The sequence below is a fragment of the Pseudomonas sp. LRF_L74 genome, assembly GCF_965644255.1.
GTDB lineage: Bacteria > Pseudomonadota > Gammaproteobacteria > Pseudomonadales > Pseudomonadaceae > Aquipseudomonas.
Genome location: NZ_CBFFRH010000002.1, coordinates 1 through 57671, shown reverse-complemented (window position 1 = coordinate 57671; position 57671 = coordinate 1). Strand labels below are relative to the sequence as shown.

General features: G+C 56.9%; 55 protein-coding genes, 1 tRNA gene and 1 pseudogene (1 of these 57 running past the window's edge). 20 read left to right on the top strand and 37 right to left on the bottom strand.

Going from position 1 to position 57671, the window contains the following annotated elements:
• The 4 genes from ACSZPK_RS05140 to ACSZPK_RS05125 form a co-directional block, all read left to right on the top strand.
• On the top strand, positions 1 to 190 hold the 3' portion of the coding sequence (locus ACSZPK_RS05140) for a branched-chain amino acid ABC transporter ATP-binding protein/permease (protein ID WP_437880343.1). It extends 1613 nt beyond the left edge of the window; the window shows 190 of its 1803 coding nt (coding positions 1614-1803); its start codon lies beyond the left edge, outside the window; its stop codon occupies positions 188 to 190.
• Positions 190 to 957 (top strand): ABC transporter ATP-binding protein, encoded by a 768-nt coding sequence (locus ACSZPK_RS05135; RefSeq protein WP_437880342.1) that lies wholly within the window; start codon positions 190 to 192, stop codon positions 955 to 957. Before ACSZPK_RS05140 ends, ACSZPK_RS05135 begins: the two co-directional genes overlap by 1 nt.
• Before the next feature lie 249 nt (positions 958 to 1206).
• Positions 1207 to 2199 carry a ketopantoate reductase family protein gene (locus tag ACSZPK_RS05130; protein ID WP_437880341.1) on the top strand — a complete coding sequence of 331 codons (993 nt, stop codon included), beginning with the start codon at positions 1207 to 1209 and terminating at the stop codon, positions 2197 to 2199.
• Between the two features lie 16 nt (positions 2200 to 2215).
• Complete coding sequence (locus ACSZPK_RS05125; RefSeq protein WP_437880991.1) at positions 2216 to 2983, top strand: class II aldolase/adducin family protein; 768 nt, start codon at positions 2216 to 2218, stop codon at positions 2981 to 2983.
• 66 nt (positions 2984 to 3049) lie between these two features.
• Here ACSZPK_RS05125 and ACSZPK_RS05120 read toward each other — a convergent pair whose 3' ends face one another.
• Positions 3050 to 3838, bottom strand: a complete 789-nt coding sequence (locus ACSZPK_RS05120) for a substrate-binding periplasmic protein (protein ID WP_437880340.1) — start codon at positions 3836 to 3838, stop codon at positions 3050 to 3052.
• Between the two features lie 249 nt (positions 3839 to 4087).
• Here ACSZPK_RS05120 and ACSZPK_RS05115 point away from each other — a divergent pair, with 249 nt between their 5' ends.
• The 14 genes from ACSZPK_RS05115 to ACSZPK_RS05050 all read left to right on the top strand — a co-directional run bounded on the left by ACSZPK_RS05115 (position 4088) and on the right by ACSZPK_RS05050 (position 19317).
• On the top strand, positions 4088 to 5788 hold the full coding sequence (locus ACSZPK_RS05115; protein WP_437880339.1) for a GMC family oxidoreductase: 1701 nt from the start codon (positions 4088 to 4090) through the stop codon (positions 5786 to 5788).
• 74 nt (positions 5789 to 5862) lie between these two features.
• Positions 5863 to 6756 carry a SphA family protein gene (locus ACSZPK_RS05110; protein ID WP_437880338.1) on the top strand — a complete coding sequence of 298 codons (894 nt, stop codon included), beginning with the start codon at positions 5863 to 5865 and terminating at the stop codon, positions 6754 to 6756.
• 31 nt (positions 6757 to 6787) lie between these two features.
• Entirely contained in the window at positions 6788 to 8275 is a 1488-nt protein-coding gene (locus tag ACSZPK_RS05105) for an aldehyde dehydrogenase family protein (protein WP_437880337.1), read from the top strand.
• A 312-nt stretch (positions 8276 to 8587) separates the two neighbouring features.
• Positions 8588 to 9499, top strand: a complete 912-nt coding sequence (gene feaR, locus ACSZPK_RS05100; RefSeq protein ID WP_437880336.1) for a transcriptional regulator FeaR — start codon at positions 8588 to 8590, stop codon at positions 9497 to 9499.
• Positions 9500 to 9612: 113 nt separating this feature from the next.
• Entirely contained in the window at positions 9613 to 11883 is a 2271-nt protein-coding gene (gene tynA / locus ACSZPK_RS05095) for a primary-amine oxidase (RefSeq protein ID WP_437880335.1), read from the top strand.
• Between the two features lie 268 nt (positions 11884 to 12151).
• Positions 12152 to 12628, top strand: a complete 477-nt coding sequence (locus tag ACSZPK_RS05090; RefSeq protein ID WP_437880334.1) for a MarR family winged helix-turn-helix transcriptional regulator — start codon at positions 12152 to 12154, stop codon at positions 12626 to 12628.
• Between the two features lie 174 nt (positions 12629 to 12802).
• Entirely contained in the window at positions 12803 to 13393 is a 591-nt protein-coding gene (locus ACSZPK_RS05085) for an amino acid synthesis family protein (RefSeq protein WP_437880333.1), read from the top strand.
• Between the two features lie 14 nt (positions 13394 to 13407).
• Entirely contained in the window at positions 13408 to 14241 is an 834-nt protein-coding gene (locus tag ACSZPK_RS05080; protein ID WP_437880332.1) for an alpha/beta fold hydrolase, read from the top strand.
• Complete coding sequence (locus ACSZPK_RS05075) at positions 14238 to 15719, top strand: aldehyde dehydrogenase (protein ID WP_437880331.1); 1482 nt, start codon at positions 14238 to 14240, stop codon at positions 15717 to 15719. Before ACSZPK_RS05080 ends, ACSZPK_RS05075 begins: the two co-directional genes overlap by 4 nt.
• Before the next feature lie 5 nt (positions 15720 to 15724).
• The gene (locus tag ACSZPK_RS05070) at positions 15725 to 16210 is read left to right on the top strand and encodes a flavin reductase family protein (RefSeq protein ID WP_437880330.1); all 486 of its coding nucleotides are present in this window, start codon (positions 15725 to 15727) and stop codon (positions 16208 to 16210) included.
• 245 nt (positions 16211 to 16455) lie between these two features.
• Positions 16456 to 16848, top strand: a complete 393-nt coding sequence (locus ACSZPK_RS05065) for a carboxymuconolactone decarboxylase family protein (RefSeq protein WP_437880329.1) — start codon at positions 16456 to 16458, stop codon at positions 16846 to 16848.
• Between the two features lie 75 nt (positions 16849 to 16923).
• Positions 16924 to 17673, top strand: coding sequence for a GntR family transcriptional regulator (locus ACSZPK_RS05060; protein WP_437880328.1), 750 nt, complete (start codon positions 16924 to 16926; stop codon positions 17671 to 17673).
• A gap of 2 nt (positions 17674 to 17675) precedes the next feature.
• Positions 17676 to 18236 (top strand): NUDIX hydrolase, encoded by a 561-nt coding sequence (locus tag ACSZPK_RS05055; protein WP_437880327.1) that lies wholly within the window; start codon positions 17676 to 17678, stop codon positions 18234 to 18236.
• Between the two features lie 49 nt (positions 18237 to 18285).
• Positions 18286 to 19317 (top strand): GlxA family transcriptional regulator, encoded by a 1032-nt coding sequence (locus ACSZPK_RS05050; RefSeq protein ID WP_437880326.1) that lies wholly within the window; start codon positions 18286 to 18288, stop codon positions 19315 to 19317.
• A gap of 91 nt (positions 19318 to 19408) precedes the next feature.
• Here the strand turns inward: ACSZPK_RS05050 and ACSZPK_RS05045 are convergent, their stop codons facing one another.
• From ACSZPK_RS05045 to moaB, 4 genes are all read right to left on the bottom strand, one after another.
• Positions 19409 to 20338: a chemotaxis protein CheV gene (locus ACSZPK_RS05045; protein ID WP_437880325.1), complete on the bottom strand. Its 930-nt coding sequence runs from the start codon at positions 20336 to 20338 to the stop codon at positions 19409 to 19411.
• A gap of 120 nt (positions 20339 to 20458) precedes the next feature.
• Positions 20459 to 21352, bottom strand: a complete 894-nt coding sequence (gene yegS, locus ACSZPK_RS05040) for a lipid kinase YegS (RefSeq protein ID WP_437880324.1) — start codon at positions 21350 to 21352, stop codon at positions 20459 to 20461.
• 19 nt (positions 21353 to 21371) lie between these two features.
• Positions 21372 to 22571: a molybdopterin molybdotransferase MoeA gene (locus ACSZPK_RS05035; protein WP_437880323.1), complete on the bottom strand. Its 1200-nt coding sequence runs from the start codon at positions 22569 to 22571 to the stop codon at positions 21372 to 21374.
• The gene (moaB, locus tag ACSZPK_RS05030) at positions 22571 to 23110 is read right to left on the bottom strand and encodes a molybdenum cofactor biosynthesis protein B (protein WP_437880322.1); all 540 of its coding nucleotides are present in this window, start codon (positions 23108 to 23110) and stop codon (positions 22571 to 22573) included. Before moaB ends, ACSZPK_RS05035 begins: the two co-directional genes overlap by 1 nt.
• A gap of 66 nt (positions 23111 to 23176) precedes the next feature.
• Between moaB and mobA the strand changes: the two genes are divergently transcribed.
• Positions 23177 to 23767: a molybdenum cofactor guanylyltransferase MobA gene (gene mobA, locus ACSZPK_RS05025; protein WP_437880321.1), complete on the top strand. Its 591-nt coding sequence runs from the start codon at positions 23177 to 23179 to the stop codon at positions 23765 to 23767.
• 117 nt (positions 23768 to 23884) lie between these two features.
• On the opposite strand, the gene ACSZPK_RS05020 is transcribed toward mobA, so the two are convergent.
• The 30 genes and pseudogenes from ACSZPK_RS05020 to ACSZPK_RS04875 all read right to left on the bottom strand — a co-directional run bounded on the left by ACSZPK_RS05020 (position 23885) and on the right by ACSZPK_RS04875 (position 55819).
• Positions 23885 to 25159 carry an O-antigen ligase family protein gene (locus ACSZPK_RS05020; protein ID WP_437880320.1) on the bottom strand — a complete coding sequence of 425 codons (1275 nt, stop codon included), beginning with the start codon at positions 25157 to 25159 and terminating at the stop codon, positions 23885 to 23887.
• A 220-nt stretch (positions 25160 to 25379) separates the two neighbouring features.
• Positions 25380 to 26765 (bottom strand): undecaprenyl-phosphate glucose phosphotransferase, encoded by a 1386-nt coding sequence (locus ACSZPK_RS05015; RefSeq protein WP_437880319.1) that lies wholly within the window; start codon positions 26763 to 26765, stop codon positions 25380 to 25382.
• A gap of 443 nt (positions 26766 to 27208) precedes the next feature.
• Positions 27209 to 28615 (bottom strand): mannose-1-phosphate guanylyltransferase/mannose-6-phosphate isomerase, encoded by a 1407-nt coding sequence (locus ACSZPK_RS05010; protein ID WP_437880990.1) that lies wholly within the window; start codon positions 28613 to 28615, stop codon positions 27209 to 27211.
• 22 nt (positions 28616 to 28637) lie between these two features.
• A complete protein-coding gene (locus ACSZPK_RS05005; protein WP_437880318.1) occupies positions 28638 to 29108 on the bottom strand; it encodes a GDP-mannose mannosyl hydrolase in 471 nt (156 codons plus the stop codon).
• Between the two features lie 3 nt (positions 29109 to 29111).
• The gene (locus ACSZPK_RS05000) at positions 29112 to 30320 is read right to left on the bottom strand and encodes a glycosyltransferase WbuB (RefSeq protein WP_437880317.1); all 1209 of its coding nucleotides are present in this window, start codon (positions 30318 to 30320) and stop codon (positions 29112 to 29114) included.
• Complete coding sequence (fcl, locus tag ACSZPK_RS04995; protein WP_437880316.1) at positions 30320 to 31297, bottom strand: GDP-L-fucose synthase; 978 nt, start codon at positions 31295 to 31297, stop codon at positions 30320 to 30322. The genes ACSZPK_RS05000 and fcl overlap by 1 nt, the downstream gene beginning before the upstream one ends.
• Before the next feature lie 2 nt (positions 31298 to 31299).
• Positions 31300 to 32427 carry a GDP-mannose 4,6-dehydratase gene (gene gmd / locus ACSZPK_RS04990; RefSeq protein WP_437880315.1) on the bottom strand — a complete coding sequence of 376 codons (1128 nt, stop codon included), beginning with the start codon at positions 32425 to 32427 and terminating at the stop codon, positions 31300 to 31302.
• A gap of 3 nt (positions 32428 to 32430) precedes the next feature.
• On the bottom strand, positions 32431 to 32982 hold the full coding sequence (locus ACSZPK_RS04985; RefSeq protein WP_437880314.1) for a WcaF family extracellular polysaccharide biosynthesis acetyltransferase: 552 nt from the start codon (positions 32980 to 32982) through the stop codon (positions 32431 to 32433).
• The gene (locus ACSZPK_RS04980) at positions 32979 to 34157 is read right to left on the bottom strand and encodes a hypothetical protein (RefSeq protein ID WP_437880313.1); all 1179 of its coding nucleotides are present in this window, start codon (positions 34155 to 34157) and stop codon (positions 32979 to 32981) included. The genes ACSZPK_RS04985 and ACSZPK_RS04980 overlap by 4 nt, the downstream gene beginning before the upstream one ends.
• Complete coding sequence (locus tag ACSZPK_RS04975; protein ID WP_437880312.1) at positions 34138 to 35349, bottom strand: hypothetical protein; 1212 nt, start codon at positions 35347 to 35349, stop codon at positions 34138 to 34140. The genes ACSZPK_RS04980 and ACSZPK_RS04975 overlap by 20 nt, the downstream gene beginning before the upstream one ends.
• A 624-nt stretch (positions 35350 to 35973) precedes the next feature.
• On the bottom strand, positions 35974 to 38223 hold the full coding sequence (locus tag ACSZPK_RS04970; RefSeq protein ID WP_437880311.1) for an N-acetylneuraminate synthase family protein: 2250 nt from the start codon (positions 38221 to 38223) through the stop codon (positions 35974 to 35976).
• A gap of 6 nt (positions 38224 to 38229) precedes the next feature.
• Positions 38230 to 38919: a cytidylyltransferase domain-containing protein gene (locus tag ACSZPK_RS04965; protein ID WP_437880310.1), complete on the bottom strand. Its 690-nt coding sequence runs from the start codon at positions 38917 to 38919 to the stop codon at positions 38230 to 38232.
• A gap of 51 nt (positions 38920 to 38970) precedes the next feature.
• A pseudogene (locus ACSZPK_RS04960) lies at positions 38971 to 39090 on the bottom strand (hypothetical protein); the annotation flags it as partial.
• Between the two features lie 300 nt (positions 39091 to 39390).
• Positions 39391 to 40674, bottom strand: coding sequence for a Wzz/FepE/Etk N-terminal domain-containing protein (locus ACSZPK_RS04955; RefSeq protein WP_437880309.1), 1284 nt, complete (start codon positions 40672 to 40674; stop codon positions 39391 to 39393).
• 13 nt (positions 40675 to 40687) lie between these two features.
• Positions 40688 to 41377: a hypothetical protein gene (locus ACSZPK_RS04950; protein WP_437880308.1), complete on the bottom strand. Its 690-nt coding sequence runs from the start codon at positions 41375 to 41377 to the stop codon at positions 40688 to 40690.
• Positions 41378 to 42125: 748 nt separating this feature from the next.
• Positions 42126 to 42202: transfer RNA gene (locus ACSZPK_RS04945), tRNA-Pro, on the bottom strand.
• A 113-nt stretch (positions 42203 to 42315) separates the two neighbouring features.
• The gene (locus ACSZPK_RS04940; protein ID WP_437880307.1) at positions 42316 to 42540 is read right to left on the bottom strand and encodes a YgdI/YgdR family lipoprotein; all 225 of its coding nucleotides are present in this window, start codon (positions 42538 to 42540) and stop codon (positions 42316 to 42318) included.
• Positions 42541 to 42729: 189 nt separating this feature from the next.
• Positions 42730 to 43053 (bottom strand): ComEA family DNA-binding protein, encoded by a 324-nt coding sequence (locus ACSZPK_RS04935; protein ID WP_437880306.1) that lies wholly within the window; start codon positions 43051 to 43053, stop codon positions 42730 to 42732.
• An 88-nt stretch (positions 43054 to 43141) separates the two neighbouring features.
• Entirely contained in the window at positions 43142 to 45133 is a 1992-nt protein-coding gene (locus tag ACSZPK_RS04930) for a polysaccharide biosynthesis protein (RefSeq protein ID WP_437880305.1), read from the bottom strand.
• A gap of 42 nt (positions 45134 to 45175) precedes the next feature.
• Entirely contained in the window at positions 45176 to 46195 is a 1020-nt protein-coding gene (locus ACSZPK_RS04925; RefSeq protein WP_437880304.1) for an MraY family glycosyltransferase, read from the bottom strand.
• Positions 46196 to 46212: 17 nt separating this feature from the next.
• On the bottom strand, positions 46213 to 47184 hold the full coding sequence (locus tag ACSZPK_RS04920) for a UDP-glucose 4-epimerase family protein (RefSeq protein WP_437880303.1): 972 nt from the start codon (positions 47182 to 47184) through the stop codon (positions 46213 to 46215).
• Entirely contained in the window at positions 47177 to 48313 is a 1137-nt protein-coding gene (locus tag ACSZPK_RS04915; RefSeq protein ID WP_437880302.1) for a glycosyltransferase family 4 protein, read from the bottom strand. The genes ACSZPK_RS04920 and ACSZPK_RS04915 overlap by 8 nt, the downstream gene beginning before the upstream one ends.
• Positions 48314 to 48333: 20 nt before the next feature.
• Entirely contained in the window at positions 48334 to 49155 is an 822-nt protein-coding gene (locus ACSZPK_RS04910) for a glycosyltransferase family 2 protein (RefSeq protein WP_437880301.1), read from the bottom strand.
• Positions 49156 to 49185: 30 nt separating this feature from the next.
• The gene (locus ACSZPK_RS04905; RefSeq protein WP_437880300.1) at positions 49186 to 50067 is read right to left on the bottom strand and encodes an alpha-1,2-fucosyltransferase; all 882 of its coding nucleotides are present in this window, start codon (positions 50065 to 50067) and stop codon (positions 49186 to 49188) included.
• Positions 50068 to 50217: 150 nt separating this feature from the next.
• Complete coding sequence (locus tag ACSZPK_RS04900) at positions 50218 to 50853, bottom strand: hypothetical protein (protein ID WP_437880299.1); 636 nt, start codon at positions 50851 to 50853, stop codon at positions 50218 to 50220.
• 73 nt (positions 50854 to 50926) lie between these two features.
• On the bottom strand, positions 50927 to 52174 hold the full coding sequence (locus ACSZPK_RS04895) for a flippase (protein ID WP_437880298.1): 1248 nt from the start codon (positions 52172 to 52174) through the stop codon (positions 50927 to 50929).
• 163 nt (positions 52175 to 52337) lie between these two features.
• On the bottom strand, positions 52338 to 52898 hold the full coding sequence (locus ACSZPK_RS04890; RefSeq protein WP_437880297.1) for a sugar phosphate nucleotidyltransferase: 561 nt from the start codon (positions 52896 to 52898) through the stop codon (positions 52338 to 52340).
• A gap of 810 nt (positions 52899 to 53708) precedes the next feature.
• Positions 53709 to 53999 carry an integration host factor subunit beta gene (gene ihfB, locus ACSZPK_RS04885; RefSeq protein ID WP_437880296.1) on the bottom strand — a complete coding sequence of 97 codons (291 nt, stop codon included), beginning with the start codon at positions 53997 to 53999 and terminating at the stop codon, positions 53709 to 53711.
• Positions 54000 to 54266: 267 nt separating this feature from the next.
• Positions 54267 to 54713, bottom strand: a complete 447-nt coding sequence (locus ACSZPK_RS04880) for an Hsp20 family protein (RefSeq protein WP_437880295.1) — start codon at positions 54711 to 54713, stop codon at positions 54267 to 54269.
• A gap of 161 nt (positions 54714 to 54874) precedes the next feature.
• Complete coding sequence (locus tag ACSZPK_RS04875) at positions 54875 to 55819, bottom strand: tRNA dihydrouridine synthase (RefSeq protein WP_437880294.1); 945 nt, start codon at positions 55817 to 55819, stop codon at positions 54875 to 54877.
• A 105-nt stretch (positions 55820 to 55924) separates the two neighbouring features.
• Between ACSZPK_RS04875 and ACSZPK_RS04870 the strand changes: the two genes are divergently transcribed.
• Positions 55925 to 56317 carry a hypothetical protein gene (locus ACSZPK_RS04870; RefSeq protein WP_437880293.1) on the top strand — a complete coding sequence of 131 codons (393 nt, stop codon included), beginning with the start codon at positions 55925 to 55927 and terminating at the stop codon, positions 56315 to 56317.
• A 15-nt stretch (positions 56318 to 56332) separates the two neighbouring features.
• On the opposite strand, the gene ACSZPK_RS04865 is transcribed toward ACSZPK_RS04870, so the two are convergent.
• Together ACSZPK_RS04865 and ACSZPK_RS04860 are read right to left on the bottom strand one after the other, a co-directional pair.
• On the bottom strand, positions 56333 to 56770 hold the full coding sequence (locus ACSZPK_RS04865; RefSeq protein ID WP_437880292.1) for an acyl-CoA thioesterase: 438 nt from the start codon (positions 56768 to 56770) through the stop codon (positions 56333 to 56335).
• Positions 56767 to 57417 (bottom strand): bifunctional 4-hydroxy-2-oxoglutarate aldolase/2-dehydro-3-deoxy-phosphogluconate aldolase, encoded by a 651-nt coding sequence (locus ACSZPK_RS04860; protein WP_437880291.1) that lies wholly within the window; start codon positions 57415 to 57417, stop codon positions 56767 to 56769. Before ACSZPK_RS04860 ends, ACSZPK_RS04865 begins: the two co-directional genes overlap by 4 nt.
• Positions 57418 to 57671: the final 254 nt, after the last annotated feature.

Below are 57671 nucleotides of genomic sequence, written 5' to 3'. Positions count from 1 at the left end.
CGAACTGCTGCGCAAGTTGCGTGGCGAAGGCATGGCGATCCTGCTGGTGGAACACGACATGGACTTCGTCATGGGCCTGGTCGACCGGGTCACGGTGATGGAGTTCGGCCAAAAGATCGCCGAAGGCCTGCCGGACGACGTGCAGAAAGACCCGGCGGTACTCGAAGCCTATCTCGGAGGAGTGGAATGATGACGGCCCCTACCCCTATCACCAAGCCCCTGCTGGAGGTCAAGGACCTGTGCGTGTCCTACGGCAAGGTCCAGGCGCTGAGCGATGCCAGCCTGAGCGTCGGCGAGGGCCAGATCGTCACCGTGATCGGCCCCAACGGCGCCGGCAAGACCACTCTGCTCTCGGCGATCATGGGCGTGCTCGGCTCGCGGGGCCAGGTGTCGTTCGACGGCACCCTGGAAGCCGTGCCGGAAGTCGAAGTGCTGGTCGGTCGCGGCCTTGGCCTGGTGCCGGAAAAACGCGAGCTGTTCGGCAGCATGAGCGTCGAGGACAACCTGCGCCTCGGTGGTTTCATGCGCTACCGCAAGGGCGACAAGTACCTGGAAGGCACCCTGCAGGAGGTCTACAGCCTGTTCCCGCGCCTGTTCGAACGCCGCAAGCAGCAGTCGGCGACCCTCTCCGGCGGCGAACGGCAGATGCTCGCCGTAGGACGCGCACTGATGGCCAAGCCCAAGCTGCTGATGCTCGACGAACCGAGCCTGGGCCTGGCGCCGCTGATCACCCGCGAGATCTTCCGCATCATCGCCGACCTGCGTCGCCAGGGCGTGTCGATCCTGCTGGTGGAACAGAACGCCCGTGCCGCCCTGCGCGTCGCCGATTACGCCTATGTCCTGGAAACCGGGCAGATCGCCATGCACGGCCCGGCGGCCGAGCTGGCCGACGACCCGCGGGTGATCGAGGCCTACCTGGGGCTGGCCAGCAAGCATCAGGAGATGCTGGCGGGGTAAGGGCGATAGCAGCGCCAGGCCGTAGGGTGGACAACGCGCAGCTTGTCCACCGTGGACACGCACAGGCTCGTGACAAACCACGAGCTTACAGACAAATACCCAGAGTCATTGCTTGGTAGCCACGACAAAAAACGGGCTCAAAACGTGCCCTCAATGGTGGACAAGCTGCGCGTTGTCCACCCTACGGACTGCACAGAGCAACCCAGTAATACCGCCACTGCTAATCACACCAGACACCAGGAGAACACCTTGCCTCGACCGTCTCCCAAACGCATCTGCATCGTCGGTGCCGGTGCCATCGGCTGTACCCTGGCGGCGCGTATCAGTGCCAGCGGCCAGCCGGTCAGCCTGCTCGCCCGTGGCCAGGCCCTGGCCGCCCTGCGCGAGAACGGCGTGCGCCTGAGCGATCTCGACGGCACCCATCACAGCCCGGTGAACGCCAGCGACGATTGCGCCGCGCTTGGCCAACAGGACCTGGTGTTCATCTGTACCAAGGCCCCCGCCCTCGCCGGCCTGCTGCCTAGCCTCGGCCCGCTGCTGTGCCCCGAGACCATCGTGATGCCGCTGGTCAATGGCGTGCCCTGGTGGTACTTCCATGGCGTCGAGGGGCGCTTCGCCGAGCATCGCGTCGAAGCCGTCGACCCGGGCGGCGTTCTCAGTGCCGCAATGGACCTGGAACGGATACTCGGCTGCGTGGTGTTCATCACCGCGGAAACCGAGTCACCCGGCGTGGTGCGCTCGAACAACCCGCACCTGATGATCCTCGGCGAGCCGAACGGGCACATGAGCGAACGCCTGGAATGGGTCCGCGCGCTGATCGAGAACGCCGGCATCGAGGCCCGCGCCAGCGAGCGCATCCGCGACCCGCTGTGGACCAAGATCATCGCCAACCTCAGTTCCAACCCACTGTCGGTGGTGACCGGCGCGACCCTGGAAGAGTTGTACGGCACCTCCTCGTTGAAAAACGTGGTCGCCAAGATCCTCCAGGAAACCCTGCTTACCGCAGCCGCCTACGGCGCACGGATCGACTTCGACCCGCAGACCTTCATGGAACTGGGCGCCGGCATGGGCCCGGTGCGCACCTCCATGCTGCAGGACTACGAACACGGCCGCCCGTTGGAACTGGCCGCCATCGGCGACGCGGTGATCGAACTCGCCGGCTACCAGGGCCTCGCCATGCCCACCACCCAAGACATCCTCACCCTGGCACGCTTTCGCGGCGCCCAGGCCCATGCACACTGAAGAAGAGACCGAGCCGATGAATGCCATCACCGATTTCAGCAAACCCGCCCATTGCAGCGACGAAGAATGGGCGCTGCGCGTCAAGCTCGCCCATTGCTATCACCTGGTCGACTGGTTCGGCTGGACCGAGACCATCTTCAACCACATTTCCGCGCGCCTGCCCGGACCGGCGCACCACTACCTGGTCAACCCGTTCGGCCTCAACTACACCGAGGTCACCCCGGCCAACCTGCTCAAGGTCGACCTGCACGGCAACAAGCTGGAGCCTTCGGACTACGACGGCAACCCGGCCGGCTTCGCCCTGCACAGCGCGGTGCATGGCGCCCGCGATGACATCCAGTGCGTGATCCACACCCACACCACGCCGATCTCCGCCGTGGTGCAGAAAAAACGCGGCTTCACCCACGATGACTTCTACGGCGCCCAGCTCTTCGGCCGCGTCGGCTACCACACCTTCGAGGGCATCACCCTGTTCGACGACGAGAAGGTACGGATGATCGAAAGCCTGGGCGACAAGCACATCCTGGTGCTGCGCAACCACGGCATCGCCGTGGGCGAAAGCAGCATCGAGAAAACCTTGTTCCTGCTCTGGACCGTGCAGCGCGCCGCCGAGAACCAGTGCGCCGCCGGTGCCCTGGGTGGCGAGGACCACCCGCTGGATGAAGGCATCGCCGCCAAATGCGCGGGCCTGACCGCCATGCTGATCCGTGAAAGCGGCTTCGCCAGCAAGTTCTTCGAGGCCATGGTGCGCAAGATGAAGAGCGAGCGGCGCATGGCCTGGTAATCGATAGCGTTCACTGCTCGCGCCAGCGAATCCGGCCAGGCCCTGCATCAACGGGCGGCGCCCAGATCATGGATCAAGCGCCGCCTCGTAGCGGCGGCGGATACGCTCCAGCTCGCCGGACTTGCGCAATTGCTCCAGCGCCCGGGCCCAGGCCGCGACCCGTTCGTCATCACTGTCCCAACTGAAGGCGATATACAGGGAAGACCGGTACAGTTCGACAGGAACCCGTCGCAACGAGCCCGGAACGATATTCAGCTGGTTACTGTAGTAAGCCACTCCGGCATCGGTATCGCCGACGATGATGTCCGTGCGTCCGGCCAATAGCATGCGATAGAGCTGCTGGCTCTGGCCCGCGCTGCTGTCGAGATTGTTGAACCCCAGGGCCTGCAATCTACTGGGCACCAGGCCGGCGTGTCGCGTGGTGATCCGTGGCGCCGCCTTCAATTGCGCCAGGGAATTCACCGGTTGTCGTGAATCGGCCAGTTGGTAGGCATGGATGGACTCCTCCACGATGGGCCCGACCCATTTGAACAGCCCCTCGCGCTCAGGCGTACGAAACAGCGAATACATGATGGTCCTGGGCTGAGTGCGCAATTCGAGGGTGGAACGCATGCTGGGCAGCACCACGATTTCGAAGTCGTCACCATTCAGGGCCATGATCGCCTGCACGATGTCGGTCGCCATGCCGGTAAGCCGGCCGTTCTCACGGTAGTTGTAGGGCGCCCATTCCTCGGTCACGACCTGATAGCGCTCGGCCTTGCCAGGCGTGGCAAGCAGCAGACAAAGCAGCGCGGTACAGAGGGTCGGGAGCTTCACGTGTTCGGCCAGGTGCGGATCGATGATTTCCAATGCCATACAAGCATAGAACCCCATACGCATACAAAGCGGGTGTTGCGTTTACCGCCGTCCGGCGGGTAGTACGGAAAACCGACTGGAAGCCACGGCCGGACGCGTCAGGCACGGCACTTTCCTTGCACGGCCTGTCCTCGCCAGATCCCAGGCTGCAACCTGGCAACCACGTACAACAACCTGTCCAGCACGATCAATTTCCTGCCCTCGCCAGAGGTTTGAATAGAGCCTCACAACGATCCAGAGGCCATCCCCATGTCCACCCAGGAATACGACTACATCGTGGTAGGCGCCGGCTCGGCAGGCTGCGTGGTCGCCGCCCGGCTGATCCAGGAGAATGCCGGCAGCGTGCTGCTGCTCGAAGCCGGCGGCAAGGACAGCAGCCCCTTTCACAGCATGCCGGCCACGGTGGTGCAGGTCTTCCAGCAGAAGTCCTGGCCGTACATGACCGTGCCGCAGAAACACTGCAACCAGCGCGAGATGATCATTGCCCAGGGCAAGGTGCTCGGCGGCGGCAGTTCGGTCAACGGCATGATCTACATCCGTGGCCAGCACCAGGACTACGACGACTGGGTCAAGGACTGGAACTGCCCGGGCTGGGGCTACCGCGACGTGCTGCCCTACTTCAAGAAGGCCGAGGCCAACGAGAGCCTGGGCAGCGAATACCACGGCCAGGACGGTCCGCTGCCGGTCAGCGAGAACCGCTACCGCCACCCGATGACCATGGCCTTCGTCAAGGCCGGCCAGGAAATGGGCCTGCCCTACGTCAACGACTTCAATGGCGCGTCCCAGGAAGGCGTCGGCTTCTACCAGACCACCACCCGCAATGGCGCTCGCGCCAGCACCGCGCGCACCTACCTCAAGTCAGTGCGTGACAGCAGCCGGCTGACGGTCGTTACCGAGGCCCTGGCGCACAAGGTGATCATCGAAAGCGGCCGTGCCAGCGGGGTGAAATTCAGTGAGAAGGACGGCACGCCGATCATCGCCCGTGCGCGCAAGGAAGTGATCCTCAGCGCCGGCGCCTTCGGCAGCCCGAAGGTACTCATGCTCTCGGGCATCGGGCCGAAGGAACACCTGTCCAGCCTCGGCATCGAGACCCTGGTCGACCTGCCGGTGGGCAAGAACTTCCATGACCACCTGCACCTGTCGCTCAACGCCACCACTCACGCGCAGAACAGCATCCTCGGCGAAGACAAGGGCCTGCGCGGGATCAAGCACATGGCCCAGTGGCTGGCCTTCCGCAGTGGCCTGCTGACCAGCAACATCCTCGAAGGCGGCGGCTTCGTCGACAGCCTCGGCGTCGGCCGCCCGGACATCCAGTTCATGTTCCTGCCGGTGATGGACAACTTCGACAACACCCCCGGCGAAGCCCCGCCCGCCGCCGAGCACGGCCTCACGGTGAAAGTCGGCCACCTGCGGCCCAAGGCCCGTGGCGACGTGCGCCTGCGCAGCACCGATCCGGCCGACATGCTGCTGATCGATCCCAATTACCTGGGTGACGAGGAGGACCTGCAAGGGCAAATCCGCGCCGTCCAGGTCGGCCTCAAGCTGATGCAGCAACCGGCCCTCAAGGGTCTGATCAAGGCCATCACCGCCCCGGAAAACATCGACTGGCAAGACACCGCCGGTATCGAAAAGTTCGTGCGCAAGGCGATCAAGACCGTCTACCACCCCGGCGGCACCTGCTGCCTGGGCCTCGACCCGGCCAGCTCGGTGGTCGATCTGCAACTGCGCGTGCATGGCGTGCCCAACCTGCGCGTGGTCGACCTCTCAGTCTGCCCGCAGATCGCCAGCGGCAACACCAACGCACCGGCGATCATGCTCGGCGAGCGTGGCGCCGACTTCATCCTCGGCAAGGCGCCGCTGGCTCTCGATGCGCCCCATGAAAACACCTTGCAGCTCAACGAACTGATCGGCACGCGGCACGTATCGCTGGCCGAGACCAACCGCTCCTGAATTTTTCGCCTCTGGCGCCTGCCGTAACCGTGCCCATACCCGGGCACGCCATATTCCGGTTCGAGGGGTTCCCCATGCGCTTCACCCTGCAACGTCATCTGAGCAGTGCCGTCCTCCTTTCCCTGCTCGCCATCGGCCAGAGCGCCCATGCAACGGAAGGCGGCGGCGGTGCCTACGCCAACGGCAGCGAAGGCTTCATGACCGGCGCCCTGCCGCCGCCCGGCACCTACCTGGTCAGCTACAACACCTATTACAGCGCCGACACGTTCGCCAATTCGAACCCGGCCTTCGACGACTTCAAGGTCAACACCGCCGCCACCATCCTGCGGGCGATCCATGTCACCGACAAACAGATACTCGGTGGCAACTGGGCCATGCATGCCTTCCTGGTCGCCGCCGACGTGGATGTCGACATGGGCGCTGGCGGTCGCCAGGACCGCGCCGGCCTGGGCGACTTCATCTTCGATCCGCTGGCCATCGGCTGGCACAGCGGCAACTGGCACTGGATCGTCGGCCTGGACATCTACCTGCCCACCGGCCGCTACGACAAGGACGAGCTATCCAATATCGGCCGCAACTACGTCACCCTCGAACCGCTGTTCGCCTTCACCTATCGCAACGCAGCCGGCTACGAGTTCTCGATGAAGACCATGTTCGACCACAACTACGAGAACAGCGATACCGACTACCGCTCCGGCAACGAACTGCATGCCGACTTCGTCGCCGCCAAGCACTTCGGCAACTGGGGCGTGGGCATTGGTGGCTACACCTACAAGCAGGTCAGCGGCGACAGCGGCGAAGGCGCGATGCTCGGCGATTTCAAGGGTCGCGCCACGGCCCTCGGCCCGCAACTGACGTACACCTCGGCCAGCGGCCTGAACATCCAGGGCCGCTACCAGCATGAGTTCGACGTGCAGAACCGTCCGGAAGGCGACAAGTTCTGGTTGAACGTCGCCATCCCTCTCTGATTCGTTTTCCAACTGCCCAGGAGTCACCCCAATGAGCGATATTCAACTGCGGCCCCAGGTGCAGGCCTTCCTGCAACGCGAGCACGCCCACTTCATCGACGGCGCCTACCGCGCCAGCCGCTCGGCCAAGCGCATCGCCATCGTCAACCCGGCCGCTGGCGAAACCATTGCCCATATAAGCGCGGCCGACGCCAGCGATGTCGAGGCCGCAGTCGCCTCCGCGCGCACGGCCTTCAAGGGCAGTTGGGCAGCGACCTCGCCTTACCAGCGTGGCGTGGTGCTCAACCGCCTGGCCGATCTGATCGAGGCCAACGGCGAAGAGCTGGCCCAACTGGAAACCCTCTGCTCCGGCAAGTCGATCCACCTGTCGCGGATGTTCGAGGTCGGCCAGAGCGCGGTGTTCCTGCGCTACTACGCCGGCTGGGCGACCAAGATCAATGGCGAGACCATGAGCCCGTCCTTTCCCTCGATGGCCGGCGAGCAGTACACCGCCTTCACCCGTCGCGAGCCGGTCGGCGTAGTCGCGGGCATCGTACCGTGGAATTTCTCGGTGATGATCGGCGTGTGGAAGATCGCCGCGGCCCTGGTCACCGGTTGCACGCTGGTGCTCAAGCCCAGCGAATTCACCCCGCTGACCCTGCTGCGCCTGGCCGAGCTGGCCGTCGAGGCAGGCGTGCCGGCCGGCGTGCTCAACGTGGTCAACGGCACCGGCGAGGTCGGCGCGCAATTGATCGAGCATCCGCAGGTGGCCAAGGTGTCGTTCACCGGCTCGGTGCCGACCGGCGTCAGGGTCGGCCAGGCCGCGATGGCTTCTAACCTGACCCGCGTGACCCTGGAACTGGGCGGCAAGAACGCCGCGGCGCTGCTGCCGGACGTCGACCTCGACGCGGCCATCGCCGGCCTGGTCCAGACCGGCTACGTGCACCAGGGCCAGGTCTGTGCCGCCCCGGAACGCCTCTACGTGCCGCGCTCGCGCCTCGACGAAACCCTGGCGAAATTCAGCGCCGCCCTGCAAGGCATGAACATCGGCTCGCCCCTCGACGAGAGCGTGCAATTCGGCCCGCTGGCGAACAAGCCGCAGTTCGACAAGGTCGTGCAGTTCTTCGAAGTGGCGCGCCAGGAAAGCCGTATCGTCTGCGGCGGCAATGCCCTGGCCCGTCCCGGCTTCTTCGTCGAGCCGACCCTGGTGCTCGCCGGCAGCGCCAAGGATCGCCTGCTCCACGAAGAGACCTTCGGCCCGCTGCTGTGCGTACTGCCCTACGACGAGGTGGACGAGCTACCCGGCCTGATCAACGACTCGCCCTTCGGCCTCAGCGCCAGCATCTGGACCAACGACCTGTCCAAGGCCCTGCGCCTGATCCCGCAGATCGAAGCCGGTACGGTGTACGTCAACATGCACACCTTCCTCGATCCGTCCGTGCCCTTCGGCGGCATCAAGGCCTCCGGCAGCGGCCGCGAATTCGGCAGCGCGTTCATCGACGACTACACCGAGCTCAAGTCGGTGATGATTCGGTATTGACCGGCAACTATGAGGCAGGAGCGGACGTACACGCGATTACCGCTCTTGCACGGTGTGTTTAGCCGTCATTCCCGCGAAGGCGGGAACCCAGAAGCGCTTTTTTATTTGGGCTCCCGCCTTCGCGGGAGTGACGGTAAATAATATCGATGTCCGCTTATGCCTCGTAGCGGCCATCTACGCCGCAACCACACCGGCGCGGCACGGTACCTCTTCCTGGCTCAAAAAATGCTTGAAAGTTACCGTAATTAGCCCGGTGTGCAGAATCTCCCCAATGGCGCACCAAAACCACTAGAAGACACCGCGAGGTGCCCCGTGACCGTGCACAGCTCCCAGGATTTCGACCACTGGAATCACACCGTCCATGCCGTGTGTGGACGTTTCGTCACCCAGCGGGCGGACGTCGACGATGCGTTCGTCGGCACCATCCAGCCCCATGACCTGGGTGGCCTGAACGTCGCCGACATTCACATCAACGCCAGCTCCATCAAGCGCGAACGCGGCAGCCTCAGCCGCGCCGATGACCGCTTCTATTTCCTGATCCTGCAACGCCAGGGCGTCATGGCCATCAACCAGACCCAGGAGCAGTTCGTCCTGCACCCCGGAGAACTGGCGCTGTTCGACTCATCCCAGGCGTTCGAGATGTTGCCCCAGGGGCTGGTCAACCAGCTCTCGGTACACTTGAACCGCGATGCCGTCGAGCGCGTGCTACCGCCTTCGGCACGCCGTTTCGCCAAGCTCGAACAACACAGCCTGAGCGCCAACCTGCTGCGCGGGCTGCTCCAGCAAATTGCCAAAGGGCACCTGCAGCCCGTAGCCGACACGCGCGACGGCAACGCCCTGCAGGATGCGCTGATCAACCTGCTGCAACCCACCTTGCCGAGCCTGTCGCCAGAATCCGGCCGTCCCCTGCGCCGCCTGGCCGAACGACTGATCAACGATGCCCTGCCCGAGGCGCCCAGCCCCACGCAGCTGGCCGCAAGCCTCAACGTCTCGGTGCGCCAGCTCTATCGTCAATTCGAGATGGACGGCGAAAGCATCTGCCGCTACATCCAGCGCCAACGCCTGGAGCGTAGCGCCCGCGAACTGGCTGACGACGCGGCACCGATCACCAGCATCGCCTATAAATGGGGCTTCACCGACTCGGCGCATTTCTCCCGGACGTTCAAACGCCACTTCGGCGCCTCGCCTCGGGAATACCGACTCAGCCAGTTGAAAGATCACTAGTCCATCCAGCCACCAACACTCCGGCAGGCAAATCAAACTATCTGGCAGGCAACTACAAGAGTGCATGAATTCCCTGTAGCAAATTAGGCGTAACAACCGTCAGGAGAATATAAATGCCAACAATAAAACGTCCTCGCCTGTTCGCCCTCGCCCCATTGGCCCTGGCCACCTGCCTGCTCGGCGTGAGCCTGCCGATGAATGCCCTGGCCCATGGCGGCGCAGCCGAGATGGTGCCGCTGAAATCGACCCTGGAAGCATTCGGCGCCACGGTGAAGTGGGACGACTACGCCAACGTCTTCACCATCGTCAAGGACGGGGCCTACGTGAAGGTCAAGCCGGGCGTGCCGGTCGCCGTGCTCAACGGCAAGCGCATCGAACTCAGCGTACCGATGGTGATGCGTGGCGACACCGCCTGGGTCGGCAAGGCGTTCATCAACGAGGTGTTCCAGTCCGGCCTCGACCGCACCTTCGCCATCGAGCAGCGCCCTCACCCGCTCAACCCGCTGAATGCCGAGGAAATCGCCGCAGCCGTCGAGATCCTCAAGCAGTCTGGCGAATACCGACCGGATTTCCGTTTTACCGAAATATCCCTGCACCGTCCGGACAAGGCCGAGGTGTGGAACTTCGTCACCGCTGCCAAGCCGTTCGGCGGCGACCGCCAGGCCAATGTCACCGTGCTCGACGGCAAGCACCTGTTCGAAGGCCTGGTCGACCTGAAGAGCCGCAAGCTGGTGTCCTGGAAACCTGTCGAAGGCTCCCACGGCATGATCCTGCTGGATGACTTCGGCGCCGTGCAGAAAGCCATCGAAAGCAGCGCCGAATACGCCCAGGCCCTGGCCAAGCGCAATATCAATGACGTGACCAAGGTGGTCACCACGCCGCTGACCGTCGGCTACTTCGACGGCAAGGATGGCCTGCAGCACGACAAGCGTCTGCTCAAGGTGGTCTCCTACCTCAACACCGGCGACGGCAACTACTGGGCACACCCCATCGAGAACCTGGTGGCGGTGGTCGATCTGGAACAACAGAAGGTGATCAAGATCGAGGACGCCGGTGTCATTCCGGTGCCCATGCAGCCGCGCGCCTATGATGGCCGCGATCGTCAGGCCGCCAGCCACAAGCCGCTGGAAATCACCGAGCCGCTGGGCAAGAACTACACCATCAGCGGCAACAGCATCCATTGGCAGAACTGGGACTTCCACCTGAGCATGGACTCGCGCGTGGGCCTGACCCTGTCCACGGTGACCTACGACGATCACGGCAAGAAACGCAAGGTCATGTACCAGGGCAACCTCGGCGGCATGATCGTGCCGTACGGCGACCCGGACGTAGGCTGGTACTTCAAGGCCTACCTGGATTCCGGCGAATACGGCATGGGCACCCTCACCTCGCCCATCGCCCGTGGCACCGACGCGCCGGACAATGCCGTCCTGCTGGACGCCACCATCGCCGACTTCACCGGCACGCCGACCACCATCCCGCGCGCCTTCGCCGTGTTCGAGCGCTACGCAGGGCCGGAGTACAAGCACCAGGAAATGGGCCAGGACAACGTCAGCACCCAGCGCCGCGAACTGGTGATCCGCTGGATCAGCACCGTCGGCAACTACGACTACATCTTCGACTGGGTCCTGCACGAGAACGGCACCCTCGGCATCAACGCCGGCGCCACCGGCATCGAGGCGGTGAAAGGCGTCGCCAGCCGCACCATGCACGACCACAGCGCCAAGGAAGACACCCGCTACGGCACCCTGCTCGACCACAACATCGTCGGCACCACCCACCAGCACATCTATAACTTCCGCCTGGACCTGGACGTCGACGGCGAGAACAACAGCCTCACCGAGGTCGATCCGGTGATCGCCAGGAACGAGCGTGGCGGACCGCGCACCAGCACCATGCAGACCGAGACCCATATCGTCACCCACGAGAAGCAAGCCGCGCAGAAGTTCGATCCGTCGACCATCCGCCTGCTGAGCAACTCGAGCAAGGAAAACCGCGTCGGCAACCCGGTTTCCTACCAGCTCATCCCCTATGCCGGCGGCACCCATCCGGTGGCCAAGGGCGCCAATTTCGCCAAGGACGAGTGGCTGTACAACCGCCTGAACTTCATGGACAAGCAGATCTGGGTGACCCGTTACGATGCCAAGGAACAGCACCCGGAAGGTCGCTACCCGAACCGCTCCGACAAGGACACCGGCCTGGGCCAGTTCGTCGCCGACGACCAGAACATCGAGAACACCGATGTGGTGGTCTGGCTGACCACCGGCACCACCCACGTCGCCCGCGCCGAAGAGTGGCCGATCATGCCGACCGAATGGGTCTACACCCTGCTCAAGCCATGGAACTTCTTCGACGAGACGCCGACCCTGCGCAAGCCTGAGTGAGCCTTTGGGACTGTTGACGCCTCAAGGTTTCAGGGCGATCGATATGAGGTAGAAACGGACGTTTCGATACACCGTCATTCCCGCGAAGGCGGGAATCCAGAAGACTCTAAGCATTTGGATTCCCGCCTTCGCGGGAATGACGGGCGTATTTCTGATCATTCTTCCCAGCCTACGACATGCCCCGCTTCCTTAATTCAGCGCCCCGGGATGCCGTATTTAATAGAAATGTCTATTATTACGCCTCGAAATCACGGGAAGCAGTCCACGCATGACATCCACCAAGAAGCGCCTCAGCCGCTACAACCCGGCCAGCGAAGACTTCCACAAGGAAGAATTCCCGTTCTACTGGCTCGCTCGTGTCTATGGTCGCTACACCATGGGCATGGAAAAACTGCTGAAGAAGATCGACCTCGACATCCCCCGCTGGCGCGTTCTCAACATCCTGTTCGAGAACAAGGAAGCGAGCATCTCGGAAATCTCCGAGCACGCCATCGCCAAGCTCTCGACCGTGACCAAGATCGTCTACCGCATGAAGGACGACGGCCTGGTGGAAACCCGCCCCTGCGAGCAGGACGGTCGCGTCACCCAGGTGTCGATCACGGAAAAGGGCCGCCAGGCCTTCTTCGCCATGCATGACATCACCGACGAGCTGTTCCACAAGAGTTTCCAGGGGCTGACCGAAGCCCAGGTGCGCAAGCTCAATCAGGTATTGGCAAAAGTCTTCGACAATCTGCCGGAAAGCTGAGCCACAAACGCCTCCCTGATGACGTGCGCCAAACGCGAACGTCCATCGCAGAGCCTTTCCCTACGCCGCCTCACGCCGACTCATGTCCTTCCTGCGACAGGTCGGCGTACGCCTCTTGCATAATGTGTATTCTGGTATACCATAATATCGAACATTCACTCAGAGGCAGGTGTCATGGGTTTCGAAATTCGCAAGATCGTCAGCTACCGCGAAACAACCTTCATCGAAGGCGGCAAAGCCACCGACAAACCGGTGACCATGGTCGGCCTGGCCGTGGTGATCAAGAACCCGTGGGTCGGCCAGGGCTTCGTCGAGAACCTCAAGCCGGAAATCAAGGCCAACTGCTCCGACCTCGGCGCGCTGATGGTCGAACGCCTGATCGCCGACATCGGCGGCGCAGAGAAGATCGAAGCCTACGGTAAAGCCGCCGTGGTCGGTGCCGACGGCGAGATCGAACACGCCTCGGCGGTGATCCACACCCTGCGCTTCGGCAACCACTACCGGGAAGCGGTCAAGGCCAAGAGCTACCTGAGCTTCACCAACAAGCGCGGTGGCCCGGGCACGTCGATCCAGATCCCGATGATGCACAAGGACGACGAAGGCCTGCGCTCGCACTACATCACCCTGGAAATGCAGATCGAAGACGCCCCGCGCGCCGACGAGATCGTCGTGGTCCTGGGCGCCGCCGACGGCGGCCGCCTGCACCCGCGTATCGGCAACCGCTACATCGATCTGGAAGAACTGGCCGCCGAGAAGGCCCAGTAAGCAGGAGCACGCCCATGATTCGACCTACTGTCGAACGCACTCCGGCAGGTACCAGCTACCTGTCGACCGGTCAGGGACAGCCCGTCGTGCTGATCCATGGCGTTGGCTTGAACAAGGAAATGTGGGGCGGCCAGATCGTCGGCCTGTCGCAGCGCTTCCGCGTCATCGCCTACGACATGCTCGGCCACGGCGCCAGCCCACGGCCTCATCCGGACACCGGCCTGGCCGGTTATGCCGAGCAACTGAACGAATTGCTCGATCACCTGCAGTTGCCAAGTGCGATCGTCATCGGCTTTTCCATGGGCGGGCTGGTAGCCCGGGCCTTCGCCCTGCACTACCCGCAGCGCATCTCCGCACTGGTGGTGCTCAACAGCGTGTTCAATCGCAGCCCCGAACAGCGTGCCGGCGTCATCGCCCGCACCGCCCAGGCTGCCGAGCATGGCCCCGATGCCAATGCCGAGGCGGCGCTGTCGCGCTGGTTCAGCCGTGAATACCAGGCAGCCAACCCGGCGCAGATCGATGCCATCCGCCAGACCCTGGCCGGCAACGACGCGCAGGGCTACCTGACCACCTACAGCCTGTTCGCCACCCAGGACATGTACCGGGCCGACGAACTGCCGAACATCCAGGTGCCGACCCTGATCGCCACCGGCGAGCTGGACCCCGGCTCGACCCCGGAAATGGCCAAGCAACTGGCCAACTGCATTCCTGGCGCCAAGGTCGCCGTGCTTGCCGAACAACGGCATATGATGCCGGTGGAATCGCCGCGCCTGGTCAACCAGGTGCTGCTCGACTTCCTCGACCACGCCGTCGCCCTACAGGACAAGACCAAGGGGATCGTCGCATGACCCTAGAACGCTATCGCATGTGCATCGACGGCCAATGGGTCGATGCCCGCTCCGGCAAGACTTTCGAGAGCCTGGACCCGTCCCGCGCCCTAGCCTGGGCCGAGCTGCCCGATGCCGATGCCACCGACGTGGACCTCGCCGTGCAGGCCGCGCAACGTGCCTTCGACAACCCGGCCTGGCGCAACCTCAGCGCCACCGCGCGCGGCAAGCTGCTGCGCCGCCTCGGCGACCTGATCGCCGAGAACAAGGAAGCCCTGGCCCAGTTGGAAAGCCGCGACAACGGCAAGCTGATCCGCGAGACCCGTGGCCAGGTCGGTTACCTGCCCGAGTTCTTCCACTATACCGCCGGCCTGGCCGACAAGCTCGAAGGCGGCACCCTGCCCCTCGACAAGCCGGAGATGTTCGCCTACACCACCCACGAGCCGATTGGCGTGGTCGCCGGCATCATCCCGTGGAACAGCCCGCTGTACCTGACCGCGATCAAACTGGCTCCGGCCCTGGCCGCCGGCAACACCATCGTGCTCAAGCCGTCCGAACACGCCTCGGCGACCATCCTCGAACTGGCGCGCCTGGCCCTGGAAGCCGGCTTCCCGGCTGGCGTGGTCAACGTGGTCACCGGCTACGGGCCAAGCACCGGCGCCGCGCTGACCAGCCATCCGCTGGTGCGCAAGATCGCCTTCACCGGCGGTGCCGCCACCGCGCGCCACGTGGTCCGTGCCAGTGCCGAGAACTTCGCCAAGCTGTCGCTGGAACTGGGCGGCAAGTCGCCGAACATCATCTTCGCCGACGCCGACCTGGACAGCGCCATCAACGGCGTGGTCGCGGGTATCTACGCGGCCTCCGGGCAGAGCTGCGTCGCCGGCTCGCGCCTGCTGGTCCAGGACTCGATCTACGACGAGTTCGTCGAGCGCCTGGTCGAACGCGCCAAGCGCATCCGCATCGGCAACCCGCAGGACGAGCAGAGCGAAATGGGCCCGATGGCCACCGCCCAGCAACTGGCCGTGGTCGAGCGCCTGGTCGCCACCGCCGTCGGCGAGGGCGCCAAGCTGCGCCTCGGCGGCAAGCGCCCGAACGTGGACAGCGAAGGCTGGTACTACGAGCCGACCCTGTTCGAGTGCGACAGCCACTCGATGACCATCATGCAGGAAGAAGTGTTCGGCCCGGTCGCCTCGGTGATCCGCTTCAAGGACGAGAGCGAAGCGCTGGCCATGGCCAACGACTCGCAATTCGGCCTCGCCGCCGGCATCTGGACCCGCGACCTCGGCCGCGCCCATCGCATGGCCAAGGGCGTGCGCTCCGGCATCATCTGGGTCAACACTTACCGTGCCGTGTCTGCCATGGCGCCCATCGGTGGCTTTGGCCAGAGCGGCTACGGCCGTGAGAGCGGCATCGACTCGGTGCTGGCCTATACCGAGCTGAAGACCGTCTGGATCAACCTGTCCCAGGCGCCGATGCCCGACCCGTTCGTGATGAGGTAGTCGAAATGATCGAACCCGGCCTGTACAAATCCGTGATGGGCGCCTTTCCGTCTGGCGTCACCATCATCACCACCCTGGACAAGGACGGCGGCATCGTCGGCATTACCGCCAGCGCCTTCAGCGCGCTGTCGATCGAGCCGGCGCTGGTGCTGTTCTGCCCGAACTACGCTTCCGACTCCTACCCGGTGCTGCGCGAAAGCAAGCGCTTCGCCATCCACCTGCTCTCCGCCGATCAGCAGAAGGAAGCCTATGCCTTCGCCGGCAAGGGCAAGGACAAGGCCGCCGGTATCGAGTGGACCCTCAGCGAGCTGGGCAACCCGCTGCTGGGCAAGGCCAGCGCGATCATCGAATGCGAGCTGTGGCGTGAATACGACGGTGGCGACCACGCCATCGTCGTCGGCGAGGTGAAGAACCTGATCCTCCCCGAGGTGCCGCCGGTGCCGATGATCTATCACCGTGGCAAGCTCGGCGCCCTGCCGGAACTGGCCTGAACGCCCTGCCCGCACAGCCGTCACCCTTTTCGGTCGCGTATCTCCTTGGTCGCGGCCTTTTTTTCAGCACTCGCCGACTCGACGCCGACGGCCTGATTACGGTATTCCATCCGACACGGGCTCGTACGACCATATCCGTCAAGCTCTACGCCAGGCCACCGATGGCTATCGCTTCGCGATACACCATCCTATAAAACAGCGGCTTCTGCCTCACAACAGCCACTCACCCGTCCGGGAGAACGAACATGAGCAACGACAAATACGCCAGAGGCCTGGAGATTCGTACCCAGGTGCTGGGCGAGGCCTATGTGAAGAAATCGATCGACAACGCCGACGACTTCAACAAGCCGCTGCAGGAACTGGTCACCGAGTATTGCTGGGGCCACGTCTGGGGACGGGAAGGCTTGTCGCTGCAAGAACGCAGCATGATAAACTTGGCCATGATTTCGGCCCTTAATCGCCCCCACGAACTGAAACTGCACATTCGCGGTGCACTGCGCAACGGCCTGAGCCGTGAGCAGATCCGGGAAATCCTCCTGCAGGTCGGCATCTATTGCGGTGTTCCCGCTGCCGTCGACAGTTTTCGGATCGCTCGTGAAGCCTTCGCCGAGGCAGACAGCGAGCGCGATCAAGGCTGAAACCCAGGCGTGTGCGATGGCCCCGGCCGTTGCTGTGCCGTCAGCCCATAACCATTAGATCCGAGCACACCGACCATGAAACGCCAGCCCCTCGACGACAGCTTCAAGGTTAATCGCAACCCCGTGACCTTGCGGGAGATCGTGCTCGACAAGTTGCGCAGCGCGATCATGAACTTCCAGCTGTTGCCGGGTGATCGCCTGGTCGAACGCGACCTGTGCGATCGCCTGGGCGTGAGCCGCACCTCGGTGCGCGAGGCCCTGCGTCACCTGGAATCCGAGGGACTGGTCGAGTTCGCCGACGCCAAAGGGCCACGGGTGGCGATCATCACCCTGGAAGACGCCGCCGACATCTACGAGCTGCGTTGCGTGCTCGAAGGCATGATCGTCCAGTTGTTCACCCTGCGCGCCAAGGCCAAGGACATCCGCGCCCTGGAGCGCGCCCTGGAAAACAACCGCAAGACCCTCGAAGAAGGCGAACTGGCCCAGGTGCTGGAGTCGGTGCAGGACTTCTACGACGTGTTGCTGGAAGGCTGCGGCAACCATATCGCCGCCACCCAGTTGCGCCAGTTGCAGGCGCGCATCAGCTACCTGCGCGCCACCTCGGTGTCGCAGACCAACCGTCGCGGCAAGAGCAACGCGGAAATGGAACGCATCGTCGACGCGATCAAGAGCGGCGATGCCCAGGCTGCGCACAAGGCCTCGGTGGATCACGTCCGCGCCGCCGCCGCGGTCGCCCTCGACTACCTCAAGGCCAAGCAGGACGACGGCAAGGTGCGCGATATCGTCGCCCCTATCGCGCTGCAAGAGCCGCGCATCGGCCACTGACCATGCCCAGGCCGCGCTTCTGTTGCCAATGCGCTGGCACGCTGAGTCTCCAGCGGCCACCGGGCGACACCCACGAGCGTCTGGTCTGCCAGAGCTGCGGTTATATCCGCTACGAAAACCCGAAGATCATCAGCGGCTGTATCATCGAACGCGACGGCCGCTACCTGCTCTGCCAGCGCGGTATCGCGCCGCGCATCGGCACCTGGACCCTGCCCGCCGGCTTCATGGAGAACGGCGAGACCACCGAGCAGGCGGCGCTGCGCGAAGTCTGGGAAGAAACCGGCGTGCGCGCCGAGATCGTCAGCCCCTACTCGATCTTCAGCGTGCCGGCGATCAGCGAGGTGTACATCGTCTTTCGCGCCATCGCCCTGGAAGACACCGGCCGATACGGCCCGGAAACCATGGACTGCCGTTTCTTCGCACCCGAGGAGATTCCCTGGGAACAAATCTACTACCCGGCAATCCGGCAGATCCTCGAGCGCTACATCGCCGAACGCCGGGCGGGCAGCTACGGCATCTACATCGGCAGTGATGACAGCGGCACGATTCATTTCATCCGCTGACACCGCCAATGCTATGGTGCCGTCAATCCTCAATGACCGATCGCTTGCCATGCCGGAACCGTCGAACCCGCCATTCACCTTGTTGATCCTGGTCTTTCCCCATTTCAACCTGGCTGCGACCACGGCCTTCATCGATCCTTTCCGCGCCGCCAACTACCTCAGCGGGCAAACACTCTTTCACTGGGAAATCGCCTCGACCGACGGCGGCAACATCGTCGCCAGCAATGCCATGGAGATCAGTACCCATGCGCTGGCAGAGATCGAAGACGTGCCCAACCTGGTAATGGTTTCCGCCAGTTGGGCGCCCGAATCCCACAACAGCCCGGCCCTGCACAGCGCATTGCGGGCCTGGGCCAGGGCAGGCAGCACCCTGGGCGCCCTCGACACCGGGACCTTCATCCTGGCCGAGGCCGGGCTGCTCAAGGGCAAGCGGGCCACCGGGCACTACGAACATATCGATGCATTACGCGAACTGTATCCGGACGTGGATATCCGTGAGGACCTGTTCATCTTCGACGACAAGCGCATTACCTGCTGTGGCGGCGGCGCATCGACCGACGTGGGCCTGCACATGATCCGCGACCTGCATGGCGATACCCTCGCCAGCGAGACCGCACGCTACCTGTTCCACCAGTACCTGCGCCCCGCTGGCGCCCAGCAGAATCCGGAAACCCCGCAACCGCTGGGCAATACGGTCCCCGACCTGGTCAAACAGGCGATCAGGCTGATGGAGGGACACCTTGAAGACGCCATCAGCATTCCGGATATCTGTACGCGAATCGGGATTTCCCAGCGCCAGCTGGATCGACTGTTCCAGCAGATCGTGCAGAAGAGCCCGACCGCCTACTACCGCGATATCCGCCTGGACCGGGCGCGAGGACTGGTCACCCAGACCGACCTGTCGCTGACGGAAATCGCCATCGCCTGCGGTTTCGCCAACCAGTCGCATTTCAGCCGCATCTACCGTGAGCGCTTCGACCTGACGCCACGTCGTGATCGCCAGGAAGGACGGATTCCCTTCGAATTCCGTGCCTGGCCGATGCACCAGATCGTGCCGCGCAAGAATGAGCGCGCAACCTGACGGTCCAACCGCCTAGCGAGTCGCCTTAGGCGAAGCGATATCCATCGGAAGACGCCTAGTGGCTCGCGGAGCCCCTATGGCGTGCCGCAGGTCAGGACTCCAACAGCTCGAGCCGCTCGCGGATCACATCGACCAGTTTGTCTGGCTGGAACTTGGAGAGGAAGTTGTCACAACCGACCTTCTTCACCATCGCCTCGTTGAAGCTGCCCGACAGCGAGGTATGCAGCACCACGTACAAATCACGCAAGCGCGGATCGTTACGGATTTCAGTGGTCAGCCGGTAGCCATCCATTTCCGGCATTTCGGCATCGGTAAAGATCATCAGCAGCTTGTCGGTCATCACCTCGCCACTGTCCGCCCACTTCTTCAGTAGATTCAGGGCCCTCAGGCCATCGCTGGCCATATGCAGCTTGATCCCGAGCTGAGTCAGGGTTTCGCGCAACTGCGACAAGGCCACGCTCGAATCGTCCACCAACAGCACTTCCCTGCCGCTGGCCTTGGTCAGCAGAGGGTCGGCCAGCTTCTCGTCGGAAACCTTGGTGCTCATTGGCGTGATCTCGGCGAGCACCTTTTCCACGTCGATCACCTCGACGATCTGGTCATCCACGCGAGTGATGGCCGTCAGATAGTGCTGGCGACCGGCACCGCCTGGAGGTGGCTGGATCGACTCCCAGTTGAGGTTGATGATGCGATCCACATTACCGACCAGGAACGCCTGCACCGAGCGGTTGTACTCGGTGACGATGATGGTGCTGTTCTCGTTCGGCGTCAGCGGGCGCATGCCGATGGCCTGGGACAGGTCGATCACCGGCAGGGTCTGCCCACGCAGGTTGACCACCCCGCAGACGAACGGATGCCGGTGTGGCATCAGGGTCAGCCGTGGCAATTGCAGCACTTCCTGCACCTTGAACACGTTGATCGCGAACAACTGGCGTCCGACCAGACGGAACATGAGGATTTCCAGGCGGTTCTCACCCACCAGTTGGGTACGCTGGTTCACTGAATCGAGAATACCGGCCATGAATGCGCGCTCCTGAAAGTCTGTGACGAGTCTAGCTGCTATATCGGCCACCGATCGGCCCACTTGATGGCATGGCCACGCGCCATCATGCCTGAGGCATCCCGCCCTCGCCAGAGCGATTCAAGCGATCAGCGCAGACCCCTTCGGCAAGTGGACACGCAGCGCCGCCGGCCGAGCCTCGAAACGCAGGCAACGGTTTTTGAGCGGCTCGCCATCGAGGTTGATGTCCAGCCGCTCATCCGCCTCGACCTCCAGCCAAGGCAGGCGCGCGCTCACCGACACCGCCTCGACGCCGCGCATGCCGCCAGAAAGCAGCGTGCCCAGGGTGCCAACCATATCCTGCGGTGCCGGAACGATGCAGACATCCAGCAAGCCATCGTTGATCAACGCCTTTGGACACAGCGCGTGACCGCCGCCGGCCTGGCGTCCGTTACCGATCCCCAGCGCGAGGAACTCACCTTCCCAACTGAAGCCGGGCCCCTTGAACCGCCCGAATGCCGAGTGCACCTCGGCGAAGCGACTCAACCCGGTCAGCAGGTAAGCCACACTACCGAGCAGTTTCTTCAACTCCTCCGGGGTATTGGCGGTGATCTTCGAACCGAAGCCACCGGTGGCCATGTTCAGGAACAACTGCCCATCCACGGCTCCCAGATCGACCGGCACCGGCTCGATGTCCAGCAGTGCCAGGGACTCCAGCGGCGTCACGGGGATACCTGCCGCAGTCGCGAAGTCATTGGCGGTGCCGAGCGGCATCAGCACCAGGCTGGCATCGCTATTCGCCAGGGCCAAAGCCTCTGCCACCTCGCGCAATGTGCCGTCGCCACCGCCGGCGACCAGCGTGCGGTAACCCGCCGCAAGCGCCTCTCCCACCAGCCGGGCGGCATCGCCGCCTTCCCAGGTGACGCGTACCGCGAGGTCCCATCCCGCATCGCGGTGCGCCTCTACGGCGGCCCGTACCTCATCGTTCGCAGCCTGCTTGCCATGCAGGATCAACAGTGCCTTGCGCCCTTCCATTCCGACCTCCGCGCCTCTGTCACCCCAGTACTTCGCTCAGGGGAATGAAGCTCAGACTATCGCCTTCGGACAAGGTGCGATTCTCGGGAATGACCGCCAGCCCTTCGGCCCAGGAGGCGCTACGCAGAACACCGGAGCTCTGGTTCGGGTACAGCACAACCCGACCTTCCTGCAAACGCGCGCGCAGATATTCACGACGCTTGCCTGCCTTGCTCCAGGCGAATCCTGCCGGGACTTGTACGCTCAGCGGAGCGACCTTCTCAACTCCCAGCCGGCGCAGCAGATAGGCTCGCGCCAACAGGCCGAAGGTCACCAGCGTCGAGGCCGGATTACCCGGCAGGCCGATCACCGGCACACCCGCATAGCAGCCAAAGGTCAGTGGCTTGCCTGGCTTGATCGCCAGCTTCCATAAAGTCAGCTCACCCTCGTCCCGCAGAACCTGGCCAAGAAAATCCGCCTCGCCGACGGACACCCCGCCAGTCGACAGGATCAGGTCGACATCGCCGAGGCCCGCCAATGCATCCCGGGTGCCCTGCAGGTCATCGGCAAGAATGCCGGCATCGCGAACCTCGCAGCCCAAGCGCTGCAACCAGGCACAGAGCAGGCTGCGATTACTGTTGTAGATCTGGCCGGGGCCAAGGGCCGCGCCGGGCTCGACCAGTTCATCCCCCGTGGAGAGCACCGCCACCAGGGGTTTACGCCGTAGTGTCAGTTGCGCCTGGCCAAGCGAGGCGGCGACCCCCAGCTCAACCGGCCCCAGGCGTGTGCCCGCGCTCAGCACAACCTCGCCTCGCTGGGTCTCCTGACCTTGCGGGCGGATATTCTGCCGCGCCGACAGCGGCTGGAGAAAGCGCACGCGTCCATCGTCCAATAGCTCTACGTTCTCTTGCATTTCCACACAATCGGCACCCTCGGGGATCGGTGCCCCCGTGAAGATGCGTGCGCAAGTGCCGGGCTGCAGTGCCATTGGTGCCTGCCCGGCCAGGATACGCTGGCTGACCGGCAACGGCTGCGCGCCGTCGGCGACGCGCAAGGCGTAGCCATCCATGGCGCTGTTCGGCCAGGGAGGCAGGTCCAATGGCGCGGCCAAGTCGACGGCAAGCACTCGCCCATCGGCTTCGGCCAACGAGACACACTCGGTCTCCGCGATACGCGTGGCATCGGCATGGGCCAACAGCCGTTCGAGCGCCTCCTCGACCGGCAATAAACCGCCCGCCATCAGCCGCGGCTCCCACAGGGAGCGGCAGCTTTCAAGTGCGGAACGAAATTGCAGGGCCGATATCGATTGTCCAACTGCTCGGCAAGAATGCCGTCCCATCCGGTGCGGCAGGCATTGGTAGAACCCGGCAGGCAGCACACCAACGTGCCATTGCTCAGGCCGGCCAGGGCACGCGACTGCACGGTCGAGGTGCCGATATCGGCTAGCGAAATCTGCCGGAACAGCTCACCGAAACCATCGACCTGCTTGTCCAGCAGGCAGGCAACCGCCTCTGGCGTGCTGTCCCGCCCGGTGAAACCAGTGCCACCGGTGACCAGCACCACTTGCACGACCTCTTCGGCGATCCAGGTGGCGACCTGGGCGCGGATCTTGTAGAGATCATCCTTGAGCAACACGCGTGCCGCCAGGTTGTGACCGGCCGCGAGCAGGCGGTCGACCAGCAACTGGCCGGAGGTATCGGTGTCCTGGGTGCGGGTGTCACTGACAGTCAGCACGGCAATGTTGAGCGGCACGAAAACCGCCTCGGCCTTGGAACTCATGGGGCAGTCCAGTTGTGATGGAAACAGGTGGGGTGTTATATCACACGGCACATGACGAGTTTTTCCATGACCGCATCAGCCGCCCTGCTGCCCTGCTCCATCCTTATTCTCGCCGGCGGGCGCGGCCAGCGCATGGGTGGTCGAGACAAAGGGCTGGTCGAGTGGCGTGGCAAGCCGCTGATCGAACACATCCACGACGTGGCACGCCCGCTTACCGATGACCTGATCATCTCGTGCAACCGCAACGCCGAACGCTACACTCGTTATGCGGATCATCTGGTCAGCGACCCCCAGGATGATTTTCCCGGCCCTCTCGCCGGTATCATCGCCGGCCTGCGGCAGGCTCGCCATGCTCATGTGCTCATCCTGCCCTGCGACGCGCCGCTGATCGATCGCAGCCTGTTGATGGATATGCTGCGGCGCGCTGCCGAATGTGGCGAAAAGCCGCTGATGCTACGCCAGGGCGGTCAATGGGAGCCGCTGTTTTCCGTCGTCCCCAAGACCTCGCTGGGCCTGCTCGAAGAAGCCTGGGCCGTCGGCGAACGCAGCCCACGCCGCGCCTTGCTTGAGTGCGATATCCAGGCATTGGACTACCCAGGAAATGATCGGCGCCTGGCTAATCTGAACAGCCAGGAGTTGTTGAACGGTATTTCGTAGCGCCAACCCAAGTCGCTGGGCAGGTCGAACACAGCGACTTTGAATAGCCAATTCGACCGGTACGGCACGAGACTGGCTCCTGAGAAGATAACAGGAGCGGCAGCATCGGCAATCAGGTCATGGAATTGAAGGCATGGGTTGTCGGTGATTCTCAGGCCATTTCACTCCAAGCAGAATCCCCGCGGGCAACCACAACAACACCCAGTACGGACTAGGCCGATGGAAAATGGCATAGACATCCGACACCATCGCCACCATGGCGAAGACCAAAAGTCCGAGCGCCAGTAACGCCAAGGGAGTATGCCGGCAACGCCAGCCCTTCCACAGCAGGCTCCCCATGAATGCCAGGAACAATACAAGCCCAATCACGCCGTACTCATACCAGAGTTGCAAATAAAGACTGTGGGCATGATTGAAAGTACGCCCTGCCTGACGCGTCCCTTCAGGGAAGGTGAACATCAGCTCAGCCCCTGCGCCACTCCCCCATAACCAGAAACTTGGCAAATGCTGCAACCAGTTATGCCAGATAAACTCCCGGTCCGTTACACCAATCCTGCGTTCATTCTGTATCTCCGGCCAGAACCAATATGTAGCAACAGCCAGCAAAACCAAGCCAATAACCAGAAATACATAAGCCTTGCGATTGGAAAAGAGCAGCAAGAGAACAAAACTGCCAGCCGCCACAGAGAACCAGGCACCACGCGAGAACGTCAGCAGCACATACAGAAGCAGACCGACCAAAGCCAGCGCCAACATCGACGTGCGCGCTGCCGTCATGCGCCAAGCAAGAAAGAACCAGGTAATCATCACTACAAATATGCCGTAATACAGCCCGGCAATGATGGGATGATTCAGATCTGCCAGCCCCTTCCAACCCAACTCGCGCAAACGCACAGAACCACTACGTAGAATCCGATATTCAAACGGGCGATCCAGCACCACAAACTGGTAATAGAGCGTCAGACAGGCAAACAACACGGCAACCAGCGCTGCCGCAATCAGAATGACTTGGAAACGCCGAGGGCTAGCAACCAAGCGCGCGACGGCAAAGACATACAGGCCTAGTAGCAGAACGACCTTCAGCCAGTAACCCAACGACTTCCCACTACCGGGATGCAAGACAGCAATGAGCAGCACCCAGGCCATCAGCACTAGGAAACAATATGCCGGCAACTGACGCCACAAGCTCAAGGCAAGACGATCCCAAATCAGCAATATGAGCGCCGGCACGAACAGCAGCAGGTAAACCTGCGTGGCATAACGGCTGCCGTCGGAATTGAACAGCAGACCTGCCAACTGTACGAACAACCCTATCGACATCCATACCAGCAAGACCGGCTCCATACGGACTCGCTTCAACGCCTCCAGACCTACCTCCAGTTGCCGAAACAAGGATACCTCCTCTTGTAGAGCGAATTTATTGACTATGTATCCGTTATATATTGATGTTCGACTTGGTTTGCGTAGGAGCGGCCGGACTGCGTACCGCTTTAGCCGCAAATTTCACGGATGAATCCGTTCCTACAGGACGAGCAACAGCTAACGCGGACACAGCCCAAAAACAAAGCCCGGCAGACACGCCGGGCCTATGAGCAGCAACCAAAACACGTAATCAGTAGGCTGTCTTGCCTACGAAGCCTTTGAAGATCGTCCAGAAAATGATCTTGATATCCAACCACAACGACCAGTTGTCGATATAGTAAAGATCGCACTCCACACGCTTCTGCATCTTTTCCAAGGTATCCGTTTCGCCCCGGTAACCATTGACTTGGGCCCAGCCGGTGATGCCCGGCTTGACCTTATGCCGCTGCATGTAGGACTCGACCAGATCCTTGTAGTACTCATTGTGTGCCAACGCATGGGGGCGCGGCCCGACGATGGACATACGCCCCTGCAGCACGTTGAAAAACTGTGGCAACTCATCGAGGCTGGTACGACGCAAGAACTCACCGATGCGTGTTATCCGTGGATCATGCCGCGTGGCCTGGGTAACCTCGCCTCCATGCTCCTGGTGCACCACCATCGAACGAAACTTGTAAACCTTGAACTTTCGCCCATTGACTCCAGTACGGTATTGCTTGAACACCACCGGTCCCGGCGAAGACAGCTTGATGGCGATCGCGATCGCCAGGCATACCGGCAGAATCAACAACATAATGAGCCCGCCGATCACGATGTCCTCGATACGCTTGAGCAAACGGGCCAGGCCATCCATGGGGCTACAACTGAGGTCCAGCGAGTAAAGCCCAGCAATATTGCTGACCTTGTGGTTGAGCAACGGCAGGTCGCCCCACTCAGGAATGAAACGCACCGCTACCGTATGGTGACGCAACGCATACATCACCGACTTGATCACCGCCCCCTCGGCCAAGGTCAGGCACAGCCAGACTTCATGCACGCCTTGTTCGTCCACTGTATCGACCAGGCACTCCATCCAGCTCTCATGCCTACTGAACGACAAGGTTCTAGCGATCCGAAAACCATCCTCATCCAAAGAGCGCCCGTTGCTAAGGAGATGAGCAACGCTACCACCAGAATCGACCAACAAAACCGTTTTCAAATTCCGCCCAGATGACCGCACCTGACGCAGAAGGAGGAATACCAGCAAACGGAACAGGACACAGAACGCGCAACCAATAAGCACGAAATAGGCGAACCACTGCCGAGAGTATTCTTCCGAGATCTTGAGAAAGAAGGCGATGGACAGCAACACACTAATGGCAGCCAACCAGCCCAGGCAGACACCCCATACCTGGTTGACGAACGATTTGCCACGCCAGGAACCATAGAGACCGCTAGCCCATAGGCTGACCATCACGACCAAGGCACAGAACATAGCGGCGGACAGGTAACGGTTGGCCAGTTGCAGACTATCGAAGCGCCACCAATGGGCAATATAAACCGCTGCCGCCACCAGCACGAAGTCCAGCATCGCGGCCAACATGGCCACGGGATAGCGCTCGGCGAAGGTAGGCTGGTAGCGTGATTGAAAAGGCATGACGTGCTCCGTGTCATGTGGATTTTGGCCATGCCAGATATCAGGCGTGGGGCAGTTCGATGAAAAACGCCACCATTACGAGGAAATGGCAGCGCCTGGCCAATACCAGTTGAGGCTCGCGGTTGTGGGCGCGAATTTATTTGCGAATGGATTAGATTCATTCACGAATAAATCTGCTCCCACAAAGGCCGTGATAGGACTGAGAATCAACACTTAACACATACATAGCCAATAAATTCGCTCCTGCACGATTGAGGCGGCTGATGACCATGCGTTTAAACGCTTAATTGACTGGCATTAGACATCTGTTGGTGCGCCAGTTTAACACTGTGGGAAGCAAAAGTTGACCACCTCGACAAAGCCCTCAACACGGCCGATGATCGCCTGGTTGGAGGGCGCCTCTTCAGGCTTCGACTTCTCCAGCATAAAGGAGGCCATGACCATTAGGCTCTGCCGTATTTATCCTCGAAGCGCACGATATCGTCTTCACCCAAATACGAGCCTGACTGCACTTCAATCAGCTCCAACGGAATAACACCAGGATTCTCCAAGGAGTGAACTTGTCCAATAGGGATATAGGTCGATTGGTTTTCAGTCACCAAATACGTCTTGTCTCCGTTGATCACCTTTGCGGTGCCGCTGACCACGATCCAGTGTTCTGCACGGTGGTGATGCATTTGCACCGAGAGTTTTGCACCAGGGTTGACCGTGATGCGTTTGACCTGATAGCGATGGCCATTGTCCACTGAGTCGTACACCCCCCATGGCCGATACACTTCACGATGGTTCGCGTGCTCGTGCCGCTGTCCTTTTTTCAACTGCTCGACGATCTTCTTCACATCTTGCACTTGGCTCTTGTGCGCCACCAGCACTGCATCCTTGGTTTCTACGATTACCAGATCCTCCACCCCCACAGCAGCCACTAGGCGGTGATCTGCGTGTATATAGCTGTTGCAAGAACGCTCGCTTAACACATCGCCTTTGAACACATTGCCGTCGGTATCCTTTGCACTTACATCCCACAATGCCGACCAAGAACCGATATCACTCCATCCCGCATCCAGCGACACCACCACCGCCTCGGAGGTTCGTTCCATCACTGCATAGTCAATCGAATTCTCGGGGCAAGCTGCAAAGGCTTCGGCATCGACACGGGTAAAGTGCATATCCTGGCTACCGCCCGCTAGGGCCTCGCGACAGGCTGCAGCAATCGCCGGCTGGAAACGCTCAAGCTCTTCTAGATAACGACTGGCACGAAACATGAACATGCCGCTATTCCAGAAGTAGTCCCCGCTGATCAGGTATTCGGTCGCCGTTTTAAGGTCAGGCTTCTCGACGAAGCGGCTCACCGCAAATCCATCACCAACATCAGCCCCCTTCTCGATGTAGCCATAGCCAGTTTCGGGATGGGTCGGAACAATGCCGAACGTCACTAACTTGCCGGAGCGGGCCAATGGCAGAGCGGCCTGTATGCTGGAATGAAAGGTCGCGACATCCTGAATCAAGTGATCGGCCGCCAAAACAAGAAGTATTGGGTCTTCCACTCCGCTACTGGCCTGTAATGCCGCTAGAGCAATTGCCGGCGCTGTATTGCGTGCTACCGGCTCGAGTAGAATATTGGCCTTTTCCATGTCCAACTGCCGCAGTTGCTCGGCAGCTAGGAAACGATGTTCCTCGTTACATATCAGGAGAGGCGGGGCGATATCCAGCGCCTGCAATCGAAGGATAGTAGCCTGCAGCATGGAAAGCTCACTATCAGCTAAAGGCAAAAACTGTTTGGGACTGAGCTGGCGGGACAGCGGCCACAGACGTGAACCAGAGCCACCAGCCATAATTACTGGAAACAACATCTTGGTCATCCTTATTCATTATTCAACGTAACGCTTTCAGATAGACACGAGTGTTCTCATGAATCTCGGTGCTATCTTGCATTTCAGTGGTTTTCCACCAACGGTAACAACCATGCTGGTCAGGCGGAGGTGTCAACACATGGTCATCCGACACGAGCAATTGATACCCGAGCACCACATAATGGGTACCCGTATCTATCTCGTCACAACCAAACACAGTGTCCAGATAGAAGTGCTCATACACATCTAGCAAACGTGCCTGGCTGCGCTCGAACACCTGCCCAAGCTCTGTTCTGGTCAATCGGATAAACGCAGCATCCAGGGTCTCGTTCTTCAGGATTCGCCCACCGGGCACAAACCAATAGCCTTTAGCCGGCCGGTTCAAGCGCTGACCAAGCAGGATTTCCCCCTTGTTGTTGCACACCACTAAATCGATGGACACCAAAGGCGTCGACGCAAGTACGGTTCGGAAATCTTCATGAGTGAGCCACATAGGCTAAATCTCTGCCAAAAACCGCGCCAATATCTTATCTTTTTCGAGATATTCATCTGCATAGCCACTGGCAACCGAGTTTTTTCCCGGCACAGATAGCGATGCTTCAATGCCCTCGACCAAGGCATCAACCGACTCAGGTTCGACTCGTACGGCAATCCCCGGGAACTCAGCACAGAGCAGCCCCAGGCTTGTCTCGGGATCAGCAGTAATCACCGCATTCCCCCCAACAGCCAGAATGTTGGTAAGTTTGGAAGGTAACACCGCATCCGCTGCGCCCCGTTTCTGGATAACCAAATGACAGTCGGCAGAGGCGAGCAAGACTGGTAAATCCTCATAAGGCTGCAAGGGTGCAAAAACTACATTATTCAAACCTTTTTGCTGCGCTAAATTCAAAAGTCGAGCCTTGCCAGCCCCTTCACCAACAATCAGGAAAACCAAATCTGTCCGTGTGGATAGGCGCTCAGCCGCCTCCATCACTCCTTCGAGCCCCTGCTTCTCACCAATATTGCCCGAGTAGAGCAATATCCGTTTGCTGGGATCAACACCGAGACGAGCAAGCAAGGCATCACTTCGGGGCACATTCTGAAATCGAGAAGTTTCCGACCAGTTAGGGAAAAAGCGTAGTCGCGCCTCGGCAATACCTTTCTCCTCGGCTCGACGCAGCATACCGCTGGAGATGGTTGAGACACGATCGAAAGCCCGTAAAACGGTCCGTTCAATAGCGAATGCAAAACGCTTCAGGCTATTGCTTTGTGCAATACCAAGGCCGAATAACGCGTCTACCTCATAGTCCTGGATATGCAGCACAGATTTGGCACCAGTGAGTTTCGCTAACAGCAAGGCTTGCGGTGCGCAGAACAAGGTTGGAACGACCAGCACCAGCAAATCGGGCTTCCAGCGCAACTGCGCCAGTACCGCCCACGACGACGACAGGGAAAAGCTGGCCAGATGCAACAGCCGCTTCAACGCAGTGGGCTTGCTTGGCACATAAAGGGGGCAGCGAATGACCGTCACGCCCTCTTCTTGCCGCTTGCTGAAACGCCAGGAAGAATAGCCTTGTCGAATCTTCCAGTCCGGGTAGTAAGGAGGAGCCGTCACCATCCGCACATCATGCCCTTTCTCGGCCAACCAACGCGCCATTTCCCCACTGTACTTGCCGATACCTGTCAACTCAGGGCTGTAATTGATGCCATAGAGCAGGATCTTCATCAGCTGGTCCGCGCCTGCTCTACGTTACCTACATACCAGTTGTAAGCGTCGCGCAATCCGTCCTCCAGGCTAATGCTGGCTTGCCATCCGAGCGCCTTGAGGCGCGAGACATCCATCAACTTTCGGGGTGCCCCATCCGGCTTGGTCGCATCGAAACCCAAGCGTCCGGTAAAACCGGTGACCTTGGCGATGGTTTCGGCCAATTCGCGGATAGTGCAATCCGCCCCGCTACCCACATTGATATGGGAAAGCATCGGCTGGGTATTGGCCCGGTAGCTATCGTCATCCAGTTCCATGACATGAACGCTGGCTGCAGCCATATCGTCAACATGCAAAAACTCACGCAGTGGCTTGCCACTCCCCCAAATCACTACCTCCTCATCCCCCCGCTGAGTGGCCTCATGGAAACGCCGCAACAGTGCGGGAATCACATGGCTGTTTTCCGGGTGGTAGTTGTCATGCGGGCCGTAGAGATTGGTTGGCATCACACTGCGATAATCACGGCCATATTGGCGATTGTAACTTTCGCACAGTTTAATCCCGGCAATCTTGGCAATGGCGTAAGGCTCATTGGTCGGCTCAAGGATACCCGTGAGCAACGCCTCCTCCTTCATCGGTTGCTCCGCATGCTTGGGGTAGATGCAGGAGGAGCCGAGAAACAGTAGCCTCTGTACGCCGGCCAGATGTGCCGCCTGAACGATATTGGCCTCGATCATCAGGTTTTCGTAGATGAAATCCGCCGGATAGGTATTGTTGGCATGAATACCACCGACCTTCGCAGCCGCCAGGTACACCTGGTGGATGGAGTTGGCCTGGAAAAACGTCCGCACAGCGGCCTGGTCGAGCAAATTCAACTGGTCGCGACCAGCAGTCAGAATTTTCCCATAACCCAGCGCCCGGAGGCGGCGAACGATGGCCGAGCCGACCATCCCGCGATGGCCGGCAACGAAGATGGTCTGATCCAGATCACGCACCACGATTAATTCTCCACCGATACCGGTACATCATGACCATGCTGCTTCAGCAGGGCATGGCGTTGAGCCACCTTGAGGTCTTCACGGACCATCTCGGCACACATCTCCTGCACGGTAATTTCCGGCACCCAGCCCAACTTGGCCTTGGCCTTGGCAGGCTCGCCCAACAGCGTTTCGACCTCGGCCGGGCGGAAATAGCGCGGGTCGACTCGTACGATGACGTCGCCGGCCTTGAGTGCGGGCGCCTTGTCACCGTCGACACTCTCGACAATGGCCTGCTCATCGATGCCCTGGCCTTCGAAACGCAGACTGACACCCAATTCGGCGGCTGACCAACGAATGAACTCACGCACCGAATACTGCACACCGGTCGCGATCACGAAATCCTCAGGCACCTCTTGCTGCAGCATCATCCACTGCATGCGCACGTAGTCCTTGGCATGCCCCCAGTCGCGCAGCGCATCCATATTGCCCATATACAGGCATTGCTCAAGCCCCTGCGCGATATTGGCCAAGCCACGAGTAATCTTTCGAGTCACAAAGGTTTCGCCGCGACGCGGCGACTCGTGGTTGAACAAAATGCCATTGCAAGCATACATACCATAGGCTTCGCGGTAGTTTACCGTGATCCAGTAGGCATAGAGCTTGGCCACCGCATAGGGCGAACGCGGGTAGAACGGCGTGGTCTCCTTTTGCGGGATTTCCTGCACCAGGCCATAGAGTTCGGAGGTGGATGCCTGGTAGAAACGGGTCTTCTTCTCCAGACCAAGCAGTCGGATCGCTTCCAGGATACGCAATGTCCCCATGGCATCCACATCGGCGGTGTATTCCGGAGACTCGAAACTCACCGCCACATGGGATTGAGCCCCCAGATTGTACACTTCGTCCGGTTGAATCTCCTGGATGATGCGCGTCAGGTTGGAAGAGTCGGTCAGGTCGCCGTAATGCAGGACAAAATTGCGGTTATCGACATGCGGGTCCTGATAGATATGATCCACTCGCTGGGTATTGAAAGAAGAGGCGCGGCGCTTGATACCGTGTACCTCATATCCTTTTTCCAGCAGGAGTTCAGCCAGGTAGGAGCCGTCCTGCCCAGTTATGCCAGTTATTAGTGCTACTTTTTTAGAGTTCATCGCTCAATCCTTCTTCTTAGCCGGAGTACCAAAATAAACACCAGGCTCCGTAATACTTTTAAAAACAGAACTTCTCGCTCCCACAACAACGTGTGGCGCAATCTCAACACCCGGCGAGACAAATACATCCGTGGCCAACCAGCAGGAGTCCCCGATCCTAACTGGCGCTAAGCTCAGCGGAAAATCTGCGCGGGTATAATCGTGGCTTCCAGCTGCAATGTAACAACGCTGTGAAACAATCGAATGAGCACCGATAATTATATTATCCAGGCAATATAAAACAGCCTCATCACCCACCCAGCTATGATCACCCACTGTCAACTTCCATGGGTAAACGACTCGCACAGATGGTCGAATCAATACACCTTTGCCTATACGCGCACCAAAAGCACGTAATAGAAATCGCCTGAAGCCAAACAATGGCTGAGGCGACCAAGTGAAAAGAGTTGCCTGGATAAACCACCAAAAGAGCACGAATAAACTCGAACGCCCACGGTAGCCAGGTGGCGAGCGGAATGAACCAAGGTCAAAATTTACGGGTTGACGCTCACTCATAAAAACTCCTCAAGCTGCTCACACTGCCTGACCACATGAAAAGTCGGCTCCACACAATCAAAAATGCACACCTCATCCTGCCGAGCAATATATATCCCATTCACCCCGGTAGATGAGTAGTCAACAACCAGTGATGAGTACCTTGAAGCCACCACATCAATGTCCTTGTGCCGCTCTTTCAAAAAAATACGCACCCCTGGATACCGTGAAGAAATAAAACGAATCGTCTTAACGGCCGTCGCCGGGTGCAAATAGAGCACAACTTCTATCTGGTCGCTTCTCCCAAGAAAGAAATCAATATTATCGAAATCTTCTAGGTAGCAGTCATTTTGCAATGCATAGGCTACGATCTTTCGTACAGGCTCATTTGAAGCACGCAGTTCGTACTGAGGGCTAAACGCAGTGGAGCAGATATCAAGTTCAACATATGGGTTTTCGTTAAGAGCCGAAAGAAAATACGCCTTCGACTGGGCATATCGAAGAACATAAACATCCACAAAAAAACCTACACCTAGGTTGCCGACCTTGAACTTCTCAAAAAGGCCATGCTGATATCCCCGTACAAACTCCAGCTTGCCCTGTTTTCGCATCAGTGACACCAGGGAGGTATAAACATCAAAGTGCCCCGCGCAGTGGATTCGACCAATACGCGAAAACGCCAACTGACTCCAAACAACATCCAGGTAACGGATGAAGCCAAAACCAACCAACTTCCTGGACACAGCAGGATCATGCCCTGCCGCCCTGCACTGCTGATCAAAAACCTTTGCTACATATAAATAGTCCACAGCCGCCACCAGAAGCTGCCGTAACAAGAGCCTACGTGGGACGACCTGGTAAATTGAAGAAAACCTGAAACTCAAAGGATTGTAGGCACCACACCGAACGACCTGAAGTCCATCACGGTTGAAGGATAATAGCCTCAGGTCAAGCACTGAAAAAGCCTCGCCGCACATCAAGCGAGACCTGAATAACGAAACGACCATCACCCCCAGCAAACACCCTTTATAAGCAACACTATAAAGCCAATCATACAGACTGCTGCCGGAGGTATTATTCAAAATAGAGAGGCCGGGGTACCTAGGCGCCCAAGCAGCGTTCCTCAACTGACAGTTGATCTTTACCGCAAGCTCATTGAAAAAGAGCTTGAACAGATTATCTTTTATCAGTGCCAAAAAAACGCCCCTTGTTCATGAGCCCAACACTACCCCCGACGAAAGCAATCAGAAAAACAATCAAAACTGCCGCTCTGACCACATAGAAATTTTGCAGAAAGTCACTCAAAAGCCATGCCACAGCCATACCCGCCATGACCAGACAGATCAAGCCATACTGAACGAATAGAAGGCCCGGAGAGAAAAACCTTATCGTTACCGTTCGCAGAGACAAAAATACAACGTTGCTGAACACCAGCAGAAAAATCACCCATGACGAAAACAGCAACTCTCGACCATATAACAAACTTCCTATTGTATCAAACATTGACGCTGAAAAACCGGCCACCAACAACGCGACAAAAAACGTAGCAGCCAATAGTTTAGCCAGCATAGCAGGGCTCAGTGAGACTCGTTGATTGACAAGCAAACTCAACAATCCACCTCCACAGAGCAAAGCAATGGGATTACAGAAGAAATTGACGATCGACATCAGCATCGCAAAGTTTGCATAGTCTTCTTTATTATAGAAATAACCCACCACTGTAAAATCGCCTCTTTGTGCGAAGCTGATGCACGTATAGGCCATGGCAAACAAGAACAATGCCCCTAGAAGATTCCCAGAGCTGCCGGAGGTGCCCCCTTCCCCCTTTGACTCATACAATGCAAGCTTATTAGCCAGACGAAGTGAGTAAATATATTCGGAGAGAATCAAGCAACAACAGAACGCCACCGTCACCCAGTAGAGCGAATACCACTCCACAAGAAATAGAGAAAAATAAGGCAGTATACGGAACGTCACATAAAAATAATTTTCCTTGAAATCGAGGTTATTGAACAAGACCTTCAGATCAAGGGCATTCCTTCCAGAGAGAACAAAGAAGCCCCCGAGGAGGATAGAGTGAAACACATCGATCCCCCATAAGGGCATCAACAACGCCAAGAAAAAACCCAAAATACTCAGACGACGAAGCGCTAGCAAAAGTGGGCGATTTACCTGGCTACCTTCACAGTTCTTCACATAGTAATCAGGTAGCGCCCCAATCAACAGATACTGCAGAACTTCGAGGGAAAAAACCAAATAGGTAATGCTCGTAAACGCGTCAATGTGCTCGCGAGCCAGCCAAGGGAATACGACCAGCTGCCGAGCAACGGAAAAAAGCAGCACCGCCCCAGCAAATTGAAATATTTTTCTAGTGAAAAATAAAATCACTTAACGCCCCAACAAAATATAAATACAATAAGCTTAAGCAGAAAAATATCAAACTATGGCCTATAACTAACCACATCCAAAACTAAATAGGCATTTTTTGCTTAGCAAGTAACTAAAATCATTAAAACCCAAACCTTCTTGAGCAAAACAGCAGCTTTACACTGACCAAATTACAAATAACGATTCAAACTAAAAAAGGAGTTAGTATATACATAGCAGCCAAGACCGATTCTACTTTCCCACCACTCAAAACACAAACAATCAGCCCATATTAAATACCGCCCCCAAAAGCATTGAACCTAAAGAAATTCTATACCGCAACAAAAAATAAAAAGTCACAACAAATGAAAAAAGGAGTCTGAAACCAAAACAACCCGAACTCCTGACGAAACATAATAAAAACACTTTAAAAGCGCATCAAACTCAAAGACAAAAAATTCAAAAGTCAAATCATCAAACTTAAGACCGCGGCATTTTGATGCAAGGTTTTCAATTTAAATATATAACTTAGCTCCCATGCAATAAATAACTCAGCCATAAACATTACCAATTCACAAACCACAAAAAGACTTTGACAGCATAAACCCAGTAGATTCAACACGATCAAAGTCCAACTTATATATATTAAAACATATACTTTTCAAGAAAGCTCAAAGCAAGCCAAAAACCCTCCCCCCCATTCTTGTGTCCTTGCCAGACCTCTGGAATAAACTGCACACCGGGACTCTTATCGTTCAACAGTCGTGCAAGTGCTGCAAAATCGACATCCCCTTTACCGATTTCAACGCCCTCGCCATCGACACCCTTGGCATCAACAACATGCATATGCACATTGTAAAGCGCCACTTTTTCGACGAACTCGATCAAATCCCAGCCGTAATAGTTGCACGACATCATCGAGTGAGACACATCCAGGCAGATCTTGATTTCGGGGTTGGCCTGGCAAAAGTCCTTAATCTCGTCCGCGCAAACAAACAGATTGTGGTAGCTCTGCCCACCAAAATGCCACGGAAATGGAGGCATGGTCTGAATGGCTATTTGCACCCCTTCCAAATCGATACAGGCAAGCGCTTCAGAGATTTTCTGATACTTCCCTGCTTTCAGCGCCGGATCGATAAACCCTCTGCTATCCCAGCCACCGGCATTGACCACGATTACCGGGCGCTCGGTCTTGGGAAAGAACGCTTTCAACTGGCGAGTGATATTGACCACGCGCGCCAACTCCCGAATGGAGTGCTGGCGATAATCTTCGTCGTCGGAACAGAGATCTAGAATATGATCGCCTGCAAACAACTCCGGGCTGTGCACTGCAAAACCGATAGGCTCTTCACCTTGAAAGAAGTCGCCTAGATTTACTTCCAGATCCTTATAGGATAGGTGGAACTCCACGAAGTCCAGATTGGAATTCTCCAGAATTTTCCGATAATCGTGGTAACGAACCGGAACACCGAAAGGTCGGTTAAAGCGGTAGTCCGCTCTCTTTTCGATAATGCCCTTGATATCCGAATCGAAAAAGAAGCCGCCCTCGTCGATATCCCGATGTGCCACTTTACCAACCAGCTCATCAACGCGATTGGGTTGAATACCCTGCCCCGGACTCTTGATACTTATCATCGAACGGGTGATTGTCGTACCCTGCTTGATGTTTGTATTGGCAACCAGGCTCTTGGCCAGGCTCTCGCGATTGAGTAGCTCGCCTTGAGTAATTTCCCGAGGCGCTTCGTCTGAACCCAATCCTTCCTCAAGATTGCGAATCTGCCTGACCATTTCGGCAAACTCGCTGGGCAGCAGGCTGACTTTGTGGTCCGTGCCTTCAAGACCTTTGTCCACGGTCAAATGTTTTTCTATGACACACGCCCCTAATGCGACGGCGGCGATAGGTACACAGATTCCCCGCTCATGTCCGGAATAGCCCACCAGCTTTCCGGTTATTTTCTTCAAGCGAGTCAAGTACTTCAGATTGACATCCTTGAACGGCGTCGGATAAGTGGAATTGCAGTGCAGCAAGACATAATCCGCACCCAGCCCATCTAGAAACGCAACCGTACTCTTGATCTCGCCTTCGCTGGACATCCCTGTAGAACAGAGGAACGGCTTGCCAGTTTTCGCTATCGCCTCAAGCAGTTCATAGTTGGTGAAATCGGCGGAAGCTACCTTGTAGGCAGGCATGCCGTAGGCTTCAAGGGAAGCCAGGGAGTCCTGATCCCAAGGCGTACACAACGGTAGAACGCCTTTTACTTTGCAGTAGTCGAAAACTTCATACAACTCTGCGTTACTGAGCTGAAACTTGGAAAGCAGATCCATTGTGTATTGGGCGCCCAGGTCGGCCGAAGCGTCGTCACTGTTGCCTTCGTTTTTATAGAGCTGCTTCACGTTACGCATCTGGAACTTCGCACAATCGACACCAGCCGCCACCGCATGATCGACCAACTGTTTCGCCAATACGATGTCGCCTTGGTGGTTGTTGCCAATTTCCGCGATGATGAATGAAGGTGAGCTTTCCGAAATCTCTCGCTCGGCGATATAAAAACCTTCCGATTTTTGAAAAGCCAACTGAACCAAATGGCCTGCTTCATCGACCACGGGTAAGCAGTCAATACCACTATGAAAATGTGTGAGATAGCTATTCTTATCGGCCCCAAGCAACACACGTTTGCATGAGGCATTCATTACATTATGGACAGGGACATTAAGGTCGATAGTGCTGTTGCTGGTCAGCCAACGCCTGATATCTCCATCAGATATACTACCAAGCAGGACAGCATGTTCTGATACCACAAACGCAATGCGAGACTTATTATCGTTGATCTTCTTCAAAACATCGACGAGGGAATCTTCAGAAAAGACAATATACTTCTGAGTACTCTTATTCATGTACATTCAATATTCCCCCGCCAAGTCCAGCAAAATTCTTTCGCAAACTTTAAAGTCAATCAGTGAATCTATTTCGTAAGACTCTTCTTCCGGAGTCAAATACATACCCACACGCCCACACAATCTATTCCTAGTCTCACGCAAGGCTCCCATCCGCGTGAGATAGAAAGAGCCGGTCTCCATATACTTTCGTTCACTCTCTGGAATGTCCTGGCGACGCGGCCGTTTCATATAATTATATGATGCGCGGGGAGATTCCGGCTGCTGCCAAAAGAAACGGTGCGACGATGTTACAGCCACTAAGCTGTCATACGCTCCCTCTTCGAAGAAGCGTATGGCCTCATCGAATCGTCCCTTTGCACGTATGGGGGATGTCGCCTGAATCAGCAGAAAATTATCAAAATTCTGGTTGGTATCCTTGAGCCAATCGCAGAAATGCAGCATGGCGCTTTCCGTAGTCGCCGTATCGCCAGAAATCTCCGCAGGTCTCATAAATGGAACCTCAGCCCCGTAACTACGAGCGCATTCGGCAATTTCAAGACAATCGGTCGAGACCACTACTCGATTTATCTGAACTGACTGCAATGCTTGCTCAATACTCCAAGCGATAAGCGGCTTCCCAGCAATCAGCTTGATGTTTTTTCCAGGGACTCCTTTCGAGCCACCTCTAGCGGGTATAAATGCAACCGTTGACATACTGTCCATTACCAAAAATAAAGTTGATCCGTAGAGGTGAAACTCTGGGAGCTATTGGTTAATCAGACCTTCGATCGCAACAACTTGCTCGCTCACAAGAGTGGGATCTAATCTGGCCTCAATATTCAGCCGTAACAACGGCTCCGTATTCGACGCCCGCAAGCTCATCCGCCCCCCCAACGAATCCCATGATGCTGTTCACCTTGGGATTCAACACTGCGTAATATTCCTGCACCGCCAAGGATGTTCAGTTCATGCTGCCGATGAAAGCGTTTTGGCTTATGGACAATCGCACGAAGCATCTTCAACGCCATGGGAAAGGCTAGCTTTTGTAACAACGGACTCATCCACGATCTCATCGCAAAATTCGCAGCTGAAGCAGCGCCTACCAGAACGTGCAACAGCCCTCCTGTCACCTTAATATAATTAATCAGTTCCTGTATGAACTTATTCCCACTCGGAGCGTAAGGCTCAGGCAACTCGAGAGCTACGTACGACCAACATGGTACGAATCAACGCCACGAGTACGCCAAACATGCCGCCCAGAGCAATGCCCAATGCAAGGATAATCATTTTCTTCGGTTTGATTGGGCGGAGCGGCTTGATCGCAGGTTGATCGATACGCACAAGGTTCAACTGGTCGAGGTTGAGCTGGATGTTTTTCAGACGAGCGGCCTCTTCACGCATTTCAGCCAGCTTGGCCAGAAAGAGATCTTCATTCTCTCGGCTCTGCATCATTTCGATCTGACGGTTGTGCTCAAGCATCTGCAATTTGTTTTGGATCGTGGCAATCTTCGGTTCAGTGTGATCATCCGAACGACGCTTGAGCAAAATGGCGCGCTCGGCTTCCAAAGCCTCAGTGCCCATGAACTGCAGCGGGAACTGCTGACTGATGACCTCGGCGCGAAAGACATTTCCCGAGCCCGTCATCGAGCCGGCCTCACTCAGCGAGGTCGGATTGGTTGGCTTGATGATGCCCAACGACTCGGCAATGGCGATGGCCTCGTTAAGTTGGACGATACGGTTGAGGCGGCGTGTGCGCAGTTCCACACGCAAGGCCTTGAGTTCATCCTCCAAGATAGCGCGCTGGAGCTTGTCGTCCTCCGTGAGTTTGGCGATGCTGGATTCCTTGCTCGCTTCGTAGCTAGCACGCGCTGCCGCCATCTGCCGCTCGATCTTGTTGAGCTGGTTTTGGATCACCCCTTCGAGATCTAGCGCTACGCGAGCGCGCTCGTCAGAGATGGCCTGCTGAACGATGCCGTTGAGGATGCTCACACCATCGGCGCTGGCCGGGTACTCAAGACGCAGCCCCACATAAGGCGACAGGTTATTGGTTTTCTTCGGATCCGGCTGCAGCAGGGTGAAGTTTTCTTCGTTGAACTCTTCGAATGTCTGCTCCAGAGTCTTGCCATTTTCTTTCAGCGGCTCGAACAATATCTGGTTGTCGAGAAAGAATTGCGAACGCGAGCTATAGGAGTCCAATGCCGCTCCTACGCGCTGGAGGGCATCTTCCGGGGTCAAACTGTAGACACCAGTGCTGTTGATTTCATCCAACTCCTTGAGGGGGGCCGGGCGCAGCATGCTCTGCACCTGGTAGTAAGGAGTGGCCAACCAGGCATAGCCTGCGGCGCAGGCCGTTACGGCAAGGGTGCAGGCAATGATTAGGTATTTCTGTTGCCAGAGTTTCTGGAACAGTTCTACCAAGTCGACTTCATCCAAACTGGGGGCGTAGCGCTTTTCTGGCTGGGTACTCACGGGGGCTCCGAGGTTATTTTTGCTTTTGAAGTATTCGTAGGTTAGCTACAGGCCTATCTGGGAATCCGCACATCGATTTCGTACCCTGCCTGGATATAACGTGCCTGCTATGCACGGGCACGCTCCCGCTTGGCCTGTGGTTCGCCATGCGCAAGGCGTTGTCGCTGGGAGACTTGCGCATGCCGTTCGCGAATCTGACCAACCGGCCTGACCGGTGCACCTGCGCCTGGATGCCATAGCATTGATCATCGATTACCACACAACCATTCCGCAGGCCAAAGTGCTGAATATGTCGACTCCGCGTATCTTCGGCACGATAGCCGACGCACAGTAAGTCATGACGCTCGTCACCCAACATGGTCTTGAGGTAATTGACGATATGCCCACGGGAACACATCCAGTCACTGGCAATGACATGTGCCAGGCTGCTGACCATCGCCACATGGTCGATGAGCAGCAGATTGCAAAATTCCAGTGGGTTACGGCCCGTCCTGGGCTGCAATTGAGCTTTGACTTCTCCCAAACGATCTAATTCCCAATAGTCTCGAGTAAAATAACGGACTAGGGGCGAGTCGAGGATGATCGGCAGATTGACCCAATCGAGTTGACTGGATGAAGCCTTCAGCTTTCGGCAGTAGGTGATGTCTTCCAGCTCATAGAGCAGCGTCTGCGTATGATCGATAGTGAAGTCTGGTATCAGCATGCTGCTCTGCTCGCAGCCATACCATTGAGAGGGAAGTCGATTGCAAGCGCTCCTACACCCGCACGCCCTTTCGGGGAGATTTCAGCACAGCGGATAGAACCGTAATCAACAAGCAGTGAATGCCCCTTATCCATCTGCAACTGATGGCTAGGGCATGTCACACCGGTTACGGCGCCGCGATGAGTGATGGAGGGGAACCGCACAAGTCAATCCCTTAACACTAACGAAATCAAAAGGGACTCTGTCCCGATGGTGCGGACTACAACTGCGGCTACAGAAAATGGATGGACCAATCAAAAAGCCGAGGATATGAAACCTGAACATTCTATCAGATTTCCACCATCCGGCAAGAATGACAAGAATATGGCGCTGGAAGACCGGCAAGCTTACGCGCATTGCTGGCGGCAAGATCATAACGCCGCTATTCATCTTCCATTGACCCGATAACGTCTTTGCCCGGCTTGAATGCGGCACGAACTTGCCGCCCAAACGAACCAACTGATCAGTTTAGGGCTCCCCCACACGGAGCAAGAAGCTGCCAAAACCGCCCCCCCTTCAGCAGTTGTCCTCGCCTCTGACGAACACCTCCCCTTATCGGGCGTGCAGAAGACTCTTCCAAGTCAACAGTCAGGCGACCACGGCCATGCCAGTTGCTATCCCGCGTAACACGCCATATTTAGCGAACAACGAAAAAACCGGCTTATAGCCGGTTTTCTGGACACGATCTCTGCAGATCGCTATAGGGATATGGTCGGAGCGACTGGATTCGAACCAGCGACCTTCTCGTCCCGAACGAGACGCGCTACCAAGCTGCGCTACGCTCCGATGAATGGCGCGCATTCTACCAAAAAGGTTTTATTGCACAAGGGGTTAGCAGAAAAGTTTTTTGCAGTGATCGCCCTCACCTCCCTGTGAGGACATCGAATGAAGGTGAAGCTTCAAAGCTCCTTGACAGTACGGACTTGATCCTTGTTGACCTTGGCCGGCTTGCCGTCGAGTTGTTCGAATTCGTAGAAGCCCGAATCTTCATCGTATTTCGGGGTATCCACGGTTTGTATTTCACGGCCGTCGTTGAGAGTGATCACGCTAGGCGTCGAGCAGCCCGCCAAGACAGCACTCAGACCGAGTACGGCAGCAAGTGCAATGGTTTTCCGTTGATTCATCGGTGTCTCCTTAATCTTCAGGTTTTACCGGATGTCAGACGAAGCGGGAGGAGCCAAGTTCCCCAAGAAGCTGTCGCCGCGCTGTTCATCGACAATTAAAGCTTAGTCGCCATAAGCCTGCGCAATTCGCTTGCAGTCAAACAAAAAGCCGATCAAAAGACCGGCTTCTTACCTATGTCATCAACAGTGTCAGTTGACGCTCAGCCGATCTCGGTTCTTGTCGAGGGTCGACGCGCCGATACCCTTGACCTCCAGCAACTCATCCACCGAGGCGAACGGGCCATTGGCATCGCGGTACTGGACAATCGCTTCGGCCTTCACCTTGCCGATTCCCACGAGCCCGTCTTGCAGTGTTTCAACGTCCGCATTGTTGATATTCACTTTCGCTGCTTTAGCGACGTGCTCGGCAGCAACTGACTGGGCTTTGGATTTTACGGGCTCCGCAGCCGAGACGGCAACGGAGAGAGCAGCGAGGCAGGCAAACAGCAGGGAAGACAGCTTGAGTTTGAGCATTTTTGCAACTCCTTGGTTAAGGTCCTTGTGACATTCCATTTGCCACAAGACAGACAATAACCAGCTGCTTCCTGCTGTCAAAAAAGCTTCATCGATCTGTGCGTTGCTGCACATGAATCCAGTCGACGATTTCACCTTCCGGGCTATAACCGCTCACCGTCTGCCTGAGCATCTGCCGGACCTTAGCGTAATCATCAGCCTCTACAGCGCCGAACAACTCACCCAGCACATCCCTGAGCGCGTCCCAGGCCAGATGCTCTTCATCGGCTCGCATGATCATCGGATGGTCGGTCGGCGTCACGTTCTCGCCGATGAGAAGCTCTTCGTACAACTTCTCTCCCGGGCGCAGCCCGGTGAACTCGATAGCGATGTCGCCGTTGGGGTTGTCCTCATTACGCTGACTGAGACCGGAGAGGTGGATCATCTTTTCCGCAAGCTCGACGATCCGTACCGGTTGGCCCATGTCGAGCACGAACACATCGCCGCCCTGCCCCATCGAACCGGCCTGGATCACCAGTTGTGCCGCCTCGGGGATGGTCATGAAGTAACGGGTGATGTTCGGATGAGTCACCGTCACCGGCCCTCCCCGCTTGATCTGCTCGCGGAACAACGGGATGACCGAGCCCGACGAGCCCAGCACGTTGCCGAAGCGCACCATGGTGAAGCGGGTCTGGCTGACCTGCGGCACACCCGGCTCGCCTATCAATACAGGTGCAGGCTCACGGGCCAGCGCCTGCAACACCATTTCCGCCAGACGCTTGGTGCTGCCCATGACGTTGGTCGGCCTCACCGCCTTGTCCGTGGAAATCAGCACGAAGTTACGCACACCCGCCTTAAGCGCCGCCTGGGCGGTCTGCAACGTGCCCCGCACATTGTTGAGCACGCCCTCGGCGATATTGTGCTCGACGATCGGCACGTGCTTGTAGGCTGCTGCGTGATAGACCGTCTGCACCTTCCAGGTACGCATCACATCCAATAACCGGTCGCCGTTGCGGATATTGCCGAGAATGCCGATCAGACGCACCGAAAGTGAATCGCGGTGAATGCGTTGTTCCAGCTCACTCTGGATGCCATAGAGATTGAACTCACTATGCTCGAACAACACCAGCGTGGTTGCACCGCTGGCCAGAATCTGCCGGCACAGTTCCGAGCCAATGGATCCACCTGCTCCAGTCACCATGACCACTTGGTCACGGATACAGCGCTCGAACAGCTCCTGGCGAGGTGGAACGGCATCACGGCCGAGCAGATCGACGATATCGACCTCTTGCAAGTCATTGACCTTGACCCGGCCGCTGGCCAGATCCATGAAACCGGGAACCGTGCGTACATGCAGTGGGTACGGCCCCAGCGATGCGAGGATTTCACGGCGACGTGCCCGCGCCACCGATGGCAAGGCCAGCAGTACTTCTTCGGCACCCGTTTCACGAATCATCTGGTCGATATGCTTCGGCTTGTAGACCTTGAGCCCGGCAATAACCCGACTGGCAATGCCATTATCATCATCGATAAATGCCACCGGGCGCATGGTCTTGCCCATACGCAGTGCCGCCAGCAGTTGGTTACCAGCGGCTCCCGCACCGTAGATCGCGACCCTGGTCAACGGTGCCCCTTGGTCGAGAAAGGGCAGTTGCGCTTTCGCCGCATACCAGCCTCCCATGAAAAACTGGCGCAGCAGCATGCGCAGACTGCCAATCAGCATCAACGACATCCACCAATAGATAAAGGCCAGCGAGCGAGGCACCAGAATCTCGCGACCGTGTATCCAGTAGGCAAATAGCGCCCAACCAGCAGTCGACAAAGTAACGGCCTTGAGAATGGTGATCAGCGCATCGTTACCGAAATAGCGCATCACCGCCCGATACAACCCCATGCGGATAAATATTGGAATGGCGATCAGTGGTGCGGAAAAGAACAGCCAGAAATGACTGCCGAACGGGTTCACCACATCGCCTACACCCAGGCGAATGGCGAACGATAGCCACAAAGCCACCCAGATCAGTACAACATCGACGGAGACCTGCAACAGACGCTTGTAACGACGCGGCAGACCGAGCAGAAAACTACGCAACGAATTCATGAGGCTTCCGGCTTTAAAACTGTGAACAGATGCCAGGACAATTTATCGCTCCAGGGCCCCGGCATGGAACTTCACGGCCAATCCAAGCAGGGGAGCATACGCAAGAAGCATCCCCGCGACCCCGTCCAACCCACCGAGACCGACCCAAAGGGCAAGCGGCAGCAGCCAAAACAGATTGATCGCAGTGACAGCCAAGGTGACAGGCAGGTGGCGTCCAAAGCTCCGCGAGGCGAACTGATAGGCGTGGCTGCGATGGGCCTCGTACACCTTGTCACCGCGCATCAAGCGGCGGAGCAGCGTAAAGGTCGCATCGACAATGAATACGCCGAGCAGGATCAGCCACGCCCACAGCCATGAGGGCTCGACGGAGGCAGCCTGCAAGGACAAAACCCCCAGGACGATACCAAGGAATCCACTCCCCGCATCACCCATGAAGATGCGCGCCGGCGGGAAGTTCCACAGCAGGAATCCCATGACAGACGCAGCCAATGCAAGCACAGGTAACGCCCCACTAGGAACATGGCCTGAAGTCCCGTAGAGCAACGCCCCTCCCCCACAAACGCAGACGGCCTCGACACTGGCGATACCATCGATGCCATCCATGAAATTGTACAGATTGAGTAGCCACACCAAATAGACCGCAGCCAGCACATGACCCAACCAGCCCAGGTTCAGGGAAAAACCGAACAGATCAAGCGAAGGCAAACCGCCCAACCAGAACAATGCCCAGATCGCCGCAGCGAAATGCCCAAGCAGACGCCAGCGCGCGGCGATATGGCCGTGATCGTCAAGAAAGCCAATCAGCGCAACCAATCCACCGGCGCCCAGCAAGGCCATCGCCAAGGAAGCGCTTACCTGGCCAGACAACAGCAGCCAGATGATCGCGGCCAGGAAGGACAACACAATGGCCACGCCGCCTCCACGCGGAGTCGGCACGGAATGCGAGCTGCGAGCATTGGGTACATCCATCAGGCTCCGAGCCAACGCATAGCGGCGCAGCCCCCAGGTCAACACAAAAGAGGCGCCAAGCAGCACCAGCAACAACGAAAACAACACGTCCATTCTCTCCAGAACCCCGATCAATGAGCGGTATTGATTTCAGCCTTGAAAACCTCGGCCGTCTTGCGCATGGCAGCGTCGACGCTCACAGGTGGCGTCCAGTCAAGCAATGTACGGGTTTTACTGATATCCACTTGCAAGGAACCACAGAGGCGTTGCGCGACGGCGCGCTTGCCAAGCAGCGCCGCAGCCGACCGCAGCAACCAGGCGGGTACAGGCAACAAGCGAGCGGGCCGATCCAGCGCCCCGCCCATGCGCCGCAACATCTCCGACGTAGAAAGATCCTCGCCGTCACTGACCAGGAATGTCTGGTTGGCAGCGGCGGGATGATCGATACAGGTCACGATAAGGTCCACGAGATTATCCAGCGCCACCAGGCTGCGCTTGTTATCGATACCTCCCAGCGGTAGAGGAATGCCCTTGCTCAGCCAACTCATCATGCTGCGGAAGTTGGCCTTGACCCCAGGGCCATAGACCAACACAGGCCGAATGATCACCACCTCCATCCCGCTCTCGGCAGCCAGCGCCCGCAAGCCCTCCTCGGCCTCCATCTTGGAAATCCCGTAAGGATCCTGCGGGGCGGGGAGATCATCGGCGTGGTAAGGCCGGCCAATGCGGGTCCCTTCGCCATTGACCTTGATCGAACTGATGAAAATAAAGCGGCGCACGCCTGCAGCTGCGGCCTGGCGTGCAAGATTGAGGGTACCGCCAACGTTGACCTTGCGAAATTCGGCAAGTGGATCAGCGCTGTTGTCGTTCATGACGTGGACACGAGCGGCACAGTGAACAACGACATCGATATTCTGGAGCGCTCCCTCCCAATCAAGGGAGGCGTCGAGGTTCCCAATTAAAAAATGCTGGATACCACCAAGCAACATGGAGCCTTGTCGCACAGCGGCAACGACGGGAACGTTCTGCCTATTGACCCTGGCAAGCAAAGTCGCGCCTAGAAAACCAGTACCACCCGTTACAAGATAACCAGGCCTAGGCATCATGCATGCCTGTAATCAGTTGAATAAGATGTTTATTGACTCGGGAAACATCGTATTTTTCTTCTGCCAATTTTCGAGAATTAAGTCCCATCGCCAAGATAAGCCCCGGGTTCTCGATGAAATGAATCATCTTATTGGCGACCTCACTGGCTGACCAAGGCGGAACGATGAAACCATTATAGCCATCGACAACCGTATCCCGGCATCCAGGAACATCCGAAGTTATCACCGGCAACCCAATAGCCATAGCCTCTTGAGTACTTCTGGGAAGCCCCTCACGGTATGAAGGCAAAACAAAGACACTAGAGTCCCTGATCAACGGCGTTACATCGTTAACGTGGCCGACATAGCGAACAATCCCCTTGCGAACCAGCTCATCAAGTTGATTCTCTGAAAGAGCACCAGGGTTTTCCCTATCCAAACCGCCAACGATCAGGAACTCACTTTCTGGATATTTTCCCTTTACGAAAGCGGCAGCCTCAGTGAACTCATAAACACCTTTCTCTCGTAAAAGACGGCCTATAAAGATAAAACTGACGGGATCAATCACAGGGCTCGAATAGGCATGGACCTGCAGATCAACGCCTATACCACCTAATATAGAGACAGACTTGGCACTTAAGCTGAATCGATCCAAAAGATCCGCCTTATCGTCGCCATTCAATAAAATAAGATCCGATAGAAATGGAAAAGAAATTCGATATAGCTGGACTTGGGCGAATCGCAGGGCTTTTATCTTTAAGGAATCCCCTTCAGGCTTCCTGGTAAAGGCATACCCCAAGCCTTCGAGCATTGCGACCCGCCTCGGTACGCGGGCAAGAACTGCGGCCAGAGTGCCCCAGACAACAGGCTTAGAAAAGAAAGAAAACACCACATCAGGGCCAACAGCCTTTATCTTTCCATATAGGGAAAAGGCCGCAATAAGATCGGAAAGCGGATTGATCCCTGAGCGACTCAGCCTGTACGCCACAGGAACAGCCCCCAGCGCCTTAATGACCTCCTTCTGCTCGCCCTCATAATCCGTACAACAGACAAAAACTTCATGCCCACGCTTGAGCAGCGAGATAATAAGGTCACGCCGGAACCCAAGCATCGATGAAAAGGTCGTACCGATCAGAAATATTTTCATGGATACAGCTAAAACCTGAGTCAGCGCATGATTGAGAAAAATATTCTACGCAAAAACTTAAGCACCGAGAATCCGGAAAAGAATAGATAGCTACAAAAACCTATCAATTCTTGCGCATATAAAGAACGAAAAACCTCTAGCTCACCGCGCTGCATAAGCCACAGTTTCGAAGCTTGCCCAGAGTCCGCGTAGGGATGCTTGAATGAAACAGCAAGTGGCTTATCTATAAAAAAACACTGTTGTTTCGAAAGAATCAATTGCATCCATAGTAAATAGTCCTCGGAAAATCTTTTACCCTCTGCGAATCGCAGTTGCAAAGATGATCGAAGCATCACTGTGCGCGTCGCCAGCGGGTTCGACAACAAAGAACGGAATCGCGATATGGGCGATAAATAAACCTGCACATGCGTATTTTGAACAGGAATGGACTCTGTCTCGGTAGTCACAAAGTGAGCATGCCCACTCAGGATGCTGCCAGGTCGTGCAGCCATTACCTGATATTGCACCTCTATTTTTTGGGGCAACCAGGCGTCGTCAGCATCGAGAAATGCAATGTAAGGTTCAGTTGCGAAATCCCATCCATGATTACGCGCCATGCCAGGCCCAACATTATCAGTCAGATGTATTATTTTTATATCAATATTGTTCGAGTATTTTTCATATAGGAAATCAAGAGCACTGATAGTTCTGCCTTCATCAGGACTTGCATCGTCAACCAGGATAATCTGGCTCGGCAACTGAGTTTGATTCAGAACAGAAGCAACTGCGCGATTTATTGTCTGAGAGCAGCAATAACAGGGGATTATGACGGAAACGGGCGCACGAGGCAGGCTACTCAGCATTAGTCAAACCCAGCAAAAAAATAAAAAGCATCAAAACCGCAACCACGACTTAGGAACTAAATCCTTCGAACTCATGGAGGATTTTTTAAACCAGATCTTCGGGGCGATAACGATCTTATCCAGATTATCATTCAGCCAAGCCCCCCACCAGCTAAATGAGCTATTAGCGATGACATTATGCTTACAGCCGGCCATAAGCCTCATATCATTATAACTTTCGACACCTGTATTGTGCTCGATATAAAATGCCTGGGCTGGTATTTTCAAATTTTCCTTCACCCAAGCCAAATCATCGGAAAAAATAAAGAATACAGGGGCGGTAGGCTTTTCTAAAAAATGACTGACTGCGCCTCTATAATAATCAAGACCGCACGCCGCCATGATTGCACTGGCTTTAATATTTGAAATATAGTCTCCACGTCGAATGTGGATGCTAACCGATTCGCAACCTTGCATCTTTTCCCAAATATCCAGGTTTGCGCCCTTCAGCCCTTGCTTGAAGGAAAACTCTTTTCTTAACACATCATTAATAGATGAGAAATACTCAGGAACCTGCCAATAACCATACAGGTAAGCATGCTCAGGAGCTCTATCGAATCCCGACCAATAGTGCATATGCGGCTCAATAAGATAGTGCTTACCAGAGAAGCGCCGCAGCGCCGGCCGCCTAAGAGCTTTCTGAACCAGCGGACTTATACGCCACTCAAGCAATGACTTCACATCCTTCTCAGAAGCAATGGCGAATGGCCCAGCAAAAATTCTAGAGAGTTCGAAACCATTATGAAGACCATAGCCTTCAAACCCCCTAATGTCCAGCAAGAGGGGAACATTATGACGGATAGAAAGCGCACGCCCTGCGGCATATTGAAACATCTGATTACCGAGACCGCCAATTACGTTAGTGATAATCATTAAAGAACTTGCCTCTATCTATAAAAAACACAACGCAGCCATGTGAAACGCAATAATTTCGAGCAAAAATAAAGCATGCATACGCCAGCAAACAGCAAAAAATAAATTACATTTCCCGTGCTTATTAAATCATATAATCCAAATAAAAAATCAAACTCTACGTCCTGATAAAACCCCAAGAACAACCTTTGACTTTTTTATTAGATTCTTAATCTTAGATGGCTTGAAATGAATACCTACAGACCCTGAATGCCCATAGGTTTCCGGAATATTTTTCCCTAGAACACGCCTATACGGCATTCCTCGGATAGCATTGAAAAAAGCATGTTCCAAATGAAACCCATTCAGATCGTCTACTTTTTCATGTGCATGCAAAAGATGTTCAAAGTAAAACGCTTTATTCACGATATAAAATCTTGTATCAACCTTATCCGGAGAAAAGAACGGTGCAGTAAGAAATGCAGCCATGCCTGTAAAACCGTCAACACACGCCCGATAATTCGAAACCCAAAGTTTAGACGTGCACTTCGCAAAGTCGTCATACTTCTTCAGAATTTCACTATGGGCCAATGCATAGCAAACAATCTGCCCCTCACCATATCCTTTACCAAGGGTTCTGACACGCTCGCTATCATTATGAAAGCTTAAAAACTCCAGATTAGAAAACTTATTCTTAAGCAGCTTTTGCTCGTTAGAAAAGTCATACCCACTCCCATCGCAGATAACGATAGGAATATCGCGACAAAGCTCAGAAAACTTTAGCAGTGCCATCATGGTCGAACGCAAGCGCTCTCCCGAATCACTTAAAGCTGTAAGTGGGGCACTTGACTCGATACACGAAGTTATCAGCAGAGGTATATTATTTTTTCTCATGACTAACCAGCCTATTGAAAACCAGCAAGAAAACAAAGTCCAACGCCGCTCTAAATGTAGATGCGCAGGCAGCACCAATCAGCCCGTACATATCTAAAAGAAAAAACAAAATACAGAAATATGGAACAAGTTCCACAACATGAATAATAGCAGTAACCTTGAAGTAACCTTTTGCCTGTATTTCGGCAAATTCTACTTGAGCCATAGAGTTCACTAGCATTCCAATCAAAAGAACAATCAAGATGTTTGCAGACTCACAACCATATTCTTTGCCAACCCAAAAATTCAGAATAAGATCAGGAAATAGAAAAAATGGAAGTGATACGAGTATTGCACTGCCTGTCACCAGCAGATATCCATTCCTAACAGATTTATCTTTAAATCCTTGAGCTTGCGAATGGCTAAATAATGGAAAGAGAACCCTTGATATAGCATTAGGAAAAACTGAAATCCTATTAACGACCTCCGATGGTGCCGTATAAAATGCCACATTTTTAGCGCCAAACATATTAGCCAGAACGAATCTATCACAATATAATATTAACGGACTCACTAAATTACTTACAGAGACCCAGCCACCATTTGATAAAAGCTGTCGGCAAACAATCCTATCAAATGCAAGAAGCGTTATCCTGACGTGACGATCAACACAGTAATGATTTATAAATGTCGAGATAATACGAGCAAGAGCCAAACCGGCCACGCCTGCCGACAACGATGCATCGGATAAGATGAAGAAAAGTGGTAGCAGTGCTAGAATCGAACCCGTTATTGTTTTCTGCAAATTGATTGAACGGAAATTTTCCAGCCCCTCCAAGACGCCAGTATATATTTGAGAGACCAACATGAAAGGAAAGGAGATACTGATTATCTTCAGTGCCAAAACCACATCCTGAAAATGCTCAGCAGAAACACTAAAAGCACTAGCGATCGCGCTAGAACTCATATAGAAAATCATGCTTCCCACAACGCTTACGACCAACACTGTAATAAGAGAGGTCGAAAGTATTTCTACCAGCTTCGCGCTATCGCTTCTATAGATCGAAACCTCTCTAATCACTGCCCTGCTCAGACCGGCATCCAAAATACTGGCGAATCCGAAAATAGTAAAAAAAATAGTGAACAGGCCGAATAGTTCAACACCAAGAATCCTTGCAATCACGCCCATCGCCGGAATAGCGATCAGCGACGGGACAACGAATCCCCCTATATTCCAGAAGCTATTCTTTATCATTTTCAATTTAAAAGCCTGCAACCAAAAAATACTAATAGACTGAAACTTTATATCTGGTATCTTAATTAAATACTGGAATTACTTTCGAGGATATCCGCCAGCACTATCAGCATCAAAATTTTCCTGAAGGCTTTGTTGATCGCCCCCTTGCAGCCTTGATAGGTCATATAAAAATTGGGTAGCGACGGATAAAGCTCCCATCGCAACACTTGCCGACCCTTGTAGAGTCGACTGCCTGGACGATATCGGAGCGGAAAGTTTTCAACGCATTCAGCCATACCAAGGCTTTCAGTACGAACAGGCCGGCATTCCAGTAGTAGCCGCCTTCGTCGAGGTAGCTTTGTGCGGTTGACACGTCCGGCTGTACCTTGATGTAGCCATAGCTAGTTTCGGGTTTGTCGGGAGTGACACCAAGAATAGTGAGGGCTGGTGCAGTGTTGCGCCCAACAGGCTCGAGCAAAAAGGTTGCATCCTCCTGGCCCATCTCGCGCAGCTGCTCCTGGGCCAGAAAGCGGTGTTCTTCGTTGCAAACCACACAGGGCCTGCGTATGAAGATGCCATCTTTCCGCAGTCCGGCCAGGCGTGCAATGGACTGCTGGAACAGGCTCTCATTGCCTGACAGACAGAGAAACTGCTTGGGGAAGCCCGAGCGCGACAGAGGCCAAAGGCGAGTACCTGAACCGCCGCAAAGAACGACCGGCTGAATTTGAATCGATGACTGCATGAGGCGCCGCCCTGCTGGAGTGATTTCCAGGAAAGGAGACAACAACCTCGGTTGTGCACTGCTTTCCGCAGCGCAAATATACCATTGATGGTAATGGGATTTCCCTGCCTCGCCCGATCAATGGATGCCAGCACAATGACAACGGTCGATGAATGTAATGAACTCGAATGGACATAGAGCTCTGCGGCCGGGCAATGAAACTATCTCGATTGAGACCCACATTTATCCAGAATGTATCTCCCACGACTTAACTTGCCACGAATGGGATAAAAGTCACTCTCAGCAATAAACGGAGCCAGTGCAAATCCCCGATAGGGACGTGCCTTATATCCTTGTGCTTTTATATACATGAGTAGACATGTACCGATCTGTAACGCTTCAGCAACATGAGATCATTCCCACTTACAACAGTTGAATCGATGGAATGTATTCTCATGGCGCACTCCTCTTCCATCGTACGCCTTGGCTACGCCCGCGACTTTCTCACTGGTCATCGCCAGCCTGCATGACAATGGTGAGCTTCAGCTTTGCCTGAATAGCCAGTCCCACCCTTCGGGTGATCGTGCTCTATCAGAATGGCGATAGCGCCTGGCAGGGGTCGTCGCTGGTTTCTCTGATCGCCTGAATCTCCGCCATGAACGGGTGACTTAGCGTAGCGCCACGTGCACACAACCTTGGTGCGCAGCTTTCGCTGGGGAAATAGCAGCTCTTGCAAAGGGCTCAATGCAACGTGAACACGTCCTCCTGCGCCTTGGCCGAAAGAGAATCGGCCCTTCGAATCCAGCGGCTAGCAAAAGAAACGCATGACCTTCACTCATCCTCGTCTTCATTGACCCGGTCACGCAATTCCTTGCCAGGTTTGAAGTGCGGAACGAATTTGCCGTCCAGGCGCACCGATTCGCCAGTCTTGGGGTTACGCCCTACGCGAGGTGCTCGGTAATGCAGGGAGAAGCTGCCGAAACCGCGAATCTCGATGCGGTCGCCCGTGGCCAACGCCTGGGACATCTGCTCCAGCATGGTCTTGATCGCTAACTCGACATCCTTCGGAGAAAGTAACCCCTGGTGGGTGACGATGCGCTCGATCAACTCCGACTTGGTCATGGTTTTCCCTTCTTTTTCAAGCGGCTAGGTCACTTGGTAGGGAGTTTTTAGCACGCTGATCAGGTTTTGAACAGCCTATAAGCGAGCCACGAGCTAAAAGCGTGAGGAATAAGTCAAGTATTTTCCGTCAAGGCACTTAGAAATCCTGAATGGGGTGAGCAACTCCACTATCGATAGTGAAATCGAACGCGTGCTCCGCATAAACGAAAATGCCCGCATCACAGGATGCGGGCATCGTTCAAAGCGCCTTCTTCAGGCAGCGGAGGCTCAGCTCTGCAACGTCTGCTGGCCATTGATCGGGATGCGTTTGACCTTGGCTTCTTCCGGCACGATGCGTACCAGATCCACGCTAAGCAGCCCGTTTGCCAGACCTGCATTCCTGACCTCGATATGGTCCGCCAGGCGGAACGACAGCTTGAACCCGCGCTGGGCGATGCCCTGGTGCAGGTAGGTCACGCTCTGTTCATCGCGCTCGCGCTTGCCACCGGCAACAGTCAACACACCACGCTCGACCTGCAACTCCAAGTCCTCCTCGCGGAAACCGGCTGCGGCGATAACGATGCGGTATTGGTCGTCACCGTGCTTCTCGACGTTATAGGGCGGATAGGAACTGCCGCTCTCGCCGTTACGCAGGGCCGATTCGAACAGGTCGTTGAAACGGTCGAAACCGACGGATTGGCGGAACAGTGGGGCAAGGGAAAGGACGTTGCTCATGAGATGTCTCCTGAATAATCAGCAAGTGTTCATTGGCGGGACCCGACTTCGGCATCCCGCGTAGAACTAGATGAGGATCACCTCGAGGATTTCAAGACCGTTCGTCTGCGATGTTTGGCAAGGCTATTCAGCTTCGCTTTCGAGCATGTGGCTCGGCGTCTTCACTCGTCCTGGAGCAAAGCATCCAAACGCTCGCAATCGTTTTCCCTGCGCATTTGCGCGAACAGCAGCGCGGCATCCGGATAGCTGCGAGTAAGCATTGCCAGCCACTGCTTGAGCCGCCCGGGCGCGTAGCGCGGGGCGATCTTGCCGCGGGCCTGCCGCCAGAAATCGCGCAGGATCGGCAGCAACTCGCTCCAGTTCATGGGTTCGACCACCTGCCCCGCCTTCGCAGCGGCGATCTGCCGGGCCAGATCAGGGCACGAAACCAGGCCTCGACCGAGCATGACATCATCCACCCCGCTCACTTCCCGGCAACGCTTCCAGTCCTCCAGGCTCCAGACATCACCATTGGCGAACACCGGCACCCGGACCACATCCTTGACCCGCGCGACCCACTCCCAGTGCGCTGGCGGCTTGTAGCCATCGACCTTGGTACGCGCATGGACGACGAGCTGAGCGGCCCCGCCATCCACCAATGCGCGAGCACAGTCGAGGGCACCATCGGTGTTATCGAAGCCCAGGCGCATCTTGGCCGTGACCGGAATCGCAGCCGGTACGGCCCGGCGAACCTCGCAAAGAATCGCGTGCAGCAACTCAGGCTCCCTGAGCAGCACGGCCCCACCCCGTGACTTGTTCACCGTCTTGGCTGGACAGCCGAAGTTCAGGTCGATGACCGGCGCGCCCAACTCACAGGCGAATGCGGCATTGTCGGCCAGGCAGGCCGGATCCGAACCGAGCAGTTGCACGCGCAACGGCGTGCCGCTGCGCGTACGCGCCTGCGTCACCAGCTCAGGCGCCAGCTTGTGAAAGTGTGACGCGGGCAGCAAACGGTCGCTGACACGAATGAACTCGGTCACGCACCAATCGACGCCACCGATACGGGTCAGCACATCACGAAGGATCTCGTCGACCAGGCCTTCCATGGGCGCCAGGGCGATCTGCATGGGGAGTTTCCAGAAAAAGGGCGCGTAGTCTATGCGCTGAGCGATTCCGGTGGAATTCCCCTGTGTGGGGCGGGTCAACCTGGAAATGCTGAAAAAGGAGTCCTCATGCGCCCTGCCCTGCTGATCGCCCTATTGTTGTGCCTGCCACAAGCACGGGGCAACGAACTGCTGCTCGCCCCAGGCCAAGCGCCAAGCATTCCCGGCGCTGATGGCATGGCACGGCTGATCGTCGACCGCGATGAAAACGCGCCGAACGCTTGTGACGTTGAGCTTTACATCGGCCCAGATGTGGCAGCGACCCTGGCCCCCGGCCAATCCGCCAGCCTGGACCTGCCTAACGGCGAACTGAGCCTTTCAGCCTCGCTATCTCGCGCCGGATATTGCGGTGGCCTGGGGCCTGGCACGCCACAGTCCATCATCCTCCAGCCGGGGGAAACGCGGCGCTTCAAGATCACAGTGCAGCCAGGGCAAGTGTTTCTGGCTCCGGTGGATGGCTGAACAGGGACCTTCGGCCTATGCCTGGGCGTGTAGCGCCCGCCCATAACCCTCGACGAATTCGGCCGGCATGCGCTTGGGCTTTCCGCTGGACAGCTCGATACAGACGAAGGTGGTCCGTGCCCGCAGCAAGGTGACGCCATCGGAAGAACGCATGAGCTGGAAGCGCCGCTCCATTTTCAGACGCTGGTCGGACTGGACGATCCAGGTGCCCATCAATAGCTGTTCATCCTCGTAGGCGCTGGCCAGGTAATCGATCTCATGACGCACCACGGCCATGGCACGATCCAGGCGACGGTACTCGGCCAGGTCCAGGCCCAGGCTTTGCGAATGACGCCAGGCGCAGCGCTCCAGCCAGCTCACGTAGACCGCATTGTTGGCATGGCCGAGGCCATCGATATCGTCAGCCGCCACCCGCAGTTCCAGGGTGAACGGCATCGGCAGGTCCCAGTTCATCCGCGCACCTCGGGCGCATCCGCCACGGCGCTGGCTTCAGCGGCCAACTGAGTGATCTGATCCCAGGCGCGGGCGCGGATCAGGTTATCCGGCGCAACCCAGGTGCCGCCAACGCAGGCAACGTTGGGCAGGCGCAGGAAGCTGGCCAGGTTATCCGCGGTGATCCCCCCCGTCGGGCAGAAACGGATGCCAGTGAACGGCCCCTTGAAACTCTTCAGCATTTTCACGCTGGCCGCGCCATTGGCCGGGAACAGTTTCAGCGAGCGATAGCCGTACTCCAGAGCCATCAGCACTTCGGAGGGCGTCATCACGGCGGGCATGTAGGGCAGCCCGATATCGTCAGCCGCAGTGGCGAGCCGCTGGGTGCATCCTGGGCTGACCACGAACTGGGCGCCGGCGTCGCGCGCTTCAAGGAACTGCTCGACATGAATCACCGTGCCAGCACCGACCAACAACTCCGGCACGGCCTTACGGATCGCGGCCAGGGCATCCAGGGCCGCTGGCGTGCGCAGTGTCACTTCCAGCACATTGATCCCGCCGGCATGCAAGGCACGCGCGAGATCGACCGCCAGGCCACTGTCTTCGATGATCAACACGGGCAAAACCGGACGGGCTTTCTGCAACACCTGGTCCATCGTCAGGCTCATCTCACACACTCCATGAAAGTGGGCGTCTACTGCCAGGGCAGCAACTCGGCTGTGCATGATGGAGCAAGAATGGCGATAGCCCAAGGGGCAGTACAGTCAGGCAGGATTTAAAGACAGCAGAAAAACAAAAGGGTCATCTCACGAAGAAATGACCCTTGAAAACCCGCAGAGCGGGAAAACTGGCGTCCCCTAGGGGACTCGAACCCCTGTTACCGCCGTGAAAGGGCGGTGTCCTAGGCCACTAGACGAAGGGG

What these genes read in the sequence shown, in the direction of transcription:
- ACSZPK_RS05135 (WP_437880342.1), top strand. Translation starts at nt 190, where the DNA reads ATGACGGCCCCTACCCCTATCACCAAGCCCCTGCTGGAGGTCAAGGAC.
- ACSZPK_RS05125 (WP_437880991.1), top strand. Translation starts at nt 2,216, where the DNA reads ATGAATGCCATCACCGATTTCAGCAAACCCGCCCATTGCAGCGACGAA.
- ACSZPK_RS05120 (WP_437880340.1), bottom strand. Translation starts at nt 3,838, where the DNA reads ATGGCATTGGAAATCATCGATCCGCACCTGGCCGAACACGTGAAGCTC.
- ACSZPK_RS05115 (WP_437880339.1), top strand. Translation starts at nt 4,088, where the DNA reads ATGTCCACCCAGGAATACGACTACATCGTGGTAGGCGCCGGCTCGGCA.
- ACSZPK_RS05110 (WP_437880338.1), top strand. Translation starts at nt 5,863, where the DNA reads ATGCGCTTCACCCTGCAACGTCATCTGAGCAGTGCCGTCCTCCTTTCC.
- ACSZPK_RS05105 (WP_437880337.1), top strand. Translation starts at nt 6,788, where the DNA reads ATGAGCGATATTCAACTGCGGCCCCAGGTGCAGGCCTTCCTGCAACGC.
- tynA (WP_437880335.1), top strand. Translation starts at nt 9,613, where the DNA reads ATGCCAACAATAAAACGTCCTCGCCTGTTCGCCCTCGCCCCATTGGCC.
- ACSZPK_RS05090 (WP_437880334.1), top strand. Translation starts at nt 12,152, where the DNA reads ATGACATCCACCAAGAAGCGCCTCAGCCGCTACAACCCGGCCAGCGAA.
- ACSZPK_RS05085 (WP_437880333.1), top strand. Translation starts at nt 12,803, where the DNA reads ATGGGTTTCGAAATTCGCAAGATCGTCAGCTACCGCGAAACAACCTTC.
- ACSZPK_RS05080 (WP_437880332.1), top strand. Translation starts at nt 13,408, where the DNA reads ATGATTCGACCTACTGTCGAACGCACTCCGGCAGGTACCAGCTACCTG.
- ACSZPK_RS05075 (WP_437880331.1), top strand. Translation starts at nt 14,238, where the DNA reads ATGACCCTAGAACGCTATCGCATGTGCATCGACGGCCAATGGGTCGAT.
- ACSZPK_RS05070 (WP_437880330.1), top strand. Translation starts at nt 15,725, where the DNA reads ATGATCGAACCCGGCCTGTACAAATCCGTGATGGGCGCCTTTCCGTCT.
- ACSZPK_RS05065 (WP_437880329.1), top strand. Translation starts at nt 16,456, where the DNA reads ATGAGCAACGACAAATACGCCAGAGGCCTGGAGATTCGTACCCAGGTG.
- ACSZPK_RS05060 (WP_437880328.1), top strand. Translation starts at nt 16,924, where the DNA reads ATGAAACGCCAGCCCCTCGACGACAGCTTCAAGGTTAATCGCAACCCC.
- ACSZPK_RS05055 (WP_437880327.1), top strand. Translation starts at nt 17,676, where the DNA reads ATGCCCAGGCCGCGCTTCTGTTGCCAATGCGCTGGCACGCTGAGTCTC.
- ACSZPK_RS05050 (WP_437880326.1), top strand. Translation starts at nt 18,286, where the DNA reads ATGCCGGAACCGTCGAACCCGCCATTCACCTTGTTGATCCTGGTCTTT.
- ACSZPK_RS05045 (WP_437880325.1), bottom strand. Translation starts at nt 20,338, where the DNA reads ATGGCCGGTATTCTCGATTCAGTGAACCAGCGTACCCAACTGGTGGGT.
- yegS (WP_437880324.1), bottom strand. Translation starts at nt 21,352, where the DNA reads ATGGAAGGGCGCAAGGCACTGTTGATCCTGCATGGCAAGCAGGCTGCG.
- ACSZPK_RS05035 (WP_437880323.1), bottom strand. Translation starts at nt 22,571, where the DNA reads ATGGCGGGCGGTTTATTGCCGGTCGAGGAGGCGCTCGAACGGCTGTTG.
- moaB (WP_437880322.1), bottom strand. Translation starts at nt 23,110, where the DNA reads ATGAGTTCCAAGGCCGAGGCGGTTTTCGTGCCGCTCAACATTGCCGTG.
- mobA (WP_437880321.1), top strand. Translation starts at nt 23,177, where the DNA reads ATGACCGCATCAGCCGCCCTGCTGCCCTGCTCCATCCTTATTCTCGCC.
- ACSZPK_RS05015 (WP_437880319.1), bottom strand. Translation starts at nt 26,765, where the DNA reads ATGCCTTTTCAATCACGCTACCAGCCTACCTTCGCCGAGCGCTATCCC.
- ACSZPK_RS05010 (WP_437880990.1), bottom strand. Translation starts at nt 28,615, where the DNA reads ATGTTGTTTCCAGTAATTATGGCTGGTGGCTCTGGTTCACGTCTGTGG.
- ACSZPK_RS05005 (WP_437880318.1), bottom strand. Translation starts at nt 29,108, where the DNA reads ATGTGGCTCACTCATGAAGATTTCCGAACCGTACTTGCGTCGACGCCT.
- ACSZPK_RS05000 (WP_437880317.1), bottom strand. Translation starts at nt 30,320, where the DNA reads ATGAAGATCCTGCTCTATGGCATCAATTACAGCCCTGAGTTGACAGGT.
- gmd (WP_437880315.1), bottom strand. Translation starts at nt 32,427, where the DNA reads ATGAACTCTAAAAAAGTAGCACTAATAACTGGCATAACTGGGCAGGAC.
- ACSZPK_RS04985 (WP_437880314.1), bottom strand. Translation starts at nt 32,982, where the DNA reads ATGAGTGAGCGTCAACCCGTAAATTTTGACCTTGGTTCATTCCGCTCG.
- ACSZPK_RS04970 (WP_437880311.1), bottom strand. Translation starts at nt 38,223, where the DNA reads ATGAATAAGAGTACTCAGAAGTATATTGTCTTTTCTGAAGATTCCCTC.
- ACSZPK_RS04965 (WP_437880310.1), bottom strand. Translation starts at nt 38,919, where the DNA reads ATGTCAACGGTTGCATTTATACCCGCTAGAGGTGGCTCGAAAGGAGTC.
- ACSZPK_RS04950 (WP_437880308.1), bottom strand. Translation starts at nt 41,377, where the DNA reads ATGCTGATACCAGACTTCACTATCGATCATACGCAGACGCTGCTCTAT.
- ACSZPK_RS04940 (WP_437880307.1), bottom strand. Translation starts at nt 42,540, where the DNA reads ATGAATCAACGGAAAACCATTGCACTTGCTGCCGTACTCGGTCTGAGT.
- ACSZPK_RS04935 (WP_437880306.1), bottom strand. Translation starts at nt 43,053, where the DNA reads ATGCTCAAACTCAAGCTGTCTTCCCTGCTGTTTGCCTGCCTCGCTGCT.
- ACSZPK_RS04930 (WP_437880305.1), bottom strand. Translation starts at nt 45,133, where the DNA reads ATGAATTCGTTGCGTAGTTTTCTGCTCGGTCTGCCGCGTCGTTACAAG.
- ACSZPK_RS04925 (WP_437880304.1), bottom strand. Translation starts at nt 46,195, where the DNA reads ATGGACGTGTTGTTTTCGTTGTTGCTGGTGCTGCTTGGCGCCTCTTTT.
- ACSZPK_RS04920 (WP_437880303.1), bottom strand. Translation starts at nt 47,184, where the DNA reads ATGCCTAGGCCTGGTTATCTTGTAACGGGTGGTACTGGTTTTCTAGGC.
- ACSZPK_RS04915 (WP_437880302.1), bottom strand. Translation starts at nt 48,313, where the DNA reads ATGAAAATATTTCTGATCGGTACGACCTTTTCATCGATGCTTGGGTTC.
- ACSZPK_RS04910 (WP_437880301.1), bottom strand. Translation starts at nt 49,155, where the DNA reads ATGCTGAGTAGCCTGCCTCGTGCGCCCGTTTCCGTCATAATCCCCTGT.
- ACSZPK_RS04905 (WP_437880300.1), bottom strand. Translation starts at nt 50,067, where the DNA reads ATGATTATCACTAACGTAATTGGCGGTCTCGGTAATCAGATGTTTCAA.
- ACSZPK_RS04895 (WP_437880298.1), bottom strand. Translation starts at nt 52,174, where the DNA reads ATGATAAAGAATAGCTTCTGGAATATAGGGGGATTCGTTGTCCCGTCG.
- ACSZPK_RS04890 (WP_437880297.1), bottom strand. Translation starts at nt 52,898, where the DNA reads ATGCAGTCATCGATTCAAATTCAGCCGGTCGTTCTTTGCGGCGGTTCA.
- ihfB (WP_437880296.1), bottom strand. Translation starts at nt 53,999, where the DNA reads ATGACCAAGTCGGAGTTGATCGAGCGCATCGTCACCCACCAGGGGTTA.
- ACSZPK_RS04880 (WP_437880295.1), bottom strand. Translation starts at nt 54,713, where the DNA reads ATGAGCAACGTCCTTTCCCTTGCCCCACTGTTCCGCCAATCCGTCGGT.
- ACSZPK_RS04875 (WP_437880294.1), bottom strand. Translation starts at nt 55,819, where the DNA reads ATGCAGATCGCCCTGGCGCCCATGGAAGGCCTGGTCGACGAGATCCTT.
- ACSZPK_RS04870 (WP_437880293.1), top strand. Translation starts at nt 55,925, where the DNA reads ATGCGCCCTGCCCTGCTGATCGCCCTATTGTTGTGCCTGCCACAAGCA.
- ACSZPK_RS04865 (WP_437880292.1), bottom strand. Translation starts at nt 56,770, where the DNA reads ATGAACTGGGACCTGCCGATGCCGTTCACCCTGGAACTGCGGGTGGCG.
- ACSZPK_RS04860 (WP_437880291.1), bottom strand. Translation starts at nt 57,417, where the DNA reads ATGAGCCTGACGATGGACCAGGTGTTGCAGAAAGCCCGTCCGGTTTTG.